This is a genomic window from Paenibacillus sp. SAF-068, assembly GCF_051967555.1.
Taxonomy (GTDB): domain Bacteria; phylum Bacillota; class Bacilli; order Paenibacillales; family Paenibacillaceae; genus Paenibacillus.
Window position 1 is genome coordinate 200,708 of the sequence record NZ_JBQCJX010000004.1, and the last position, 57,671, is coordinate 258,378.

The window sequence follows — 57,671 nt, forward strand, 5'->3', positions numbered from 1 at the left end:
AGGCCTTATTCTTATGGGAATGGTTCCCGTTTTTGCTTCATTGGTCATTGCCGTGTTCTCCGCAGTGCTCCAAAGATTGTTACAGGAAGCGATTGATATTAAATCAGAAAATGACCTAGTGGTCTGAGGTGAATATATGGCCATTATAATCAATATTGATGTGATGTTGGCAAAGCGGAAAATGACAGTCACCGAGCTTGCAGAGAGAGTTGAGATCACGATCGCTAATATTTCCATATTAAAAACAGGAAAAGCGAAAGCGATCCGTTTATCCACTCTCGATGCCATCTGTAAAGCACTGGATTGTCAGCCTGGAGATATATTGGAATATAAGGCTGACGAGGGCGAAGAATTGAATGAGTATTCATGAAAAATGAGTGAAGAAGACTCTGCATGTTGTATGCAGAGTCTTCTTTTTGCGTCAGCATAATGAAGTAACTTGTGCCTATAACGAATGATTGTGCATCATTCGAAATTGCATGGGCGTTATGTTTTCCTGGGTTTTAAAACATCGGATAAAGTAGCTTGACTGTGAAAATCCCGTTTCCAGCGTAATTTGCTTAATGGAAAGGTTGGTTGTCGCGAGCAGCTGCTTCGCATGCAATAACCTGGACTCCATCAGGAATTCAGGGAAGGAGATGCCGAACGTTTGACTGAACTTGCGGCTAAAGTAGGTTGTACTGTATCCGGCTATCCCGGCAACATGTTCCAGAGTAATATGCTTGTTACTATGGGAACGAATATAATTCCCTGCCTCACGAATTCGCTCTGAATTGTGATTGAGCGAAACATTGATTCGACTCGCGGCGGATTGCAATCGGGTCAGGAGTTCGTATAGCGTTGCCGCCATGCTATGCTCGTCTTCCACTTGATAGCTTCTTCCCAGCTCCAGTAGTCTGTCCATCAGCGCAGTAACCACCGGGAAGTTGGAACATTGGAACAGCCAAGGCTCGTCCACTCCTTTTCCATTTAGCAGTTCTTCGAGACGAATGCCGTAGAAGTGAATCCAGCGAATACTCCAAGGGTCATCCGAATCTGAGTAATAGGTTTGTCTGAGACCGGGACCATAGAGGAATCCTTGTCCTTGCATTAACTCATATCGTGTGGTTCCAGTGTCCAGGAACCCTTTGCCGCTCAGTACAAGGTGCAAATTATAACATCGATCCAAGTTAATTTCAGTCGTGCCATATTCTCGGTGCACACGATGCTTCGGAAAGTCACTATACCCTCCAATAAAATCGGGAAAGCACACATGTCTGGGGAAAATCGGCTTGGGAAGAAAGATATGCTCTTTCATGTGCATCCTCCATTGAACGCAATATTTTTATGTAATGAACGGAAATGGATTCAACCAACCGTTATTTGAATCTTAGACAATGACAATATTTTATTATAAGTCGCATAATCTTGTCATTTATTATATGTGAAGGTTCCAATAGAATGGAGGCAATATGGCAGGTTAAGGGGGCAATTGAAGGTGGCAAAGTCTATACATATGGATGAATTGAAACTGGGGGTCTGTTATTACCCTGAGCATTGGTCGGAAGCGTTGTGGGAGGACGATTTCCGTAGGATGAAAGAGATGAATATTACGGTTATTCGCATGGCTGAATTCGCATGGGCCATTTTTGAACCGGAAGAAGACCAGTATGATTTTATTTTTTTCCAGAAGGCACTGGATCTGGCGCATCAATATGGTTTAAGTGTTATTTTGGGAACACCTACTGCAACGCCACCAGCGTGGTTAACATCTAAATATCCTGAAGTATTAAACGCAAATAAGGACGGGGTGTTGTATCAACACGGCATGCGACGCCATACCAACTACAGCAGCCCAATCTACAGAGAGCAATGTGAAAAAATCGTGAGTAATATGGTAATTGCCTATAAAGATCATCCGGCTCTCATCGGCTGGCAGATCGATAACGAATTCAATTGTCATATGGATGTGTTTTACGCTGAGGCAGATCATGTCGCTTTCCGTAAGTGGTTAAAAAATCGTTATGAGTCATTGGAGAATCTGAACCAGGCATGGGGAACCGTTTTCTGGAGTCAGACCTATACCGACTGGGAGCAAGTTCACCTTACCCGCAATATGGTCAGTCCATCGCCCAATCCTCACCTGGCATTGGATGAAAAGCGATTCATCTCAGCCAATACTATCTCATTTGCCAAGCTTCAGGTGGACATCATTCGGAAACTGGACCCGAAACATTGGATCACAACGAACGGTACGTTTGGACACCTGGATAATCATGAAATGACAGAGGAGCTGCTCGATTTCTTCTCCTATGATTCGTATCCGCAGTTTGCCACGATCTTCCCGGGGACAGACGACAATTCGTTACAGGACCGGGCCTGGAGCATGAAACTGTCCAATGTACGCAATATGTCACCGAACTTTTGCGTCATGGAACAGCAGTCTGGACCAGGAGGCTGGGTCGACAGTATAGGGATGGGTACGCCAAGACCGGGACAGATTCGGTTATGGTCGTATCAGTCTGTTCTTCACGGAACAGACCTGCTCGTCTATTTCCGCTGGCGAACGGCAACATTTGGCACCGAGATGTACTGGCATGGCATCAATGATTACCATAATCAACCCAATAGGAGGGTACGTGAGGTTACGCAAGTAGGGGAAGAGTTTGCCAAGATTGGGCGCGTTATTGCGGGCACTACCTATCAAGCCGACGTTGCGATCCTGCAGGATTACGATAACATCTGGGACGGAGAGTTGGATGAGTGGCACGGACCGCTTCATCAACAGAGCGTACGCTCCTGGTATAAGCAGCTGCAATATCGTCATATTCCGACGGATCTGGTTACAATGCAGTCAACGACAACACTGGAGGATTTATCTGAATATAAGGTAATCATCGATGCTCACCCGGCCATCATGACAGATGAGACAGCAGAACTTCTGCAAGCCTATGTCCGTCAAGGGGGCACCCTGTTTTTTGGTGCGCGCACCGCTTATAAGGACCTCAAGGGACATTGTTATATGAGACCATTCCCAGGGGCTGTTGCGGAGTTGTGTGGTATAACCGTAGAGGACTTCACCTTAATCAAAGGTACCGTTCCCGCAGCCACGTTGCAATGGAGTGGAGCGAGTAAGCGCCTTGAGGAGGGAACGTCAACGGCCGGATTTAACGAAGTTCTTCATGTGGAGTATCCTGACGTGCAGGTCGTAGCTGAGTATACATCCGAATACTATGCAGGTAGTCCTGCATTGACCAAACGTGAGGTGGGACAGGGGCAGGTATGGTATTATGGTGCGGCTTATAATGAACCGGTCGTAGATGCTCTTCTTGATGAAATCGGGTTAGTCTCGCCTGTGGTTGACTTGGTAGAGGTGCCGTCCGAAGTGGAGCTTGGGATCCGTTCTGATATGGATAACGCTTATGTATTTTTACTCAACTACTCGGACCGCGAAGCGGCCATCCAGCTTAAAAAGGAAGCAAGAGAGTTGTTATCGGGTACAACACTTCAGGGTGAGATCAACATACCTGCGTATGGTGTATTCATCTTTGAAATTGATCGCAATGAGCAGCCTATCCTTCCATCTGAAGAGTAATCATATATAGAAAGAACCCAAAAACGCCTTGCAGCCATTGCAAGGCGTTTGGTGTATGCATCATGTGTGCCATACACTTGGCATGGATGGACATGAGGGCTGTACATCGTAAGACTAAGCTTCGTACAAAATTTCGCCTGTTCGGGACACATCATATCCCTCGAATGATTGCAGTTCCTGTCTGAACTCAGGCGATTGGAGAATTCGCAGTACCGATTCGGTCCAGGCTTCATTCCCTTGTTTCCTCAGCATGACCAGATCATAGCGTTCCTGAACGAGCGGGATAAAATCAACCTGGCCCACAAGTCGTGCAGCTTTTTCAATGCCAACTCCGACATCCGCTTCACCTGAACTGACTTTGGCAGCCACGCCCATGTGACTTGTTTCTTCGGCTTCATATCCGATTAGATTTGCGGCAGGGATTCCATGTAGCCGAAGCTGCTCATCCAGCAATACTCGTGCGCCAGAACCTTTCTCCCGGTTAGCCAGACGTAATTCAGGCTTGCTCAGATCGGTCCAATTCTGCAAATGAAGCGGGTTGCCACGCTGTACATACAGACCAGCAGGACGTAGCAGCAGGTTCACCACAACATAAGACCGTCCCGTCAGGATTTTGCGAATATACGGCAGATTATACTCACCCGTATCTCCGTCGAGCAGATGGGTGCTGACCAGATCGGATTCACCGCGATACATCGAGATAAGCCCGTCCAGACTACCCATGAACGAGCGGAGCGGGCGAATGTCCCGGGTTTGTTTTTCCATATGGCGCATGAGGATATCCAGACTGACATCCTGACCTGTGATGACCAGATGCCGTGGTGCAGCCGTCATGGTATAGGTGGAACTCGCTGGAGGAATCGCATGCGCGGACCCGGCGGGGTTGGCTGACAATAAGGGAGTTCCCTGAGAATCACCATGACCAGGCTGACTGCCTGATGCCGAGGTTTGATCCGAAGTCGAGATACGTTGACCTGAAGATTGAAGTTGCTTGGAGCGACGTTTATATGCCTCCAGATCTGTTGCATCAATCCGCATTTGTTTACCCACGCGGTATGCGACGAGGTCTCCCTTCTTGATCAGATCATAGACCGTCAGTTTCGATATTTTGAGCAGCTTGGATATTTCTTCGGTTGTGTAGGATTGCTCCTCCGTCATAAGTGAAGATCCTCCTTCAAAGGTAGAGAGCAGCTATGGTTTGATTACATCAGAGTAATATCATGTTATTGATGTTATTGATGTTATTGATGTGAAAAGATCATTCATCGTAATGGAATGTTTCTTGTACTATACCATTAATTGAGGGATGGCATAAACCTGAGAACACGGAAGAAACGCTTAGAACAGGTAACAAAAATCAAATGTGATTGAAATCACCTTCCTATTTTTTTGGTCTTGTGTATAATTAGATATAATTAATTATAACTAGTTATATCTAGATATAACGTTGGGGGAGAACTGAATGAGAAAGAGAATCGGATATGTATTGGGAAGCATGTCTCTGGGGCTGGCTCTTGTACTGGCTGGTTGTGGCGCAAGTACGGGCACTACGGATACGTCCACGGGTGCAGAGCAAACGACATCAACGCTAGCGGCATCAGGTGAGAGTTCATCAGCAGGCAATAGTGATCCTCAGGAAACGGTAGATCTGACGATCTCTGCGGCTGCAAGTCTTACGGATGCCATGAAAGAGATAGAAACGAAGTTTGAAACAGCGAATCCGTATATAGAACTTAATTTTAACTTTGGCGCATCAGGTGCTTTGCAACAGCAAATTGAACAAGGTGCACCAGCTGATATCTTTGTATCGGCGGCAACGAAAAATATGAATGCGCTGGTGGATGAGAACCTGATCGCCTCGGGCGACCAAAAGAATTTGCTACAGAATTCACTGGTGGCAATTGTGCCAGCAGATGGGCCCAATACCGTAACCGGCGAAGCGGATCTCACCAGCGATTCCATCAAGACGGTAGCGATCGGCATTCCGGAAAGTGTGCCTGCGGGAACCTATGCCAAGGAAGCTTTGACGAATGCCAAGCTGTGGGATCAACTGGAGAGCAAACTTGTGCAAGGGAAAGATGTTAGACAGGTTCTCCAATATGTAGAGACAGGAAATGCAGATGCAGGATTTGTATATAAAACGGATGCTCTTACTTCAGATCAGGTGAAGATTGCGTTTGAGGTGGACAAGAAGAGCTACACACCCGCCAATTATTCGATAGGCATCATTGAAGGAACGAAACACCGTACAGAGGCCGAACAATTCTATGTGTATTTGCAAACCCCTGAAGTACTGGATATCTTTGCGAAATACGGCTTCACTATTCCGGAATGAATGTGAACACCATAGACTGGTCCGTATTCTGGTCACCGGTGCGCCTGTCGCTTCAGGTTGCGTTGTTATCCAGCGTGGTGGCCACTGTGCTGGGAATCGCGATAGCCTGGAAGATGTCACGTACTTCATTTCGGGGAAAGACGCTGCTGGAAACGGCATTTATGCTGCCGCTAGTACTGCCTCCGACGGTGGTTGGATTTTTGTTGCTTGTCATACTGGGACGTAAAAGTCTGTTTGGACAATGGATTGAGGCCATATTCTCCGCACCGGTTATTTTCACCTGGTGGGCTGCGGTGATTGCTGCGGTGGTGGTTGCTTTTCCACTCGTGTATCAGACCATGAAATCAGGATTCGGCGGTGTGGATCGGGATCTGGAAGATGCGGGACGTTCGATTGGGGCGAATGAATGGCAGGTCTTTCGTTACATTTCCTTGCCGCTCGCGGGTAGAGCCTTGATGACCGCCTTCATCCTGGGCTTTGCCCGGGCACTTGGGGAATTCGGAGCCACCTTGATGATTGCAGGCAATATTCCGGGCAAAACGCAAACGGTACCCACGGCAATCTATGTCGCTGTGGATTCAGGCAATCAGACCATGGCCTGGGCATGGACGGTATCCATTATCATCATCTCGTTTATCATGTTATTGATGACCAGACAGCAACGCGATGGCAAGAACGAATGAGATATTAATGTATCCACATATATCAAGACGTAAAACCCGTATTAAGGGAAAAACTCCTTCCTTAATGCGGGTTTTTATTACCAATTTCATATGCACCAATATCAAATGTTAAGCGAATTGGCCCTAATGGAAATGTAAAGCTGTTTTAACATAAAAAAATAAAAAAAATACCCAAATTTAATCATTCAGTACTCGCTTTCAGTGGGCTTGTTCCTGTAAGATAGAAGTAATTGATTCCAGCCAAGTACTGAAATAAGGAGAGACGACGATGAACACTAAACCTGATTGCGGCGTTTCGTTGCAAATCGATGACTATCTGGATCTTTTGCATTTTGCCATCCAAATTCAAGATCAGGAATGGCAGCAATCCTTAATCCAACAACTCAAAATATTTCAGACGGCAACGGAGCAGCAGCGCACACCTGAAGAGGAATTATGGACACGCTTTGATTATATTAACAGCAAATTAACAGGTCTGTGCCATCAGATTCATGCCGCTCATTCCATGGATGAACGCAAGAAATTTGAGGAACGGATCGGTCTCTTGCAATTACAGCGAGTGGAAGTTGCACGTAAAATTAAATGGGCAAGTCGCAGATAGATGAGAGAAAGCAGAGCACGATGTAGTGTAACGCCAAAAGGATATAATCGAACGGGATTCATACATGAAGAAGCCATCCGCCAATGGATATTGGGGATGGCTTTTTCGTGTACTATAGAGAAGTCCTATAACCATATCAGGATGTCCTATTAGTTAAGTTATTGCTCAAAGATGACTTGTAATGATATTCTTTGTTCAACCTAATTCCGACTATACAAGTAAGAATGGTTTGTTAATGAGAAGAGGAATGGGAGTACACATCATATTTGCTGTGATAACAGCCTGTGGAGGAGATTGGGAATGGTTAAAAAACGGGGGATTCAAAAATTCCGGACAGCACTGCTGTTTATTACAATGTTGGCGGTTCTGGCTGGATGCAGCACAGGTAATGCAAGCAATGAGTCAGAATCTGCTTCAGCAGCAGGCGATACAAAAGTGAAAAAAATCATTGTAGGAACAGGTACACAGTTCCCGAATGTCTGCTTCATTGATGAGAATGGCAAGTTAACAGGTTATGATGTGGAATTGATTCGGGAGATCGACAAACGTTTACCCGAATATGAATTCGAATTCAGCACCATGGATTTCAAAAACCTGCTGCTGAGTCTGGAAACGAAAAAAATTGACTTGATCGCTCACCAGATGGAAGTGAATGAAGAGAGACAGGCCAAGTTCCTGTTTAATGATGAAGCCTATAATATTTTTCCAAATAAAATTGTCGTAAGTCAGAAAAATGAGGAAGTAAAATCGATTGAGGACCTGAAGGGTAAAAAACTGATTGTCGGCGCTACGAGTAATGCGGCTGTACTTGCTGAGAAATGGAATGCAGCGAACGGCAACGGGATTGATATCGTTTATTCCGGAGCAGGTGAGGATACCATTACCCAGATCAAAACAGGACGGGTGGATGCCACCATCAGCACTCAGTTTGCCATTGATTATCAGAATAAAGCAGTGGATGCCCAGTTGAAAACGGTGGGAGATGCCCTCTCCAACTCCAAAGTGTACTTCATTCTGAACAAAGATGAGCAGGAGCTCAAAACCAAAGTGGACGAAGCGCTCAAATCGATCAAAGAAGATGGGACATTAGGCAAATTGAGCACAGAGTGGCTTGGGGCTGACTATACGGTTGAAGAGTAGTCTGAGAAAGGTGTGCAGCGGTAATGGGAAAATCATTTGATCTGTCATTGGTTCTGGATTTCATCCCGGAACTGCTACGATATTTGCATATAACACTGATTGTACTGGGTGGCTCCATCGTGCTCGGACTGGTGGGCGGCGTGCTTCTGGCCGTTCCCCGGCTGTATCGGATTCCAGTACTAAGCCAGTTGGCCACCCTGTACGTCTCATTCATGCGGGGCACACCGATCCTGATCAAATTGTTCCTGGTGTATTACGGACTTCCCGAGTTACTCAAGCCGATTGGCATCGACCTGTCGAGAACCGACCCGTTGTTATTTGTCATTGTGACCTATGCGCTTAGTGACGCGGCATCCTTTGCCGAGATCTTTCGCGGAGCGGTGCGCAGTGTGGATAAAGGTCAGACGGAAGCAGCCTATGCTGCGGGGATGACGACATTCCAGTCTTTTCGGCGGATTGTCGTTCCGCAGGCACTGATTGTTGCTTTTCCGAACATGGCCAATACGTTAATCGGTTCATTAAAGGATACATCTCTGGCCTTCTCCATCGGTGTAATGGATATGGTGGGCAGAGGGCAGACGCTAATCTCCGCCACGTCCCACGCACTTGAGGTATATATCAGTCTGTCCGTGGTCTATTATGTCATTGTCATTGTACTTGAAAAAGGATTTGCCGTTGCAGAACGCAGACTCCAGCGTCATGAACGCAAGAGAGTTGTACACAAACCGGCAATTCGAACCAAACGCCTGAAACGAATAGCGGGGTGAGCATATGTCGATTGATCTCCAGTTTATCTATACCTCTTTTTTTCAAATTCTGAAGGCATTGCCACTGACACTCGTCATTACGATTGTTCCGTTGATTGCAGGCTTCGGAATCGGTCTGGCCACGGCTCTGATTCGTATTTATCGTGTACGATGGATTCATCGCATTGCTGACTTCTACGTTTCATTCCTGCGTGGAACACCGATGCTGATGCATCTATTCCTCATCTATTACGGGATTCCGATGATCATCGACAAGCTGGCGGAACGTTACGGCTGGGCTTTCCAATCCTCGTCGATCCCGATTCTCGTATTTGTACTGATTGCCTTCTCGCTCACTGCGGGTGCCTATATGTCCGAGATTATCCGTTCAGGCATTCTTGCCGTGGATATCGGCCAGATGGAAGCCGCTCACGCTGTGGGTATGAGCACATTCCAGGCTTTAAGGCGCATCATCATCCCTCAAGCGATCGGGGCGGTATTGCCTAATCTGTGCAGCATGTTTGTCGGATTCCTGCATGGATCAACCCTCGCGTTTACCGTGTCGCAGATGGACATTCTCGGTAAAGCGGATGTGGTGGCATCCGTCAGTCTGAAATTTCTGGAGGCCTTTATCGCTGCAGCGTTCATCTACTGGGGGCTGACCATCATTGCCGAGCGGATCACCGCCCTGCTTGAGCGTCGGGTTGCCGTGTACAGTAAAGGAGGTGTGTCATGATTACACTAACGAACATACACAAAACATTTGGCAAGCAGGAAGTATTGAAAGGGATTGATCTGACCGTCGAGCAGGGTGATGTCGTTGCGATCCTTGGACCGAGTGGATCAGGTAAAACAACGCTGCTGCGCTGCATCAATTTTCTGGAACGTGCCGATGAAGGCGAGGTTCAGATTAGTGGATTGACCGTGGATTGCAAGCATGCGCGCAAACATGACATTGTGCAATTGAGGCGGAAAACGGCGATGGTCTTCCAGCATTATAATCTGTTCAAACATAAGACTGTGCTGGATAACGTCACGGAAGGTTTAATTATTGCCCAGAAAATGTCCAAAGCCGATGCCCGCACTCGCGCCTTGCGTGTGCTTGAACAAGTCGGACTGTCTGCCAAAATCAATGAGTATCCGAGTATGTTGTCCGGTGGACAACAGCAACGGGTGGGGATCGCCAGAGCACTGGCACTGAATCCCGAAGTGATTTTGTTTGATGAACCGACCTCGGCACTGGACCCCGAGCTTGTGGGTGAGGTGTTGTCTGTCATCCGTTCCATTGCTCAGGAGGGGATTACCATGATTGTTGTCACCCATGAAATGGGGTTTGCCCGTGAGGTGGCCAATCGGGTTGTTTTCATGGATGGAGGTTCCGTAGTAGAGGAAGGAACGCCTGATGAGGTATTTGTGCGTCCAAAGCAGGAACGTACTCGGCAATTCCTCAGTCGATATTCTTCCGACTGGAGTTATGTCATCTAACGATATAGGCGCAAGCTGTAGTAACTGACGATCCCGGCCCGGCATATGCTGTAACAGGCAAATGCTGATAGGCCGGGTTTTTCTATGGGTGAAGCAGGCCGTGACGGTAAGGAGGAGGACCATGCAGAGCAAAATCGATGAAATCATTACACATATTGCACACTCTCACCAGCAGATCGCACGTGTGCTGGATGCCAAACGCCAAGTCGCTGTGCGCATGTCTGAAATCATCAATCATTTGCCAGATATCGAACCGGAGTTGGATGGCGTTGACGGTCTGCTGGATAGCTCTGGGCAAATCAACAAAAGCATTATCTCTTACTTGGGAGGCCTTGCAGATCTGGAAGAGGCCGTAGCCGAAACGCTGACCCAAGTCATGCGGGAGATCGCGGTTCAAGAGGAAGAATAAGCCCGGAAGGCGGGTGAAGGAACATGAGTAGAGAACAGAGCCTCATTCTGATGCTGGACGCAGCAGCCAAGATGCAGTGGAATATTGCCCTGATCCTGGAGGCAAAAGCGATTGAGGCCGAGAAGGTACGGAACTGGACGCTGAATCATTTGAATGGGGATACCTTTCTGACGCATGGCGATCAGGTAGGCGAGCCACTTAAAATGCATGATCAGCTGGTGGAATTGCTGGAAGGTTTAACCCGGATGGAGACGGGACTGTGCAACAATCTCAAAGCGGTGATGGTACAGAACGACAGCGAAGATGGCGGCGGGTTGGACGGTGGCATGTTTGGCGGCATGGATCTGGGAGACATGGGAAAATGAGTCTGATGCGGCGTGAGCAGGAAGCTAAACTGGCCCTCATTGAATCCATTGCACACAGTCAGCAGGCGTTGGCACGCATTCTGGACAGTGTAGCCAGTGTAACTGCTCATTCGGAAGTATCCGCCCGCAGTCTGGCTGAGAACATTCGTCTGCTGAGTCGCTATCAGGAAGAGATGTCTCGTATGGTAACGGGAATCAGGCTGGCCCGAATCCAGCATGGGGAGCCTGGATTGCCGTGGCTCAAAGACCCCGGGTGTGCAATTCGTATCGTTCGGGACATACAGGAGGAATGATGACATGTTAAAGAAGAAGAAAATACGACTGAGAACCAAAAGAGCTTTGGTAACTCGTGGAGCCCGATTGCGTAAAATTCGCAAACTGCGTGCGCTCAGAGCCAAACGTGTGCTTCACAAACGCCCACTTAAAGGACGCAGTGCGTGGCTCAAAAAAAAGAAACGGACGGTACGGCGGCACCGGAGTCCGAAGCCCGTACAACCAATCGTCCCGGCTACCCCTACCGATCCGAACCCGGACGGTGCGTACAGCCAGGGATACAACGAGGCATACAACGAGGGATTCAACGCGGGTTTCGCCAAGGGATTCGAGGACGGACATCAGCTGGCGTACAAAGCACAGTAACCGAATAGACGCTATTATTCCTGCATGGAATGATATCTGTATAGCAGTTAGCCCGGGGGGACAGATCCCTCCGGGCTATTTGCATCGCCGAAAAGCGGACATGCCCGTGCAGGCGGATGTGGAGGGCAAGCGCCAATTTTGCGCCTTGCAGGACACCCGTCCATGATGCATCTGACCCCGAGGCATATCCTTTAGAGGGAAGACCAATCTCGGGGAGAGTCTGGAAGTGAATCTCCTGAAGGAAGACAGGGTGAAGAATGTGGCAAAACGAAGACACCGTCCGCTAACTGAAGCGGAGACAGCTTACCGCGGCGGATATGCAGAAGGCCGCAGATTTGGCGGCTGTCAAGCCATGATGGAGCGGGTGCAGATGTATGAACCGACCCTGCGGGACATGAAGGTTCTGTATATTCCGCAAGGTTTCGATGCCATCGATGAAGGTGTAACCCTGGCCCTGCAGCAGTCTGTACGTGAATGCGTTGTTGGATCGCCAGCAGCGATGTTGCAGGAAGCCAGTCAGCATCGACCCGATGTTGTGCTCGTCATGAATGGTCTGCATGTATTTCCCCCAGATCATCTGGAGCAGGTGAAGGGCATACGTGCACTCGGTATTCGAACAGTTGTGTGGTTTGTGGATGATCCGTATTTCACCGAAGATACAGTGTCCCTGTCTCAACACTATGATGTCGTGTTCACGCATGAAGAGGCTGCTGTACCTTTCTATCAAGGTCATGGAGCTAGCCGGGTGATCTATATGCCACTCGCGGTGAATCCGGGAATGTTTCAGCCGCGTCGTGCGGCACCGCAGCATCAGTACGACATTTGTTTTATCGGTACAGGGTTCTGGAACCGGATTGCCTTGTTTGATGAGCTGGCCCCTTTTCTCGCGGACAAAAAAGTATTCATCGCGGGTAGCCAGTGGAACCGGCTGGCACGCTTTGATGTACTAGGCCGTTTCATCCACGAAGGATGGATTGCTCCCGGAGAGACAGTCGATTATTACAATGGCGCCAAGATTGTCATTAACATTCACCGAACTTGTGAGAACGGGGAAGACAATCGCAACACCCATCATCTTCAAGGTCACTCCATTAATCCACGCACGTATGAGATTAGCGCTTGCGGCACAATGCAGATTACGGACGCACGTGCAGATTTGCCCCGTTATTATAAGCCGGGATATGACATCGAGACGTTCACCAATGCAGCAGAACTTCAACGCAAGATCGACTATTATCTGAAGCATGAAGAAGAACGACAGGCGATGGCATGGAGGGGACTTCTCACCACGATGAACCAGCACACATTCACTCGCCGCATCGGTCAGTTGCTGGAACATCTGTAATCCCCATCTGAAGTACAGCACCAACGAGTATCCTATCCCAAAAAATAAAGGAGTGGCGGTATGTCTCTCAAACACCGTAAAACCAAAAAGGTTCATGCACCTGTACTGAGCCTGGCTGATCAAGCGCGCAAAAATGGGCAACATGCCGGATATGACGCAGGTAAGGAAGAAGGATATCTGCGCGGTCGCGCCAACTATATTGTGAATTGTGCACAGGAACCGTTGCCCTTCCGGCAAATTCACGTGTTGTATGTATCTTCGGGTAAAGGCTTCCCTTACTCTCCGTTGGATGAGGCCATCATGGCCACGTTACAGGGAATGGTCGCTCAGGTAACCCTCACTGATCCGCGCCAACCGGTTTCTGAAATTGCATTGCAGACGCGTCCTGATCTGGTGCTTGTGTTGGATGGCATGGATATTCCCATCGAGCATATCGATGCGATTCGCCAAGCCGGCATTCAGACGGCGATCTGGTTGACCGATGATCCGTACTATACAGACATGACACTTGATATCGTAAAACATTATGACCATGTCTTCACGTTGGAACTGAACTGTATTGATCTATATCGACAAATCGGCTGCACGTCGGTTCACTACCTCCCTTTTGCCGCATTCACCAATCATTATTTTCCGATTACAACACCTTCCACGTTAAAACGGGATGTCAGCTTTATCGGCTCGGCTTACTGGAACCGGGTATACTTCTTCAATCCGATCATGCCTCAGTTGATGTCACACAATACGGTATTTAACGGAATCTGGTGGGATCGTCTGCCTGAATATACTGCCTACGGTGAGAAGATTGAACTCGGCCGCTGGATGAGTCCTCAGGAGACCAATGATGTGTACAATGGCACCAAAATTGTCATTAACCTGCATCGATCCCACGAAGATGATTCCGTCAATAATAATCACCTCAAAATTCCGCCAGCTTCACCGAACCCGAGAACGTTTGAAATTGCCGCGTCCACGACGCTGCAGTTGACCGACGCACGGGATGATATTGCGCGTTTCTACAAACCGGGTGTGGAGATTGAGACCTATTCCTCGCCGCAGGAGTTACTCGACAAGGTGGAATATTATCTTACTCATGAGAAGGAACGCCGTGAGATTGCCCTTCGTGGACTCGAACGTACCCTGAAAGACCACACGTACGGCAAAAGAATTAATGAAATGTTAACCATCATATTTCCTTAATCCTGGCCGGGAGGAGGTGTGCACAGTACCCTGTATCGGACATCCGTATACAGGGTCCGTGCGGCCATGGCAACGAAACCAAAGATGATGTTATTTTCACATGTATGCAATACTCGCAGCATTACAGGTGCAGAGAAGCTGCTGCTTCATTTTATGAGAGAGATCGGTACGATCTTTGAATGTGTGCTCGTTGTTCCCCAGGAGGGAAAGCTTGCGGGGCTTGCCCGAAGATTCGGCATTCAGGTCAAAATATGCACTCTGCCGATGCTTCACGGTGTGTACACACCTTACTTGGGTATTGCAAATGATGCGGAGCAACTTCGCCATACACCAGCCTATCAGGAAGTGATCTCCCTCATCCGGGAGACTGCTCCCGATCTGATTCTAACCAACACCTGTGTCAATGTGATGCCGGCTGTAGCGGCAAAGTCTCTTCAGATTCCGGTCATCTGGAAGATTACCGAGATCATTCATACGAATGAACATACATCCGAGGCGATCCAGATGATTGGACGTTACGCCGATTGGATTATTGGGATATCCGAAACAGCAGTGGCCCCATTCCATGAAGCTGGCATGGGTCACAAATTGACGATTATTTCTCCTACCTGGGAACCCGGGCTACCCGCACCGGACCGCTGGGTTCAGCTGCGCGAACGCAAGCGCAAGGAACTCGGTTTCAAATCATCGCAGACCTGTATCGGTTATATTTCTTCATTTATATATGAAGCCAAAGGATTGAAACCTTTTGTGGATATGGCCTTGAGGATCTGTGAAACGAATTCGCGCTGTCGCTTCTGGATCATCGGGGCACCATCGGATAAAAAGTATTACGACGAGTGTGTATCACGGGTGAGAAAATCCGGGTATTCACGCCGATTTACCTTCACTACGTTCGAAGAGAACGTATCTCTGGCGTATACCGCCATGGATATCGTGGTCATCCCAAGCATGGTCAAAGAAGGATTCGGCATGACCGCACTGGAGGGTCTGTATTTTGCCAAACCCGTCATCGCTTTCGCTCAGGGTGGACTGAAGGAATTAATGGAGTCCGTAGGCAGTGGTGCATTTCTGGCCCCACCGGGCGATAGTGAAGGGCTTGTCACCTTGGCGACAACCTTGTTGAATGATTCAGAGCTGGCTTCGAATACGGGATGGCGCAATCGGACAGAAGCGGAAAAGCTCTACGGGCTTGAAACCTACCGCACGAAACTGCATACGATGGTGACACAGTGGTTATTGCGTTTTCCCGGATGGTTTGCTTATATCCAACCTCCGAATGGACCTGTGTATACCCATGGGGAGGGAGGACTACGCACTGTACTGGTTCTGGAACCGGCTACGGTTCGGGCACTGTTATTCCCGCTGACTGTCATACAGGCGTTGCCACAATCCACATTACCTCCAATCGCATTGGGTCACGATGCTCCTGTTGCTTCAGCTACTGGCCCAACGGCAAAGTTGATTCAACAGAGAGGCAAAACGCGAAAACGTCGTCGCAAGCCACTTGCATCTCATTCTCGCCGAGACCTTACGAGGCTGAAACGTACTTCTGGAACTGGCAGACGTAAGGGGAGACACCGTACAACGAAGGGACCGCGTCCGCATATGGGGAAATCGGCTAGCCGCAGACGCAAATCTGCCAAGGCGGGACGTAGCCGGGCAGGGCGCAAAGGTTCCAATACAAGATGAAGGCAGGGATTACGATGAAGATCATGACGGTGCTGGGTACGAGACCTGAGATCATTCGGCTCAGCCTGATCATTTCCAAGCTGGACCAGTACGCGTCCAAACATATTCTGGTACACACGGGACAGAACTTCACGGAAAGTCTCAGTGGTCTCTTTTTCAAGGAAATGGGCCTGCGCGCACCGGATTACGTTCTTCAGGATGAAGCGGCCTCTCTGGGACGACAGCTGTCCTCGATGTTTACGCAGATGGAAGATCTGATATTGCAGGAGAAGCCCGATAAATTGCTGCTGCTTGGTGATACCAATAGTGCATTATGTGCAATATTGGCTGAGCGCATGGGTGTTCCTGTTATTCATATGGAAGCAGGCAATCGTTGCTTCGACCTGGATGTGCCTGAGGAGAAGAATCGCAAGGTTATTGATGCCATCTCCACCGTCAACATGCCTTACACGGAACAGAGCAAGAAACATTTGGTCAGCGAAGGTGTACCAAGCAGGCGCATCGTGCTCACGGGCAATCCCATCTATGAAGTAATGCAGCACTATGACGCACAGGTAAGTTCGAGCAAAATACTCAAAAAGCTCAAGTTGAAGTCCGGGCAGTACTTTTTGGTTACTGCTCACCGAGCCGAGAATGTGGATCATGCTCCTCATTTGCTGGAGATTATGAAAGGGTTGAATCAAGTCGCAGAAGAACACGGGTTGCGTGTGATCTGCAGCATTCATCCGCGTACGGCGATTCGGATTGCGGAGCATCTGCAACTGGAGATGAATCCGTTGGTAGAGTTTCACGAGCCGTTTGGATTCTTTGACTTTGTGATGCTCGAACGTCATGCACGCTGTGCGCTCACGGACAGTGGTACTGTGCAGGAGGAGTGTTGCATTATGGGCGTGCCAACCGTAACGATGCGTCGGACTACCGAGCGGCCCGAAACAGTGGATTGCGGCAGCAATGTGGTCTCCGGTCTGGATGCCGCGCGCATCGCTGATTGCGTGAAAGTCATGACAACGATGTCTGCCGATTGGGATTGCCCGCAAGGTTACAAAGCAACAGATGTATCCAGTAAAGTGGTTAAATTTCTGCTTGGAGGGAAAATGCATGTTTGAAAATAAGCGTATACTCGTGACTGGTGGTACGGGATCATGGGGTTATGAACTTGTGGCTCAACTGCTGCCCCAGCAGCCCAAAGAAATTATTGTATATTCCCGGAACGAGTCCAGCCAAGTGGCCATGAGTCGTGAATTTGAAGACCCGCGTCTTCATTTCCGGATTGGAGATATTCGTGACAAGGATGCGTTGACGGCGGCTTGCCAGCATGTGGACTATGTATTTCATCTGGCAGCGCTCAAGCATGTTCCGGTGTGTGAAGACCAGCCTTACGAAGCGCTCAAAACCAATGTGATTGGTACACAGAACGTGATTGAGGCTGCGATTGAGAACAAGGTGGAAAAAGTAATCTATATCTCGACTGACAAGGCTGCCAATCCGTCCAACTTCTACGGCATGACCAAAGCGATCGGCGAGAAATTAATTGTATATGCCAACTTGTTGCACAGTGACACGAAGTTTGTTACGGTACGGGGCGGTAATGTCCTGGGAACGAACGGCAGTGTGGTTCATCTGTTCAAGAATCAGATCCGCCAGAAAGGGCAGGTCTCCATCACGGATATGAGTATGACCCGGTTCTTCCTCACACTGAAGGATGCAATTACCCTGCTGTTCAAAGCTTCGGTGGAAAGTGTGGGCGGAGAGATCTTTGTCATGACGATGCCAACCTGCAAAATCGTTGATCTTGCGGAAGTGCTGATTGAGGATTCCGGCGTGGAGAATGTGGCGATTGTGGAACGGGGCATTCGTCCAGGTGAGAAAATCCATGAAATTTTGATGAGTGAATTCGAGAGCATGACCACCGTTGTCTACGATGAGCAGTACCTGGTTATTCTTCCTACCCTGGGTATACCGGGTCTGCGTGAACATTATACCAATTGTCCCCCAGTCTCCTTTAACAGTTTCAGTTCTGAACACCAGCTCATGACCAAAGAGGAGATTCGTGAAATTCTGAAGCGCGGAGGATTCTTGTCATGAAACTGCTGATACTTGGTGGAAACGGAATGGCCGGCCATATTCTGGTCGACTATTTCCGCCGTCAAGGTGTGCACAGCGTCTTCTACACATCTCGGGATGTCACGGACCCGAATGGTCTGCTCCTGGATGTGAACGACAGCTTCATGGTTGATCGACTGGTAGAAGCGGTGCACCCGGATGTCATTATTAATGCTGTGGGTGTGTTGAACAGCTTCGCAGATGAGGACAAAATCACCGCATACCATATTAATGGTTTCCTGCCGCATCGTCTGCGGCGGGTTGCGGATGAGATTGGTGCACGTCTGATTCATATCAGCACAGATTGTGTGTTCAGCGGGGACCGGGGAGCATACCGGGAAGATGATGTTACGGATGGAACGTCTGCTTACGCCATCACCAAAGCGCTTGGGGAAGTGCAGGATGAAGGCCATCTGACGATCCGTACGTCCATCATTGGACCTGAGATTCGGAAAGGCGGCATTGGTTTGATGCAATGGTTTATGTCCAGTTCAGGGGAAGTCGGCGGGTATACCCGCGTATTCTGGAATGGTGTAACCACGCTTGAGCTGGCCAAATGGGTCGACCATTACCTGACTTCTTCCGTTAGTGGTCTTATCCACCTGGCTCATCCGGCGCCTGTCAGCAAGCATGACCTGCTTGTGTTGTTCAAGCAGACCTGGGATAAGCAGGATGTGACGATTGTGCGTGATGACAGTGTAGTGCAGGACCGGACACTGGTGTCCACTCGCGAGGATGTGAAGACAGACCTGCCGGATTATTCTACAATGCTGAAGGAGCTGGCATTATGGATGGAGCAGAGCTGACAGGCAAGAAAGTGCTGATTACAGGCGCCTCCGGTTTTACCGGGCGACATGCCGTATCTTATTTTCAAGAAGTTGGTGCAGGGGTTGCAGCAGTCGTCCGCAGACCGGATGTGCATTCGTTTGGTAAAGATACGGAGGTCCATGTCTGTGATCTGAACGATAAACAGCAAGTACGTCATCTGATCGGCGAGGTGCAGCCCGACTATGTGCTGCACCTCGCTGGCAAAAATTCAGTGCCTGATTCATGGGCTGATCCGCTACTGGTCCTGGAGACCAATGTAATGGCCGTGCTGTATTTACTGGATGCGCTTCGCAGTTGCCCGGCAGCACGAACCGTTATTGTAGGATCGAGATTAAAATATACGCCAGAACCTGGCCGGATTCCCCAGCCTCCGCATCCATACAGCCTCAGCAAAGCGCTGGAAGAGATGGTGTCCTTGTCGTGGATGTCACTCTTCGGACAACAGATCATGCTGGCAGAGCCGGGAAATCTGATTGGTGCAGGTCCTTCCACAGGCATCTGTTCACTGCTTGCGCGCCATGTTGTTGCCTGTGAGCAGGGTGGCAAAACCGAGGCTTTCCGTCTGTCTGGACGGGACAATACCCGTGACTTTCTCGATGTGCGGGATGCGGTCAGAGCGTATGCGACCCTTCTGGTACAGGGGGCCAGTGGTACGGTATACCCGGTGGTGTCTGGTGTCGAGCGCAGTCTCGGTGAGATTGCAGATCTGTTGCTGTCCATGACAGAAGCGGAAATCCCTGTTCGCTGGGATGGAGCATCTTCTGGTCCGGACGGTTCGGGAAAACAGGAGGAATTATCACTTCTGCGCAAGCTTGGCTGGCAGCCGATGATTCCAATAGCCACATCGCTTCAAGATATCTTAAGTGATGTTCGTGCCCAGCAAGGGAGGACGACAAGTTGAATCCGAGAGTGTCCATTGTCATTCCATTCTATAACTGCCCGTATGTGCCTCAAGCGATTCAGAGTGCCCTGAACCAGACGTATCCTGATGTGGAGATCATTGTTGTGAATGACGGTTCCATCCGTCATGCCGAGTTGCTTCAACCCTATCTTCCTTACATTAATGTACTTGGCAAAAGCAATGGCGGAACGGCTTCGGCACTTAATCACGGCATCCGTCATGCCTCTGGTGATTATGTAGCCTGGCTCAGTTCGGATGATTTTCTGTACCCGGATAAAATTCGTTATCAGCTTGAGTTTATGCAGCGTGAGAATGTACTCGTCTCGTACACGAATTTTCACTATATCAACGAGCATTCTGCTGTTACCCAAATGCATGGTGGACCTGAACCGATGTCGGATCTGGACTTACTGCGACGGTTTGTTAACGGCAATCCGGTCAATGGCTGCACAGTCATGATTCGCAAGGATCTCTTTAGCGGAGTGGGGCTGTTCGATGAGCTACTGCCTTACACGCACGATTTGGATCTCTGGCTGCGTATTCTTCTGAACGGTCATCGTTTTCCATACCTGAATGAACCACTTACTGCGTATCGTTGGCATGGGGGCATGGGTTCACTTCGTCATGCGGATGTGATCGGCAGAGAGGCATCCATGGTATGGTCCAGATATCGCGAACCGTTGTTGCAGCGAATCGCAGCGCTTGGCGGGTAGCGTAGGGAGGGCGGTTATGAAGGTCACCAGGTGGCTGATTAACGCCCTCTTTGCGCAGCATTTTACCTAAGGCAGTAAGAGGAGGGGGAGGGCCGAATGGAGCCGAAAGTATCGATCGTCATTCCTTTTTATAATTGTGCGTATATCGAGCAGGCGGTTCACAGCGCCATTCACCAGACGTATCCGCATATTGAAGTGATCGTGGTGGATGATGGGTCAACCGAGCACGTGGAGCGGCTGGAGCCATTCATGGAGAATATCCGTTATATTCGCAAAGAAAACGGCGGAACCGCGACAGCATTAAATGAGGGCATCAAGCATGCGACGGGGGATTACTTTGTCTGGCTTAGTTCAGATGATGTGATGCTGCTGGATCGGGTGGAGAAGCAACTGAAGTTTATGCGAGAGGTTAAGGCTTCATTCTGTCATGGTGCCTACCATTATGTGAATGAGAAAAGTGAATGGTTGGATACGGTGCAGCCGGAAGTCGGCAGTCGTCTGGAGATGTTGCAGGTACTGCTTGAAGGTTGTCCGATCAACGGCTGTACGGTCATGTTAGAGATGGATGCATTTGAGCGGTTTGGCTTGTTCGATACCGATTTTCGCTACACCCATGACTATGAGATGTGGATGAGACTGTTTCCGATGTATGAGCTGTTCTATTACAATGAACCTCTGATGTGCTACCGATTGCATGAGTCGATGGGAACCAAACGGCATTTCAAGGCACTGGTTGCCGAGATGGAAAAAGTTCAGGAGAAGCATAGACCTATTTTACTCAATTTGCTTCAGGTTGGCGGTTATTGGAAATAGATGGATTTGACTGATGATGGCTGAATGGAATTGGTGTTAAAAGGATAGAAGAGCACCCTTATCAAGCATGTTTAATGTGCTAGAAGTGGGGGAGCTCTTTTTTTGTTCCATGGACGATCCTTGGACAGGTAGGTAGGAGGGTTGCCGAAGTCTCTGTATAATGAAATGAGCGCTAACGAATGTGCAACGTCTTATTAGGGAATTACCATGAAAAACAAATCCTAACGAATCTCAGTCACGTTATTCCTTTGCAGAATGGCTCTTGAAGCTGGAATTCGACCATGATGGATGAAATAACGTCTCTGTGATTCGTTACAAGAAAAAACTGTGCAAAAGGAACCACTAGCGTGTTCTGGGTTCGTTAGAGTACAACACAATAAAATCAAATAAGGGGTGTCCTCTGTCATTCATATGACAAATGGGACACCCCTTGATTAGTATTCCGGCATGTTATACCTAGAAGGCATATCATTGGACAATTCAATCTTTTGAATTCATGATCGCCATCGATGCCGGATCGGGAAATACATAGCTTTTGGGCAGCTTCTTCATCAATTCATTCATTACTGCGTAATCCACGTCGATGTGAGGTGTGGAGACAGGCGTCGAGAACCAGCGATTGTATAGATCACTCGGTACAAGTAACGTCATATCGGTTGTCCTCCTCTGTATATGGCTTCTTGGTAGACTTGAAATGTACGAAATCCCATCACTTCCAGTGAACGGTGTTGTTCAGCCCAGGCTTTTGCCGCAGCTCCCACTGTTCTCCGGGTAACATCATCCTCCAATAGTGCATCGAGTAGTTCGCGAAGCGAGTCGACATCCTGCGGAGGAACAACCCAACCTGTACGTCCAGGTTCGACCATCTCAGGCATGCCGGCTGTACCACTGACGATAACAGGTACACCCGCCAATTGTGCTTCGGTAACGGAGAAAGGCTGGGTGTCCTGCAGGCTGGGCTGGACATAGATGTCTGCATGGCGCAGGAAGGAAGGAATATTGTCCAGCTTGCCCCAGAACACAACATCGGCTCCAATGCCAGCACTCATAGTCTGTGCGCGCAATTCATCGAGCAGATTACCTTCTCCAGCGATCCAGCATACCCAGTCGGAACGTTTACTTTTCAGACTGGCCAGTGCCTTGATTAACACATGAATGCCCTTGATGTATTCAAGCCTTCCAGTAAAAGCAATGACTTTCTTACCCGCAGGTGGTCGCTGGCGGAACTTCACAGCTGCTGAGGCACGGTAGGTTGGCAGATCTACAGCATAGGGGATCTGTCTGAACTTTGATTCAGGAACTGCAAGTTCTGTAAGCGTACTCTTGATCCAGTGGCTTGACACCAGAATGAGCTCCGATTGTGCTGCACTTCGCTCCTCCAATGAGAGAAAATAACGCCCACGCTTGGATTGCAGATATGAAGGGAGAGTAAGCTGCGGGTTGGAATTTTGAGCATCGTAAAAGGCTTCGCGTGCAAGAGCGCCATGATAGCTTGTTACGAGGGGAACATGACGGTTCAAGATGCGCTTTATCGCTACGGCGGCTACCGGATCTTGCGCATGAATAACGTCATAGTGGTTCACTCCCAGATAAGCGGCGCCCATCTCGAAGGCATATCTATTCAGTTCATAATAAGCGAGAAGAGGATCGGCGGTGAATTGTGGCAGATCGGTCGGATTGAGTTTGGCTTGCAGCATGGGCCACACCGTATCCTTGGAGAAAGCGCGGTTCAGATTACGAACATATACTTCGTTCTTGGCACCATTGGTGCCCATGATATCAACCTCAACACCAAGTTCGATCAGCCTGTCGGCAAGTTGTTTAACATAGGTCCATATGCCACCCATATGTGTAAGCTCCCAATACGTAACGAGCAGAACTCTCATAGCTACCTCCTTGTCACGGCCTGCACCGACCGAGCTTCTATGCTTTTATTCTATGAAAAAAGAGGACTGAAAGGTCGGGCATTTCCGTGCAATTGGTCGAAAATGGGTGAATGCAAATGGCAATGGACGAGAGGAAGCATATCCTATGTATAGAGAGGCTCATGGTGCCGAAGGAGGGATCTGTAATGGCGGCATATTTAATCCATATTCATGAAAATTTCTTGCAGACGTTTGTTCCCATCAAGTACATGGACGTGGAGCTGGCCTATGTGGGGGGCGAGGAAGGCACCGATGTTTTTGTTGGTGGAGCCGGTATGCACGGAGAATTGTACCGACATCTTGTTCATATAGGGTCCAATACGAGGGGAGCGGGCGGTAATCAGGTCATTCATAATCTGGACGTAACTTCCGAGCCTTATGAGCTGAGGATTATCAGCAACAGCTCTTTACCGAATCATCTGGTTATTCGATTGTATTGCAGGAGTATTCACGGTCAGACATTGGGCATACTGTCAGAATGTCAGATGATGAAACTTGCAGATTGATATGGAACTAATTGAATAGTCAAGGATCAACCATTGTGTGGAGCAGGGAAGTGCCTGTTCCATTTTTTTTGTGTGGCATCCATAGAGAAATGTATGAAAAAATAGCTTGACAGCAAAGGTATTTTCATTAAAATTAGATCAGTATTAAACGAAAGTTTAAAACGACGATTTAAAACGATAGTTTGAAATTGGTCGTCAATATAGGCTGAGTGAGACGCATGGATAACTCCGTGATCTCCTGCCGGAAAAGAGTGTGGAGAACGTGAAAGAACAAACAGCAGTACCCCAGGAGGCGGCAGAGTTTTCAATTAAAACGATCATACTGCCCCTTCTGGCTATTATCGTCGGGATGATTATGGTTATTCTGGACAGCACGGTTGTGAATGTAGCCATTCCGAATCTCGTTCAATATTTCGAGACGGATCTGAAGACCATCCAATGGACGGTTACGGGATACACCCTCGCTTTGTCTGCGGTGATTCCGCTGGCAGGCTGGTTAACGGACCGTTTCGGTGCCAAAAGAGTATTTCTGTTCACGATTGCCATGTTTACCTTGGGTTCTGTATTATGCTCGATCGCCCAATCACCTGAGCAATTAATCATTTACCGGGTCATTCAGGGCCTCGGGGGAGGCATGGTTGCTCCTATTGGAATGGCAATGGTCTTTCGTCTGGCTCCTCCTGAACGAAGAGGTTCGATCATGGGTATGCTCGGAATTCCGATGCTGCTTGCTCCTGCACTCGGCCCGGTATTGTCCGGTTGGTTTATTGAATCACTGAGCTGGCACTGGATCTTCCTGATTAACTTGCCTATTGGTATTGCAGCGTTCATTTTATGTATCAAATTTCTGCCTGATACAGATCGTGGACGCACGCCTGCACTGGATCTGCTGGGCATGATTCTGGCGCCGATTGCATTCTCAATGCTTGCTTATGGTGTGAGCGAGGGTGGAACGAGCTGGACATCTGCAACAACACTGACCGGTGTCATTGTGGGTGGTGTAGCGCTCATTTTGTTCATTATCGTGGAACTTCGTCATCAGAATCCATTGCTCGAACTCCGGGTATTCAAATCATCTGATTTCTCACGGGGCATTATTCTTGCATGGGTGTCACAAGTGGCGCTGTTCGGTGCGATGATTCTTATTCCGCTTTATTTGCAGCAGATCAAAGGATATACTGCATTGGAGACAGGATTGATTCTGCTTCCACAGGCTCTGGCCTCCGGAGTAGGTATGCCGCTCGGCGGCCGATTGTTTGATAAAATCGGTGCGAGACCTCTGGCTTTCGTGGGTCTGGGCATTATCTCGGGAGCGTTGTTTATTCTGTCCTCCATCACGGCAGAGACAGGTCTTGGACTGATCATCACGGCTCTGATGATGATGGGTCTGGGTATGGGCTTGTCCATGATGCCACTCAATACGCATGTATTGAATGCTGCACCACGTAAGCTGGTTGGACGGGTTACACCGCTTACGGCTGCTGCCCAACAAGTGGTCGTGTCCTTTGCAGTTGCAGGGCTTACCGGTTTCCTTACGTCAAGAATTGCAGACAATACAGCGAGTACGGATCCGACGGCTATAGTGCAAGGTCTGGTGGGGGGCTTCAATGATACGTTCTTCCTGGCCGCTTGTATTGCATTGTTCGGATGTTTGCTCAGTCTGATCCTGCGCAAACCTAAACCGATGCCGGAAGAAGAACTTCAAAATGGCGACAAGCCTGATCCCGCAATGATGATGGGACACTAAGAATTTATACAACAAACCATATTAAGGCAGTTCAGAGAATGTTGCTGAACTGCCTTTTTGTTATGCTCAATGAAAGATTCGCAGTGCGGTCATCATTTCACGGAAGGAATGGGCATATCGATCGGGTGAGAAAGACAAGCTCATGTGCTGTCTGCCCTGAATGCGGATATATTCCCGCAGTTTCTTGTTCGTCATGAGGTCCCTTGCTTCGGCTACAGCCGCTTTTACATCTCCAATTGGATAAAACTTTCCGGTCTGATTATGTGTGATAAAGGAGCGCACACCATCCGAATCCGTACTGAGCACCGGACAGCCACAGCTAATGGCTTCAGCGACGGCGTAGCCGAATCCTTCCAGCAGGGAAGTGGATAACATGATTCCCCCTGAAGCGGCAACCATAGAATAGTATGCAGGCATCTGAGAATGAGGAACATTGATGAAGATGCCAATTCGATCCTCAAGCCCGTATTCTGCCAGCATGTGCCGGAACATGACTTCATCTTCTGGATTAGCCAAAGATGGATCGTGGAATAACCATAGTCTCGCTTTTGGATTTTTTTTGATGATTTCACTCGATATGATTAAATATTCCCGCCAGTTTTTGTTATGTTCAAGTCGTCCTACCCAGGCCAGCACCGGATAGGGGGGCGTATCCACCAACATCGGTGCGAAGGTGTCCGTATCAAGCATATTGGGAATGACGAACCGATGAAGCCAAGGACAGATATGGATGAACATATCCAGCAGGTGGTCTGTAGGAGGTATAACGGCAGCATCGCAATGGGCTTGAAGGTAAGGCACACCCATCTGTATCGTTTCCAGAGCCTGATCTCGTGTTCCGAGTCCCTGCGCTTCATAAATGATTCTACCCGTATAACCAAGCGCTCTTAAGCGGCCGGGCATAGCGATGTCTGAAGTGGCGATAATCGCATCATAATGATGAGTATGAATCAAATGATGGATATCCTCGTCACTGGATGCGGTGAAAATGGGTGTATCACTGTTGTTCTGCAAACCTGAGCCTGTGTTGAGATACAATAGGTGCGCTTCAATGCCATGACGCTTCAGAACAGCGGTGCGCAGTCGATTTAACGTATCCACGCCACCGCTCGGAATATAAAACGTGAATAATACTTTCACACGATTCACCCTCTGACTTTTGGTCAGGAGCACATTCTCCTGTACTCTATGTTACGTTGGCTTTAAGTTCAGGGTGTGGGTGTTAACCAGATTGTTCACATTTTGGACAAAATTTTTTAAGCTATCTTTTAAGTGACATTAAGCTGAGGTTAGGATAGCTCACGTATTATACAAGGAACTTCCCGTGTACATCATTTATTACATAAGTTCAACGTAACATTTACACGATAACGGAGAGGGCAGAAATAACTTGAAGAAGCGAAGCGTTCGCCTGAAAGCTTTCTGAAAAGAAAGCTACATCGGAAGCATACGCTATCCCGGGATTTTTCCTTCTGAATGAAGGAATCAAAAAAATCTGGGGATAACAGTGATCGGAAGGTTATTCTGTCATCGGAGTGCAAGTGTAATATTTTCAGTTGAATTTATATAACGAACGATGGTGCACGGGTATTTTAACGGGAAAGGATGAATGATGTGCTCGAAGTGAAACAGGTCAGCAAAGTTTACGAAGGGCAACGCGGCGTACATCAACTGGATTTCACCATGGAACGTGGTGAGATTGTCGGGTTTCTCGGGCCAAATGGTGCCGGGAAAACAACAACGATGCGTATGATTACGGGCTATGTGCATCCAACCGCGGGTTCCATTATGGTCGATGGTGCATCGGTGCATGAGCAGGGTCAGCGCGTTCGTTCCAAGATTGGGTATCTCCCTGAAACTCCGCCACTGTATCCCGATATGACGGTGCAGTCCTATCTTAAATTTGTAGCCAATTTGCGGGATGTTCCGGCACGTGAGGTTAAGCTGCGGGTCAGTGAGATGGTGACCAGACTGGGGCTTAAGGGGCGCGAAAGGCAAATGGTACGTGGGTTATCCAAAGGATACAAGCAGCGTCTCGGACTGGCAGGAGCCATTATTCACAAGCCGGATCTGCTGGTCCTGGATGAGCCAACATCGGGCCTGGATCCCAACCAGATTATCGAGATCAGAGATCTGATTCGTGAACTGGGGGAGAACCATACGGTACTGCTCAGTACGCATATTTTGCCTGAAGTGAGCGCGCTCTGTAATCGAATGTTGATTATTAATCAGGGACAGCTCGTACTGGATGGTTCACCTCAGCATTTCGGATCAGCAATGGGGGATCAGTTCAAGGTGTCGATTGAAGTGAAGGCCACTGCGGAACAATTACATAATGTGCTGACACCGTGGGAGAAGGTGCGGAGTGAAGTCATTCAAGCGTCGGATGCAAATACCACCAAAGATACTTCTCTTACTTCAGATTCATCGAACACGGTCAAAATGCTTCTTACTGGAGAAAACTCGGAAGATTTCCGGGAGGAGCTGTTCTACCTTCTGTCTGGAGCAGGACTACCGATCCTGGAAATGAAGAAGGAGAATCTCAGTCTGGAGCAGATTTTCCTGAAGCTGACCACCACCGAGACAACAGTCACAGATACGAATTCGGCAGATGTGGATAAGGCTGCTGGGGCAGCAATGGATCAGGAAGTTACGTTGGACAACGAATCGTCGAGTATATCGGGAACATCACCGAGTACAACAACGAGTACAACAACGAGTACAACAACGAGTACATCAACGGATGCTTCGTCCCATTCCGGCAAAGGGGATGACTCCAAATGAGACGAATGATGGCAATATGTAACAAAGAGCTGCAAGCTTACTTTCTGTCTCCGACGTCTTATTTTGCTTTTGCCGTATATGTTCTGATGACCAGTCTGCTATTCTACTCCAGTTTCGTATATTACCAGCCGAGTATAGTCGATTATCGTCTCGTACTGGGGGATACGTTATCCATGCTGCTGTTTGTCGTGCCTTTATTAACGATGCGGCTGGTTGCAGAGGAATTCAGACAGGGCACGGATGAATTGTTGCTGACTTCTCCCGCACGCGTAACCGAAATTATTTTTGGCAAATATCTTGCTTCTCTGGCCATTCTTGTCGTACTCATCCTGTGCAGTCTGGTGTATCCGTTCATCATGTCGTTCTATGGAACATTGGATATGACCACGGTATTGATGTCTGCGCTGGGTTTATTGTTCCTGGGCGGAAGCATGATGGCGATTGGACTATTCGCTTCCACGTTATCGCAACATCAGATGGTGTCTGCGGTGGCGGGTTTTATTATTTTGCTCGTTTTGTGGATGCTTGATTCATTCGCAGGCAATACAGGATCTGCTTTACAGCAGTGGCTGGACCCGTTTGCACTGACTAACCGGTTTGACAGCTTCATGAAAGGCGTGCTTAGTGGACCGGATATATTGTACTATGTCACACTTTCAGGTGTTTTTCTGCTGTTAAGCATTCAAATTGTCGAACGGAAGCGGTGGAGGTGAGAAGATGAAAAAATGGTTAAGTCATACCAACAGTACCGTGCTGTCTGTAGCGGTGATTGGCATCTTTATTTTGCTGACACTATTCCTGAATTCACTTGGCGGCTTCCAGCTCGATCTGACCTCGAACAAACAATACACGTTGTCTGACCAGTCCCTTACTGCGATCAAAGACGTGAAGGATGACGTCAACATTCTGGTGTTAACCGTTGAAAATGCCAACAACACCGTGCTGAATCGTGAGGTTACGGATATGGTGGAGGAATACACGAAACGTAACAGCAAGCTGAAACTAAAACAATATAATCTGACGCAGGAACCAGCACTTGCATCCAAATACGGTATAACTGGCAGCTCCATTGTGCTGGAGCAGGGAGATCAGCACAAAGTGATTGATATCGCCAGTTTGTTCACTGCGACAGGTGACGGAAGTGACGGATCATATCAATTCACAGGTGAGGAAAAGCTAACACAGGCGCTCATGAATATGTCATCCACCGAGATGCATAAAATGGTCTTTTTGACCGGACATGAAGAGTTGAGTCTCGATCAGATGACTACATTGCAATCCTCTTTGGAACAAAATAATGTGCAGACGGAACCGTTGCAGTTAAACCAGGCCGGAAAGGTTCCGGAGGATGCAGATGTGCTTGCCATTATAGGTCCACAACGTGATCTCAGTGATGTAGAAATGAAAGCCATTCGCACCTATTTGAGCAATGGGGGCAAGCTGTTATTATCCCTCGGATTCGTAGAAGATATGAAATCCAGTTGGAAAAACATCGATGCCCTCATGGCAGACTATGGTGTCGTTGATGAGCATGCGGTCATGGTGGATAATCAGCAAGCCAGTACGATGGGGCCACTATGGGTGGTGCCGGAGTATGGTACACATGCAATTACGGACAAACTTGCTGCAAGCCAATTGTATCCGATGTTGTCGTTGTCGATTGCATTGACCAGCAAAGAACAGGATAAATATACCGTTTCCCCATTAATTCATTCTTCGAATGACAGTTACGGAGAGACGAATATCGGCGGGTTATTGCAAAATGAAACAACCAATGATGCCGAAGAGGACATTCAGGGTCCAGTGGAACTGGGTTATGCAGCCGATACGACGGATGGCAAACCGAAGGCGGTTATTCTGGGCTCGTCCATTTTCATGCAGGATTCGGATATTGCGAATGGCGGAAACAGGGACTTTATTTTGAATACGGTGAATTATTTGAGTGAGAAAGAAAATGGATTGACGATTCGCCCACGGGTACAAGCAGGCTATGAGATGGCATACCTGAACGGCGAACAGGCCAGAACGATTTTCTTCGTGGCTATTGTAGCGTTCCCGCTCATCTTTGTGATCATCGGTGTACTCTTATGGTGGAGGCGCAGACGGGTATGAGAAAATGGTTCCCAACGATTCTGGTGGTCATCGTTCTAATTGTGGGCTGGGTATATGCGGCCAATCAAAATTATTTTCGGGAAGAAGAAGCCGTGCAAGCCAAGTTGCTCGGTATTCAAACCGGGGATATTCAATCCATTACAATACATGACTCGACGGTGGAGACATCCGGTGCAGCAGCATCTTCGACCCTGACGCTGGAAAATGGCGTATGGCAGATGGTTGAGCCGAAAGCCTATCCCCTGAACGGTTACAGTGTTAGCAGTTGGCTGGATGCTCTGAGTGGTGCGAATCAGGAACTGGTGGTGGAAGAAACACCGGCGGATCTGGATAAGTACGGATTGGGAACAGATGCTGCACGCATGGATATCAAACTCAAAGACAATCGGGAGATCAAACTGGCGATTGGTGGCCAGCTTCCAGCAGATGATGCACGGTATGTGCGTGTTGATTCGGGCCCCGTAGTTGCCGTACAGACAGAGGCGATTACCAGCATAGCCTTGTCTCGTCGTGATTTGTTGGACACAACACCGTTCAACATGGATGAGACGAATGTGGGGTCACTGGAGTGGGAAGGTGGAGCCGCTACCTGGATGTTAACATCGACATCGGAGAACAGTGCTGCAGAGCAGGCCTGGACACTGAATGGTAAAACGATTGAAGCCACAGACGCCGTATCTCTTATCGGCAAAATCAAAAATCTGTCGACAGCAGATGACGTGCGCAAAGCGTCCGAGCTGAAAGGTGCTGTTCCACGATTCACCTTGTCTGTTGAACAGACGGTAAATGGACAACAAGTTCGAGATGTGTATCGGGGGCTTACGGTGCCATCCGAACCGGATCAGATTTGGGTCATTACGCCGGATGGTCAATGGGCATATGCCATGGATGCGACAAGTCTAACGGAAGCCGAGAAATTCCCGGATACAATTAAAGCTTCAACTACTTCTTCAGAAGAGTCATCAAGTTCTGCAAATGACAACACGACTTCCCCATCAACAGACGGGAAATGAGCGGGGCGGAATATAAGTGATATTATTGTGTTGAGATGCGAGTATTATTTCGAGCAGTGCTGCGAACGCAGCACTGTTTTTTTTATTTTATATAGCGAAGAAACACCTGAATCTACAGGGAAAGGTACCATATCCTTTCAGCATATCGGTCCGTACAGAAGCGCATCCTATCTTTGTGACCAAAACCAACATACATTGGAGGATGAGTACATGCCAGCAGTCAAAAAGGCAACCGCTATTACGTTATCATTATCTACTGCACTCTTTGTAATGGCCGGATTGACAGGATGTGGCACGAATCGGGATACCAACAATCTGCATACACAAAGTGTTCGTCAGCAAGCGAGCGGCATTAACCGTTATGGTGTGGAAACGAACGGCATGGATGGCATCCGTGCGAAAAGTTATCGCATGCATAATGTCACTGACCTGAAATCCAGTGAGGAGCTGGCCAAACGCATCACGGAGATGAAGGAAGTTAAATCCGCCCGTGTCATGTTAACGGATCGTAATGCATATGTCGCGGTTCGTTTGGCAGATGGTCATGCAGGCAAATTGGATAGCAAGTCCAATGGTCGTACAAGCATGCTGGATGGAACGATGCGTAATCATGCCAGTGATACCATGCGTGGGGGTAACATGAATCACGATATGGGTGGCATGCGTGTGAATGGCGGTACGGGCACGATGTCTCCGTACAGCACCAGTGGAATCGCACCAGGGCTGAACACAAATTCAGCAACGGATCGCAGCCATATGGGTAATGATCGTGGCATTTATGGCACGATGGGCACAGGCGCGGTTGGCATGATGCGTGGACTGACGAACAGCGGAAAAGCACGCGGGACGGACGATGGGCATTACGGCATGAAGAGTGAAGGACAGCGTGTAGATAGCACGGATGATAACACATCAGCTGAGATTAAAGGGAAGATCTCAGCCAAGATCAAGCAATTTGCACCGAACATCGAGAATGTATATGTATCAGCCAATCCGGAATTTGTGGAACATGTGGAGAACTATGCCACAGATATTCGTAACGGTAAGCCGGTCAGCGGCATGATCGATACGTTCCAATCCATGGTGGAGCGCATTTTCCCAACGAACGGAACAGATACCAATCACCGTGATGGCATCCTTGACGATGGCCTGATGAACCGTAATCACAACGGTGGGGTCATGAACCGAATGAATCGGTAGTTCATAAGACAGTTGAACAAGTGTGCCTTTGCGCAGATGGTAACATCCGCTGCAGGGGCATGTTTGTTTTACGAAATCATTAATACATATACAACTGCAGCTGTTCTCTTTGGACAATGAATCATATAATTACTGCCCATTTTTCTTATAAAACTGAACCAACGCCCTTGACTTGACATAAGATGAGTTGACTGTATCCCCTTAACCTTGTTACACCAACACAACCCGAGCAAGGAGGGGTGAACATTGAAGGGTATCGATCATAAAAGCAAATTTTTGTTGACCCACCGTGAACGCGAAGTATTCGAATTACTGGTTCAAGACAAAACAACGCGTGACATCGCAGGGCAGTTATTCATCAGCGAGAAAACGGTGCGTAACCATATTTCGAATGTGATGCAGAAACTCAATGTTAAGGGTCGTTCGCAGGCAGTTGTCGAGCTGATTAAGCTTGGAGAACTGAAGATTTAGTTGCGGATTACAGTTAGGATTAAGTAGCAGCATGAAAGCCTTTCTCTATTCTTTGTGATGAAGAATGGGGCAAGGCTTTTTTGCTGCTGATCTACAGTTAAATAATATCAGATCATTCGTTGTTACGGCATTGAAGTCGCCCAATCATTTTGTAAAAACATAAGCTATGTAATGACCACCATCCGAAAGGTTATCATTACATAGCTTATGTTAAAAATTGAACATTCATTAATTCAAAGTCCACTCTGCAAGAAGCTCTCATCATAAAATCAATGCCAATAATTCCGTCAAAGCCGTAAGGCTCCTGAATTGAACCAAGTTGAATTGGAAAATCAGTCAAAGCAATGTGCTCAATATGAAAATTGGGAATGTACTGTTCATAGCAAATTTCGCTCGTTCCACCTACCCCATACATTCTCTTAGCTCGTCCATTAATAAAATCAAGCTGTATACCTACTGCAGCTAATGCTTCGGTATCAAATACCGTTGCTGCACAGCCAGTATCAAATAAAATATTATGCAAAATGATAGATTGTTTATTATGTCTTATGGTCAAGGATACGATAGGTAAGCCTTGCTGTAGTTGTAGTTTCATGTTCGTTGCCGCACTCCTGAGAAAAATTCCTCTACTACCTCAACATCGTTTCTGCTCGTATGAAATACGTATAACTCGCGTGTCGGATGGAGCTTGTGCAGTTTTTTATAACCGCTCCAGGCTTCTTGAGGATTATCATAGTTTTGAATAACAGCGATATCCTCTAGTTGACGTACATGGTTGCTGGAGCTTGCCTTGATTGCTTCCACAAGTACAAAACGATCAGGGTGTAATTCAGTAATCTCTTCCCATTTCATCGGCATCACCTCGCTTGGATAGTCGTATTTTTATTATAGCATAGTTGTTTAAGGATATAGGAAGTAAGCGCGTTAAATGTAATTATGTGGTACCTTATAGTTATTGAGAGATTATATAGTACCAACTAATTAAATCTAAATCTGCATTAGTTGCATTAAAAATGAAAGGGCGAGCTGAATGGACCGTTTCTTAAATGAATTCGAAGAACAATTTCGAGCGGGGTTTCTACCCGATCTGGAACAAACGCTGGCTAAGGTGCAGCATGAAAAAGTATATGCTTGTGCATTTGGAACGGACAGTGATTGGGTTACCCTGTTTATGGCGGTAAATACGGAAGAATCCCTGGCGAGACATATTTCCAATATGAAGAAGCAAGGACTGTGTGATAGTGAGGAGGACGAGATCTATTACAGATGGGGCTGTTCCGAATATCAATATGGCGAGGATTCGCACTTTAACCACATCAGCCGATTGTTGTATGCAACAGAAGAGGTCCAGGAGTATAGGGATGAGATCATTCGAATCATCGCCAAAGTTGTGAATGAGACAACAGATGACGTTTTTGCCCGGTATGGACAATGCAAAGCAGATATTACGTTTTTCGTTTCCCTCACAGATGACGATCTGGCGGAGGAGATTGAGAATCAATCGGTTCATCAAATGACTGTTCCCAGCTTAGCCAGCGAGTTCTTAACACGATACGATGGCATGAATTAGACCGAGTTGACTTGAGTTGAATGGGAACTGGAATCAAAATAAATTGAATCGTTGTATTTTGAGAGTCTTTCCTCTTCTTTATCCAAAGAAGGGAAGAGGCTTTTTTTATTTTAGCGTGAAAAATAAATAACCTAATTCATATCACTTTATCACTTGTTGATTCCCCTGCATTTGAAGGAACGTCCTCCATCTTCTTTTCGAAAATGGCTGATAAAAGAGCTGCTCCAGTTCCTCGAACTGTGCTTCATTCAGATGAAGATAAAGTGCTCTTTTCGCTATTTTGGCGGCAGGCTGGGAAGAAGATTTCCGCCCTCCGGCTTTGCGTTTGATCGGAATATGAAATTGAAGCAGATTTTCGAGCTGATTCCAGCCTTCCCAACTGAGCCTACCTCCGCGTTTCCAGTCGATGGCATAGAGGGCATAGTAGGCATGTGCTTCTGTTTGTTTGGCAGCAATAATCCAGATGGAAGAGATGAACTTATCCCGTTGTCTTCGATTCATTGAATGGCTCCTCCTTTGAACGCGATCATATCTCGATTCTCAATATAAGGGATACCCACTATGTGTATCAAGCAGGTGAGTGTCTAAACACGTTCAGCATGAATGCGAAAGTCATGTGAAATTCCTCTTGATTTGCAGGATCGTCTTCATTAGAATGAAGTTATAAAAATGATTTTCTTAATTTATTAAAAATATATAAAAATAATTTTCATATAAGTGAGGTCCTTATGGCAGCCATATTACGTGCGTTGCAGCAAGAACTGAATAATCTTCCGTCTCAGGAACGCCGTATTGCGGAAGTCATTATGCAATCTCCATCGGATATTCCCGGCTGGACGATTAGTCATCTGGCAGAGCAGAGTGGCACCAGTGCGGCGACGGTGACCCGCTTTTGCAAGTCGTTTCATTTCAAAGGTTTTCCCGATTTCAAAATGAAGCTCGCCGCAGAATTGTCCCACGCGTCAGAGGAAACGGCGTATCAGGATATTGTTGCGGGCAACCCGCTCTCCAAAATTGTCGAAGCTATCGAAGCCAACCACCTCGCGTCTATTGCAGATACGACCCGTTTGCTGGATTTGGGCAGATTGGAGCATGCCGTGCAATTATTGTGCCAGGCTCGCCGCATTGATCTGTACGGTGTGGCTACCTCGTCGATTGTTACACAGGATTTCTATCAGAAATTGGTGCGGATTGGCAAGAGTTGTACTGCTTTCTCCGACTCCCACATGCAGATTACATCCGCATCTTCGCTCGCTGAGGGAGATGTGGCGATGGCCGTATCCTATTCAGGCGAAACACCCGAAACCATTGATGCCTTGCATTGTGCCAAACAGGCCGGAGCTTCTACAATTTCACTGACTTCCTATGGCAGTAACGCACTCGCAACGGTATCCGATATCCCGCTGTTCACTTCTTCTTTGGAAGAGGGCATGAGGCGCGGAGATATGGCTTCACGTATTGCCCTGCTGCATGTGGTCGATATTTTGTTCACAGGTATGGTAAGTGCCGACTTCGACCGTTTTATCCCGAGATTGGAACAATCCTATCACAACGTGCAGTCCTATCGCGTACAACACAACGGAGGTGCTTAACCAGATGAATATACGTATTTTTGAAAATGAAGAAGATTTGAATGCCACGGGAGCAGGAGTCATCGCCAGTTTATTGCAGACCAAACCACGTGCAGTCCTCGGACTTGCAACGGGAAGTTCGCCTGTAGGCATATATAAACAGCTTATTGCGTTGTATCAAAAGGGATTGGTCAGTTTCTCGCAGGCTTCTTCATTCAATCTGGATGAGTATGTAGGGCTTCCAACAGAGCATCGCGAAAGTTACCGCAGTTTCATGAACGAACAATTATTCCATCATATTGATATGGATCTTGCTAGAACGCATGTACCTGATGGTCAGGCTGCCGATCTGGAACAGGAATGTAAATCCTATGAACAGCGGCTGGATGATCGTGGACCCGTGGATCTTCAACTGCTGGGTATTGGGCATAATGGTCATATTGGCTTCAATGAACCGGGAACTGAATTAACTGGACGCACACATGTTGTAGACCTGAAAGAAGAGACGCGAAAGGCAAACGCACGTTTCTTCGATAGTCTCGATGAGGTTCCGGCTCAGGCGATTACGATGGGTGTCGGTACCATTTTGAAAGCCAAACAGATTCTGCTCATTGCCCGAGGCGAGGAAAAAGCCGAGATTATTCGCGAGGCGTTTATGGGTCCAATCACAACGGCCTGTCCTGCATCGCTGTTGCAATGTCATCCGAATGTAGTGGTATTGCTGGACCGTGCGGCAGGGAGGCTGGTGAGATGAGCGGAGCGAATAACCGTGAACCTGGGAGTCAGCGTGATGAACATATTTCTCTTCTTCAAGGCAGGTTGCTCCTAGCAGATGAGATTTTGGAAGACGGTGTATTAGCCTGGAGGGATGAAAAAATCCTTTATGCTGGGGTACCGGAAGGTCTGCCTGAACAGATTTCGAGAGAGGCAGTGTCCATGCCTGTACCGGAATGCGGCCTTATTGTGCCTGGGTTCATTGATATCCATGTGCATGGTGGGAACGGAGAAGACTTTATGGACGCAAGCCCGGAGGTGCTGGACAAGATCACTTCTTTTCATAGTACGCAGGGAACAACAGCGATGCTTGCAACTTCCATGACCGCTCCAAAAGAGCGTCTGGACAGCGTACTTGCTGAAGTGGCCCGCTACCGTTCAGGCGAAATGCCATATGCACAGCTTGAGGGTGTGCACCTGGAAGGACCCTTTTTCAGTCCGAAATGGCCTGGTGCGCAAAATCCGGAACATATCATGCTGCCTGATGTTTCCTGGCTTGAAGCATGGGAGAAGCAGTATCCCGGCCTAATCCGTCAGGTTACGTTAGCACCGGAACGTGAAGGCGCACTTGAAGTGATCTCATGGCTGCGTGAACAGCGGATTACAGCGGCACTCGGCCACACCGATGCGACCTATGAAGAGGTGGAGCGGGCAGTGGAAGCAGGACTGCATCATGCGGTACATACGTTCAATGCCATGACACCGTTGCATCATCGGCAACCTGGAGCTGCCGGAGCTGTGTTAAGTGATCCACGCATCAGTGCCGAGGTGATTGCCGATGGTATTCACGTACACCCTGCGGCGATCTCGATCCTCGCTCAGCTGAAGCAACAGGATGATCAACTCGTGCTAATCACAGATGCCATGTCTGCTGCTGGATTAGATGACGGCGAATACAAGATCGGCGACCTGCCCGTCATCGTGAAGCATGGCGAAGCCAGACTGAAGGACGGCGGCGCACTGGCGGGAAGTACACTGACGATGATTCGCGGTTTCCGTTACCTGGTGCAGGAAGTGGGCTTGAGTCTGAACGCTGCATCACGCGCAGCGAGTCTGACCCCCGCACGCCTGCTGGGCATTGATCACCGGACAGGTTCCCTGGCTCAAGGAAAGCAGGCAGATATCGTTTTGCTGAATGCGGAGTTAAATATTGAAGGTGTATGGGTGAAGGGCAGACGGATTAGTGAATAAGTTGTAGGGTGGAAATGTTTGCGGAGAGGCAACACCTTGCACAATATGTTAAAATAGATCTCAAAAAGACGGGATCTGCGGATCACGCATAACGGAGGCGTGAAACATGGAACGTAACGCTATGCTCGAAAATGATCCGTTCATCACAGTGTTGGCGGAGAAGTTGCACATACACGGATATTATGCATTTTATGGCGAGCATTACAATGAGACCGATATGGAGCTGTACCGCAGGCATCTGTTTACATCATTCAGCAACATCGTATGGGTAGAGCTGGATGCACGCAAAAAGTATATGATTGTCGATCATCGTGGACGCAACACGGTTATGAAACTGATTGAAGGTATGATGAACACACGCAGAACACTGCGGGCGAATCAGGCCATGGCGGGGACTGATACTTCTGGAGTCCAGCAGGAAATCGCACACTTATCCAAGCTTGTGCACATGCTGAAATTCACGACTTTCCGCACATAAATGGAATGAGGGGAGTAGAATCTGGAGGATGTCCCGAAAGTGGGTTACACCTTCTAGTTATAGGGGCTAATAAACGTACATTGAAACGAAATAGATCTAGATCGCCAATTACAAAAGGGGTGTACCGTCATGAAGTTGGACGGCACACCCCTTTTGTATACTTTTATACCTACCTACTACCCTACATTTGTAAAGTAGGCTCAATCCTAAAATCAGTCTGCGACAAGCTGCAAGGTAGTGAAGGGGACGAAATCTATTCAAATAAAAACGATGACTGTAGGCCACCGTTTTTGTAATATCTACCTGCCCCTCTATGAAGTTGAGTAAATAATTTACACGTTAACGGAGTGGGGAGAAAAAAGCTGAAGAAGCGGAGCGTTCGCCTTTATCACCCGAATTTCTCCCTTTAGAAAATGAAATCAAAGAAATCGGGGGATAACAGCGATCGGAAGCTTATTCTCCCCGCGTAGTGACCTCCGTGTAAGAGTGTTTACAAACTTTTCAAAAACTGAACAATCGTCAACAACCCTTTATCAAAATTCTCCAGGTTGAAATGCTCGTTCGGAGCATGCAGATTCTCATCCGGCAAACCGAAGCCCATCATGACAGCAGGAATTTCGAGTACACGTGAGAGCTTCTCAACAATCGGAATGGAGCCGCCATCTTTGGTAAAGAGGGCACGAACGCCATACACATGCTCATACGCATCTGCCGCTTTTTGCAGAATGGGATTGGAAGGATCGGTGTTGAACGCAAAAGCTTTCTCGATCTGTTTCACATGCAGCGTTGCACCCGGTTGAACATGAGCGCGCAGATGTGCTTCGATACGATCCAGTACATGTTGTGGATCTTGATCAGCCACGAGGCGGCAGGTGATTTTGGCATGAGCTTCCTTCGGAATAACCGTTTTGCTGCCTTCGCCCTGGAAACCGCCCCATACGCCGTTCAGTTCCAATGTTGGACGAGCGCCAACACGTTCCACGAACGAGTAACCTTCTTCGCCGTACAATTGCTCCAGCCCGAGGTCTTGACGAAGCTGTTCTTCATTGAAGCCCTGTTTCACAAATTCTTCTCTCATCTCAGGAGACAGTGGCAGTACGCCGTCGTAGAAACCATCTACACTCACGCGGCCTTGCTCATCATGCAACGAAGCGAGCAAGGATACGAGTGCGTGCAGTGCGTTGGGTACACCGCCACCAAATGAACCGGAGTGCAAGTCGGTATTGGCTGTGTTCAGATCCACGTGAAGGGAGCATAGGCCGCGCAGGCCAGTGGAGATCGCCGGTTTACCTTTTTCAAGCAAGGACGTATCCGAGATCAGTACCATGTCTGCACGCAGCTTGTCCGTATTGTCATTCAGATAGATGGGCAGGTTCGGGCTGGAGATTTCCTCTTCGCCTTCAATGCAGAACTTGACGTTAACCGGCAGTTCTTTGTTCTCGGCGAGAATCGCTTCTACTGCCTTGATATGTAGGAAGATCTGTCCTTTGTCATCCGTCGCACCACGGGCATACAGCTTGCCATCACGAACGGTGGGTTCGAAAGGTGGCGTGTCCCACAGGTTAAGGGGGTCTACAGGTTGTACATCATAGTGTCCATAGATCAGAGCCGTCGGTTTGCCGGGGGCATGCAGGTGATCTGCATAGACAATCGGATGTCCAGCTGTTTGAATGACCTCTACGTTTTCCATACCTGCACGTGTGAGCGCATCTGCTGCCCATTGTGCTGCACGATTAATATCCTCTTTATGCTCTGAAATGGCAGAGATACTTGGAATGGACAACCATTCATTCAGTTCTGCCAGGTGTTTTTCTCTATTTTGTTCGAAATAAGTCTGTTCTTTCATTAAAAAGGCCTCCTTCATGTTTGCTATATCTCATTGTAATCCATTTTGTCATGTTAATAAAACATTGGTTAAAAAATAGATCCGTTTCAGATCGTTTCATTCACCGTAAGATTGTGCGTATAATACAAGAAAAGGATTTCATCCATATATTCTCAGGGGAGTTGAAGAAGTTTCCATGACAGTCAGACCCGATGCAAGCAGGCAGGTGAGCAGCGATGGAACCGACTAGGAGCGATCGAATATTTGGCAGATTCAAGCGGTTATCCGATTTGAAGGCAGGAAGGCATAAAGGACGATTTTATCGAAACAGCCTGATGCTTATTTTGCTCATTGCCAGCATTCCCGGACTAATCACAGGTATCGTCATGTATCAACAGGTTGTTGGCCGGATGGAAACCGAGTTCAATCAGATGCATCAGAACCAGATCGAGAACCGGGCACGCAATGTGGATGACCAGCTGGCTTATCTGGAGATGAACTTATCCCATTGGGCTTTTGAACCGAGGTTTGGCAATGCACTGCGAACGCTGGATTTTGTGTATTATTTTAATGAAACGCAGGAGATTGTGACTACCTTATACGTATTACAAGGTTCTCATCCGCTGATCAAGTCAGCACAGCTGTATTTGCAGGAACCGAAGCCAATCTTGTTTAATCGGGATTATACCGAATTGAACGATGAAGCCAAAGTACAAGCATATGATCGATACCTTTCCATGGGGAACCACGTGTACTGGACAGACTGGGTTTCCAGCATCAACAGAGATACCGAACCTTCGACCAACGATAGTCCACTGCATACGGATGCAGGCAATGCACTTGTTCTAGTACATAAGATACCGGGAGAGAGCATGAATCCGTTTGGTGCACTGATCATCACGCTGGATAACGAGAAAGTCGCCAGTTTATTGAAAACGCTTACTCCTTATGACGAAGGTTTGACGTTCCTCATGGATCAGGAAGGAAACACTCTGGTTACCGGGAATCCGGGAACGGCGGGAGAGACTTCTGCTTTTGAGCAGCAGCTAAAAGAAGAAGTAGCCCTGAATGCGGGCAGCCGCTCATTCCTGTTCCGATATGAGGATCAGACCTATTCTGTCTCATACGGTTCATTGAGTCGGATCGATTCAGACTGGACTTACGTCTCCGCAGCACCTTTGACCTCTGTCACTTCGCCAGTCAAGCTGGTATCCAAAATCATCGTTATTGCGAGTGCAGGCAGTCTCATCCTGGGATTGTTGTTATCCTGGTTTGCTTCCCGCCGCATCTATTCGCCTGTAGCACGGATGCTGCACCTGCTTACGCCTGGCAGAAACGAAACAACACCAATGGATGCCAAGCTGGACGAGTTTGAGCTGCTGGAGCAACAGTGGAACGAACTGACCTCCCGGAGTGTCACGGCACATCGCCAATTGCAGGAGCAGCTGCCCCATCTGCGCGACAGCTTTGTCTTACAACTTGTACAGGGGCATCTATATGCCTATAACGAGCAGGATCTGCAGCAACGGATGCGTAATCTTGGCTTTGAAGTGGAGGGCCAGCAGTTTTTGCTGGTGCAGATGTATTTTACGGGATATGAGCAGCTGCAAGGCAGATTCGGAAGCCAGGACACGGGACTGATTACTTTTGCCGCAGTGAATATCACGCAGGAAGTAGCCAAAAATTATTTTGGGCAGATCAGTGTTATGAATTTCCACGACTTGTCTTCCGCCATGCTTGTGATCGCTCCCCAGAACGAACCTGTGAAGTCACAAGCGCTATTATGGGGACAGGAACTGGTGGAGGTCATTGGACGAACGCTCAAAATGAAGGTGACCTTGATGGTCAGTCGCCCGGCGGCTTCAATACAAGAACTGCCTGGACGATTCGTTGAGATGGAACAGGCTGTGGCTTATCGCAGTGTGGACGAAGGAAGTCAGATTCTCGATCTGGAGGATGAGGAGTGTTTCCGCAGAAACGAAGCAGCTTCCTATCCGCTTGGGCTGGAACGCGAGTTGCTGCAGGCGATCAGGCTGGGCAAGCAGGACGAAGCTGAACGTGTGCTGGAACAATTCATGAGTGAGATTACGAGGACAGGTAGTACCGAATTTCAGGTGCAGCAGATGATGCTGCAATTACTCGGCAGTATTCAGCACATGATGTTGCAAACGGGGGTCACACCTTATAAGCTGTTTGGTGGTTGCAACATGTATGAACGCTTATCAGGTATTCGTGAACCTGTACAGATGAGACAGTGGATGATGAATGAGGTATTCATACCTTATATACAAGAGGTTGAGGTACGATCCCAGGAACCGCTGAAACTGGTGGTGGAACGAACGATGTTGTACATCGATACACATTACCGCAGCGACATTTCGCTGGAAAACTGTGCTGACGCGGAGCAGATGACACCCTATGCACTGAGCAAGGCATTCAAACAGGTATCGGGCATCAATTTTATTGACTATCTGACACGTGTGAGAATGGAGGCGGCGAAGGAATTGTTACGGGAGACAACGATGAAAATCAATGATGTTGCAGCGGCTGTGGGATATCAGCATAGTTATTTTAATCGGATTTTCAAGAAACAGGAGAGAGTTACCCCGAGTCAGTATCGCGATCAATGGTTTGGACAATAACCGTTTATATCTTTGTCATTTCAGACCGGCATTCAGCTTTAGTGGATGTCGTTTTTTTTCTTTTTTTTACCGTGATACAAAGAAGGATAAACTCGCAAAAATGTGCAATTCTACCTGCTACGTTATGTTCAGTTTCTTGTGAAAATGGCGTTATAGCGGGCTTTCCAGCGAGTGCACTGGAGGTGTGCAAAAAATGAGGGTTGCCGGAAACGAAGCGGCTGTATAGTCTGAGTATCAGGTTAATTGATAACGCTTACATTTTTTTAGGGAAGGGGAGTCATGATGAACGGGAAGACGGACTGGAACAGTAACGCCACTGCAACTGCTCAAGCGGATATGGCCACAAGGCCCATGAGACGAGAGTCTAACTGGAAAAGGCAGATCAAACGAAACAAATGGTTATATGTGCTTGTGCTTCCCGGCTTTTTGTACTTTGTCATCTTTAAATACTTGCCCATGTGGGGGATCATCATTGCCTTTCAGGACTACCAGCCTTTTCTGGGCATCCGCGAGAGTAGTTGGGTGGGGCTAGAGAACTTTACGAACTTCTTCTCTAACCCGGACTTCTTCCGACTATTACGTAATACGCTGGTCCTTGCCCTGTATGATCTGATCTTCTTTTTCCCGGCACCGATCATTATCGCCTTGTTATTAAATGAAATTCGGGTCGCTTTCTTCAAAAGAACGATTCAAACGCTGGTCTATGTCCCCCATTTTGTATCCATGGTGATTATCGCCAGTATCACGTACGTGTTCCTGACCCCGCAAGGCGGGGTGTTATACGACCTGATCGCCTGGATTACTGGCAAGCCTATTGATGTACTCTCCAGTCCGGGTTCGTTCCGTCCGCTCATTATTGTGCAGATGATGTGGAAGGAGATGGGATGGGGCACGATCATTTTCTTGGCAGCCCTCGCAGGTGTCGATACGGAACAATATGAAGCCTCCATTGTGGACGGCGCCGGACGATTAAGGCGGATGTGGCATATCACGCTTCCCGCGATTCGTACGACCATAGTCATTTTGCTTATTCTCAGACTGGGGAACTTCCTCGATACCGGATTTGAGCAGATCTATCTGATGACCAACTCCCTCAACCGGGATGTAGCGGACGTATTTGATACGTATGTGTACACGGTAGGGATTACGCAAGGTGCATTCAGTTACAGTACTGCTGTTGGACTATTCAAGTCTGTGGTGGGGATTATCCTGGTGCTTGGCAGTAATAAACTTGCGAAAAAATTCGGCCATCCCGGAATTTATTAAGGAGGAGCGCCCATGAACAGCCGTCTATACAACAGCCCTGCCGGCAAGGTATTTGATATCTTTAATTACGTCATGCTGGGGATTCTGGGCATATTAACCGTCCTTCCGTTCCTGTATATTATAGGGAATTCTTTCGCAACGGAAGCCGAGATTACCGAACGCAGTTTTTTCCTCATCCCGAAGGTATTTTCGTTCAGCGCATATGAATATATTTTCTCCTCGTCCACGATCTTTCGCAGCATTGGCGTTTCGATCTTCATCACAGTGGCAGGTACCCTGGTGAATCTGTTCTTCACCCTGACGATGGCCTATCCCCTATCCAGAAGTGACTTCTGGGGTCGCAACGTCATGATGAACATGGTGATCTTCTCAATGTTATTCGGTGGTGGCATGATCCCAACCTATCTTGTCATTCGTGGACTGGGACTGCTTGATTCCTACTGGGCCCTTATGCTTCCTGGCGCGATCAGCGCTTTTAACTTAATTGTTGTCAAAAACTTTTTTCAGCAAATGCCGCCCGGGCTGGAGGAAGCTGCCCGCATCGACGGCTGTTCGGATCTCGGGGTGCTGTGGCGAATCGTTCTGCCTTTATCGAAGCCGGTCATTGCCACGTTTGCCTTGTTCTACGCCGTAGGCCATTGGAACAACTTTTTCTCGGCACTTCTCTATATTTCCGACAGTGACAAATGGCCACTGCAAGTCATGCTGCGACAGATTGTGTTGCTCTCGCAAGCCAGTGTCGGAGATATGGCGAACATGGACCCCAATTTTGTACAGCCACCAGAGCAGTCGATCAAAATGGCGGTGATCGTTGTAGGTACCATTCCGATTTTGCTGGTGTATCCGTTTTTGCAGAAGCATTTTGCCAAAGGTGTCATGTTAGGTTCAATCAAAGGCTAAAGCCAAGGGGGAGAACGTATGGGACAAAAAACGGGATTCAAAAAAGGGGCACTGCTACTCTCTGCGTCACTGGTACTTAGTACAATTCTGGGCGCATGCTCCACGGACAAAGCAGATTCAGGAACCGCTGCGGGTGGCACCGATCAGCTCACGATTATGCTGCCGAACTTTGAAGCGGAGAATCCGCCGGACAACAGCCCTGTGATTCAGAAGCTGGAGGAATTGACCAAGGTTGATGTTAATCTACAATGGGTGCCGAGCAGTTCCTATGAGGACAAATTTAATATCACACTGGCTTCGGGTAAACTTCCGCAAATTATGGTCGTATTGGGGAAATCCCCAAGCTTTATCAATGCAGCCCGGACAGGGGCATTCTGGGAATTGGGTCCTTATCTGAAGGACTATCCGAACCTGAGCCAGATGAATGAAATCATCACCAATAATGCCTCTATCGATGGCAAAACGTATGGGATATATCGGGCTCGCCCACTGGGACGTAATGGGGTGACTATCCGTAAGGACTGGCTGGAGAATCTGGGGCTGGAAGAGCCGAAGACGATTGATGAATTTTACAATGTATTGAAAGCATTCACGAAGGATGACCCGGACGGTAACGGCAAGGATGATACGTACGGTCTGGTAGCCAGCAAATTCACGGGCCCATGGGATAACATGCAGGTGTGGTTCGGTGCCCCCAACAAATGGGGAGATGATGGCAGCGGGGGGCTAATCCCTGCGCATGAGACACCGGAATACATGGAAGCACTGAAATTTTTCCGCCAGATCTACAGCGAGGGTCTGGTGAACAAGGATTTTGCCGTGATGGATGCAACGAAATTGCCTGATCCATTTGTGAACGGGCAAGCGGGTGTCATGGTGGATGTAGCAGATAATGCGCAGCGTATGGATCAGAAGATACTGGATAAAGATCCGAATGCCACAGGACGTGTGGATGTGCTGCAAGCCATGGAAGGTCCAAAGGGGCTGCGTGATATGCCAACGTCCGGATATTCCGGAATGATTGCCATCTCCAAAGGCAGTGTCAAAACGGAAGAGGAACTGAAGAAGGTACTGAGTTTCCTGGATCAACTCAATGAACCAGAATTGCAGGCGCTGCTTGGGAACGGGCTGGAAGGCAAGCAGTATGAGAAAAAAGAAAACTATATCATCCCTTCCACTGACAAGCTTGCCCTCCGCGATCTGCAGGGCTTGAATCAGATATTGATGTTTGTGCCGGAGGACAAAACACTTCGCGTGCAACAGACACCTGTCCGTGAAAAGGTTGCACAGGTGCAGAAAGCCAATGAAGAGATTGTCATCGCCAATCCTGGCGAACCGCTGATCTCGGATGTTTACGCTCAGAAAGGACCGCAGCTGGACAATATCATTAACGATGCGCGGATCAAATATATCGTAGGTCAGATTGATGAGAAAGGATTCGAAGATGCTGTGGCCCTGTGGAAGAACAACGGCGGAGATGATTATGTGAAAGAAGTCAATGAACTGTACGCTGCACTGAAGTAGTCTTATAAGCAAAAGCCCGGCAGCCGTGCTTTCAGGGTAACGGGGACAGCCGGGCTTTTTTTATCGCTGTAATGGCTTGATCCGTGAACAAAAAATTCATCCAACTTTCTGGAAATTATGACTTCCTGAATATGGTTTTTGATGTATAATCAAAGCGAAACAAACCTATTTGAACTTAAATGAACGTTATTGGTAAATCTGGATACCGCACAATCTTGAACATGCAGGGAGGAAGGCAACATGTGGAACGGGGATGCTTTTGATAATCCCGAGGCGCAGTACAGGATCCATCCCTTTTGGTTCTGGAACGGGGATATGCAAGATGAGCAGGTTAAGCGGCAGGTGGCTGAGATGGCCACGCAAGGTGTAGGCGGATTCTTTATCTGTCCACGTCAAGGACTGCAAATTCCCTATCTCTCCGAAGCGTGGTTTGATAAGGTGCGGATTGCAGTGGAAGCGGCGGCCGCTCACGGCATGCAGGTATGGTTATATGACGAGTATCCTTATCCGAGTGGAATGGCTGGCGGGGAAGTGACTCTTGATTTTCCTGAAGCCAAGCAGCGTCAGCTCGTGCATCATCAGATGGTGGTTCAGGGCGAAGAAGCTGTGGATCTGGAGTTGCCATGGGGACGAGTCTTGGTTGCCAAGGCGATTCCCAAGGATGCACAGGGCAAACGGTTGTGGCATGAATCCATTGATTTGCGCAGCAAAATCGGCAATATCCAGACCGATCAGGTCTATCAGGAGACCGGACTCACATCGTATAACCGCAAGCGGTTCTTCACCTACCAAACAGCGTTCCGCTTGTTGTGGGATGTTCCCCCGGGTGATTGGGAGTTGATTATATTTCAGGAGAAAGAAATCGATGATTTCAAATATTACGGCAACTTCGTCGATCCTTGCCATAAGGAAGCGATGAGCCGATTTATTGAACTGACACATGAGCGTTATAAGTCAGCGGTTGGAGATCAATTTGAAAGCGTAATCAAAGGTATGTTCTCGGATGAAATTGCACCGCTGGGTCGTATCCCCTGGTCACCACAGCTTCCCCGTTATTTTAGCGAGCGTTGTGGTTATAGTCTGATCGATTCGCTACCGGCTTTGCTATATGGCGATGTTCCGAACGCGCATCGGATTCGGTATGACTACTACCAGTCGCTGCACCTGCTCCTCCGGGAGTCCTATCACAAACAGGTGCATGACTGGTGTGAGGAAGCAGGAATCCAGTATGCGGCTGAAGTGCCTGGCGTACGGATGACCACCCAGTTGTACAGCCACATGCCAGGTGGTGATTCGGCACATGAGAAAATCGGAAGATCCTTATCGTGGATTCTGGAACGTTACGGACAAAAGATGCGTGACAATCCCAAGATGGTCAGTTCGCTTGCCAGACAACTGGGCCGAAGTCGCAATCTGATTGAATGTTTTCACAGTGTAGGCTGGTCCATGACGCTACAGGATGCGAAGTGGATGATTGATCGCATGGCCGCTATGGGCACCAATTTCTATAACTTTCATGCCTTTTTCTATACGATCGGTGGGCTTGCGAAGCATGATGCACCGCCATCTCAATTTTTGCAGAATCCCTATTGGAAGCATTTTCGGCAGTTGGGGGATTATACCGGACGTTTGAGCTATCTCATGAGCACCGGAGCAGCAGATATTCGTATTGCCGTCCTTGACCCAACGACGACATTCTGGAGTCTGATGGGTAATCCGCTGCATGGATTTGAGTATAGCGGCGAAGACGAAGCAGAACGGGTGCAACTGAATCGTCTAACGAAGGACTGGATGAGGATCACGACACATCTGCTTGAAAACAGACGTGACTATGATCACCTTGATCCCGAATTGTTGGCTGAAGCTGACTTAACGGATGGCATCATTCAGATCGGCGTTGCCCGTTATGACGTACTGATTCTGCCACCGATGCTGAATCTGGAGGCCGCGGCCTGGGAACAGGTGAAGCGATTCGTTCATCAGGGAGGAACCGTCATTTCTGTTGGGATGCCTCCACATATTGCGATTCAGCCGGGAAGTCCGGAGGGAGATGAAGCTACCCAGTTCTTTGGTGCGGGCGAGCAGCCGCAAGAGGTGTACTGGGGCCGTGGAGGGGACACGGGTCACGATAACCGTGAAACCATGTGGCATCAAGGTGAGGGGAATGCTTATTTTCTACCCGCAGGAACGGGGCAGGGAGATGACTTTTCGCTGGAGCTGATCTCTCTCCTGCTCGATCAGGTGTTGCCCGAACCCATCTGCTGGATTATGGAGGAGGAGAGCGCCTCCCTGTTGATGCACACCCGTCAATTGTCGGCTGGAGAGCACATGGTTTTTTTGACCAATCAGGAGGGTCAGGACCTGAAGGGACAGTTGAAGCTGGTCGCCAGACAGCTGTGGGATGGAACGGAGCTGACAGAGGCTGCTTGTCTGGTGGCAGAACGACTTGATCTGGAGACAGGACAGCTTCAGACATTACCGTTTACGAGCAGTGGCGGGGAATGTTGTATTTCACTTACGCTGGCGCCTTATGAAGCACATGCTGTTCGTCTTACTTTACAACCTGCGAAGGAAGAGGCATTAACAACGAAGGTGGATGTAACAGACAAAACGGGTTCGGCGTTCGTAAGGGTTGTATCGGCAGGAGCTAATCAGGCCCGTAAGATCATGGTCCCTTCGGAAGGGCCATGGCGACTGGAAACGGTGCAGCCTAACATTTTGCGAATGGGACAATTCCATCTTCAGGCTTCCAATACTAATGGTGTGATTCTGGAAAGCCAGCATGTAGCTGTAAAACCGTTTATTGATCAGGCGGCAGAATTATCGAAGCAGCAGCATCTGCCAGTCCAGTTTAATCAGGTATTTGGCACACCCAAAAAGGCATCCGTTGCTTACCCGATCGAGTGCCGTTATACGACCACATTTGAGCTGAGAACGGCATTGTCTGCATGCCTTTTATTCATGGACAGAGCGGCGATCTCGGGCACTTGGTCGATGGAGATTAATGGGCATCTGCTTGAAAAGGAACAATTCGATCCAATTGAAATAACCGACCACAATAATATCGCTTGTGATATTACAGAGCTGCTGCACAGCGGTCTTAACGAAATGACAGTGATTGTGCAGGTAACGAAAGATGAGGATGGCCTCGTGGATCCCCTGTATCTACAGGGAAGATTCGGCGTGGAGTTCCATCATGAAGGCATGGCTTCGCTTGTACGGGAGTCGGACACGGCCCTTCGTATCGGACCTGAACCGCAGCCGCTGTATCCCTATTTTGCCGGGGAAATGAGTTATAAACGCACGTTCTGGCTGGATGAGCCAGGGGAAGATGTTGCCTCATTTGAACTGGAATTCAGCGATTGGCGGGTGCAGGATGTAACGGAAGTGCGGGTGAACGGACAAAGTCTGGGTGTACGTTGCTGGTCTCCGTATCGCTGGAAGGGAGATACCTCATGGTTGCGTCCAGGGGCGAACGACATTGAGGTGAGGATTACCAACACGTTGATTGGTCTGCTGGAAGGTACCTATTTTGATTCAGAATATCATCGATTACAGGATGCAGGTCAGGTATCTGCGGAAGAATTCAGATGAAGGAGTGAACGTATGAGTACAACCCAATCAGAACAACAAAGACTGGACCCGGTTTGGGTCGCAGATCAGGGGGACGGAACCTACCGTAATCCGATTCTGCATGCGGATTACTCGGACCCGGATGTGATTCGTGTAGGAGATGATTTCTATATGACGGCTTCGAGTTTCTCCCACACCCCGGGGCTGCCGATTTTACACTCGAAGGACCTGGTGAACTGGAAGCTTGTCCGCTATGCCATTGAACGGCTGGATCTGCCAGGATACGATGTGCCTCTTCATGGCAAGGGCGTATGGGCACCCAGCATTCGGTATCACGACGGAAAGTACTGGATCTTCTTCAGTACGCCGGATGAGGGCATCTTTATGACCACGGCGGATCACCCTGAAGGCGAGTGGTCTCCGCTGCATCGGGTTCATGAAGTGAAGGGCTGGATTGATCCTTGTCCTTTGTGGGATGAGGATGGGCAAGCCTATCTGGTACATGCTTTTGCCCATAGTCGCAGTGGAATAAAGAGCAAAATTCAGGTGTGCCGGATGACTGCGGATGGAAGTAAGCTTCTGGACGAAGGTACGATCGTCTTTGATGGGACCGAACATCATCCGACCATTGAAGGGCCTAAGTTCTATAAGCGCGAGGGGTATTATTATATCTTTGCTCCCGCTGGAGGAGTTAAGCCGGGCTGGCAGACTGTTTTGCGTTCCAAACAGGTATTTGGGCCCTATGAGGATCGAATTGTTATGCATCAGGGAGCTTCCTCGGTCAATGGTCCCCACCAGGGAGGATACGTGGAGCTGGAATCCGGGCAGTCCTGGTTTATTCATTTTCAGGATCGGGATGCCTATGGGCGCATAGTTCATCTTCAGCCAATGACTTGGACGGAAGACGGCTGGCCTATTATTGGAATAGACCGTGAAGGTAATGGAACGGGTGAACCTGTGGATGTGCACGTCAAACCGGATGTAGGAGCAGCTCATCCTATTAATGTACCTGATGTATCCGATGATTTTCAGGCTAAGCTGGGCCTGCAATGGCAGTGGCAGGCAAACTCCCGCCCCGAGTGGGCCGATGCAGGTACGGAAAGAGGACTGGTATTACCTGCACATCCATACCCGGAGGGAATTCAGTCCTTGTTCGGTGTACCTCACCTTCTCTTGCAGAAGCTGCCTGCATCTGAATTTGAAGCGACGACCAAGCTCACGTTCCTGCCTGGACAGGAAGGAGATCAGTCAGGTCTCATCATGTTCGGAGATTCGTATGCAAGCCTGTGTCTGTTACGGACAGAAGACGGAACCATTCGGTTATCCTTGATTCGCGGAGCCAAACGTGCAGATAGCCATCTGCAAGCAGATGAATGGGAGGAAACGGGGCTGGACTGGGAGGGCCAGGGTTCGCAGGTCAAAGGCTGGACCGTTCATCTTCGGCTCACCCTGATAGAACCTGCCTTGTGCCAGTTCAGTTGGAGTGAGGATGGAGCGGAGTTTCAGCCGATCGGTACACCATTTAACGCCACAACAGCCCTCTGGGTTGGTGCGAAGATGGGCATCTTTGCTGTAAACACGCGGTTCGCGAATCGTGGAGGTCAGAGTGTTTTTCGTTATTTTAACGTGAAGGAAATTCGGGATTAGGGAGCAAAAGAAGCAGCAGGAGGAGGAGCAAAATGGGACATCGTATTCAGTTTGACCGCTATCCAGGTGGTGTGATGAAAGCGTTAACGCTCAGTTATGACGATGGAGTGGTGCATGATCGCAGACTGGTGGAGATTTGTAATCGGTATGGTCTACGGGGAACCTTTAATCTGAACTCCGGTACCTTAGGTAATCCAGGCCGCATTGAGGCTGGGGAAGTCGCTGAACTTTATACGGGGCATGAAGTAGCCGTTCACACCGTTACTCACCCTACACTACCTTATGTTCCGAATGAACTATTGACCGAAGAGATTATGGAGGATAGAAAAGCATTGGAGCAACTTGTCGGTTATCCGGTACGAGGCATGGCTTATCCCAACGGAGGGTATGACCGTGCGTTAAGTACAAAGCTGGAGTGGCTTGGCATTGATTATGCCCGTACCGTTGAATCACATGGCAGATACACGTTGCCAGACCGTCCACTTGAGTGGCATCCGACCTGTCATCATAATCATGATCTGGCGGTACATGCCGAACGTTTTATCCAACATTCCAAAACAGGTACGCCACTATTACTCTACGTCTGGGGTCACAGTTACGAGTTCAATGACAACGACAATTGGGAGATCATCGAACAGTTTGGTCAGCAGATTGGCGGCAGGAAGGACATCTGGTATGCCACGAACATTGAAGTAATTGCCTATTGGAAAGCGGTGCAACGACTGGAGTGTTCGGCAGATCGATCCATCATCCATAATCCGTCTGCCATCCCGGTTTGGTTCACGGCAGATCAGCAGGTTGTTGAAGTGCAGGGCGGGGAGACATTGCGGCTAAGCGAACGAATCAAGGTATAAGGAAGGGAGCTGACGATCATTCGTTATTTTCATGAGAACGAGGCGATTGCAGGCAAGGTGTACGATTCAATTCCGGATATATTGACTACGGTGGCTCAGCGTTATATTGGTGATCATCCGAAACATTCCTTTTTGCTTCGAGCCTATCATCAGGGTGGTTTTCGCAGGCTTGGCGATTATCGCTACGACCTGAATCTGAATGAGAAATGCGCAGACGCGCGTGTAGGGCAGTACGTGTATCTATGGGGCAAGTTATGGAGCGAGCAGAATACAACGTTAAATACGGGCCTGAACTGTTATAGTCCGGTGACGATCTATGTGAACGGCGAAGAGGTATTCAAGTCTGAGTTGTTGCAGGAGTTATTTCCCGAGCGAAGAACCCAGATCCCGATTTCCGTTAACTATGGCTGGAATGATGTGTTGCTGTGTTTTGTCAAAACAGAAGTAGGATTCGGCGGTATTTACGGAACAGCCTCGTTCAAAAATTTCCCGCTGCACTTCCTCACTCCTGGGGCAGATCGTCAAGGACAGGAGGGCTGGTTATATTCGGAACCCGTCGATGAACCTGTATTCTCTCTTCCTCGTGACGGCATGACGGAAGAAGAAACGGGCCTTTCCTGGAATCCACGAAGGGGCTGGACAGATGAGGAGCAGAGCAGGGGGTCTTTTGCCCGCATCTTTGGTACAGAAAAGCCCGCTGTTGCCTACGCATGGTCCAGATTGGATGTAACTTTGCCAGGAACATTACCAGTTATTTTAAAAGGCCGTCATGATGGAGCTTTGACCCTGTATGTGGATGGCACAGAAATGTATTCTGCTGGACATAGTGCCAGCTTCCACATCGAACTCCCACGCCGCTACGGTTCCTCGGATTTGGTCGCAAAAGGTGAAAATCAGGCAGTCGGCGGTTCATGGGGATTCACGTTGGAAGATGCCGAGCGTTCGGGTTCCACAGGCTGGAGACTGAAGCCGCCTCATCCGGTTGCGGGATGCTCTGACCCCTGGCTGTATACAGGTGTGTTTGTTCCTGGCGCTGAGCCACCCCGCACCGATATCGTGCGAACAGATACCGTATTTGATGATGGCGCACAAGGTGTGTATTGGCGGGTAGATCTGCCCGACACCCATGTTCGTCCCTATCTGGAGAACACACATTACGGAAAGTGGAATTATCCGCTTGGTGTTACCCTGCTTGGACTGCTACAGACTGGACAGGAATTGGGACGGGATGATTACATTCAGTACGTGCGGCAACATATTGAACTGAGCACTTCATTTGACCGTTATGGTCTGTGGGACCGTGAAGCATACGGTGCGGCAGGGATTAATAATCAACTGTCTGCCATCGACAGTCTGGATGATTGCGGTTCGTTTGGGTCCACGCTGCTTGCTGCGATGGAGTTCGGCGATATTCGTGGTGGAAGAGATACCGCGGATCGGATTGCGGGTTACATTACGGATGAGCAGGAACGTCTGGAGGATGGGGCCTTTTACCGGGTTCGCGGCAGTGGGGAGATGCGTCAGGAGACGATGTGGTGTGATGACTTATATATGAGTACACCATTTCTGATGCGTTATGGTCAATTGACAGGTGATGGGGCGTATTGGGATGATGCAATCAACCAGTTCCTGATGTTCCGTAAATACCTCTATCTTCCCGAACAACAGATCATGTCCCATGTGTATGATTTTGTGCGTGGTAAGGCAACAGGCATTCCATGGGGACGCGGGAACGGCTGGGTGCTCTTTTCATTAACCGAACTGTTAACGATCTTGCCACTTGATCATGTGAAACGGCCGGAACTATTACAATTCTATCGTGATTTAAGTCAAGGTTATCTGGCGCTGCAAGGGGAAAATGGACTTTGGCATCAGGTGCTGAACCGCCCGGATTCGTATGAAGAAACCTCCTGTACATCCATGTTTATCTACGCTTATGCCCGTGGTATTCGGGAAGGGTGGCTGGAACGTCCAGAGCCTTATCTGGAGGCGGTACGCAAAGGATGGGAAGGCATGACGCGTTTGTCGATTGATTATAAAGGCAATATATACGGGGTATGCCGGGGTTCCGGATACTCGTTTACCTCCTTGTATTATCGCGATGATCTGGGTTGGAATCTGAATGATACCCATGGGATCGGTATTGTGCTTTTGGCAGGTATTGAAGCACATAAGATGAATCAGCAGCTACATGAGGCGTCTATCTGAAACTCAATCATCCATTGCTTTGACTCTAGTTGACTAAACGATTTCTTATATGTTTACCTAGTAAAAAGGCTATAGAGAGTGGGAAAGGAAAGTTATGATTCCATTAGTGTATGATCAGATTAACCATTGGGGAAGAGACGACGAATTTTTCCTTGCATTGCTAAAGAAATTAAAAGTAGAGTCTATAGCTGACTTAGGCTGCGGAACAGGAAGATGGACTACTCACCTCGTTCAGTACGGCTATAAAATTACAGCTATTGATCCCCATGAAGAAGCAATTGAAGTGGCGAGAATGAAAGATAATTCAGGCAACGTGAATTGGATTGTAGGAGATAGCTCAAATTTACAAACCAATACTTATGATGCGGTCATTATGACTGCCAATGTTGCACAGGTATTTCTTACAGATGATAGTTGGCAGAAAGTAATTTCAGACGTATTCCAATCCCTGAAAGTTGGCGGTCACTTTATATTTGATGTTAGAAACCCATTGGTAAAAGTGTGGGAAGAGTGGGAGAAGGACAGGACTCCTGACTTAGCGAAAGATATGCGAAGTGGAGACCCTCTTGAAATCCATACAGAATATGAAGGGTTTGAGGGAGAAGTTTATACTTTTTATGAAACTGTGAAAAATACTAAAACAGACGAAGTACTGGTTCATGAAAAAATGCAGCTCAGATTTCGAAATCAAGAGGAATTGCATGAGTCGCTGAAACAAACAGGTTTTTCAATCATTGAAACATATGGTGATTGGGAATTTAAACAAGCAAATTCTAAAAATCGATCCTTTGTTTTCGATTGTGTAAAAGAGAGTCATTAATTTAAATGAAGTCCATCGTAATAGTGGCTATGGATAACGAACTGAAAGAAGCGGCAATGCCCTCGGGCTTGCCGCTTTTAGCTGATTATAATTTCAAATGGCATGATAGCAATACCATACACTTACCTTCACCAAACTATATGGATAATTCCGTCGTAAACCCGGATCAAAATAACTCCAGCTGCTCCGGTCCTTCTTCCTCCTCCGGTTCAGTACGGTCAGGAAAAGGCTTCACCGGCAGATCCAGCAGATCCATCATCATCTGGGCATTCGCCGCCGCATCGCCACCGGAGTTGTTGTTAAAAATAACATAGACGTCCTTGCTCTGCTCCTGCAATTGCTCCAGATATCCTTTCCACTCCAACAGCTCTTCCTTGTTGTAACGGTACAGATAACGGGTCTCGCGCCAATTGGGCGCACCGTTCTGATGCCAGCCGGACACATTGCGCCCGTGCATGCGAACCAGTGTCATGTCCGAATCGGTGGCCTGGGGCACGATGGGAATGGACCCTAAACCCGCCTGAGGCTCGTCACATACGCTGTGAATCCAGCCTTGCTCCTTCATGAACGAAAGTGTTCGCTCACGCATGTCATCTTCATACCAACTGCGATGCCGGAATTCCAGGGCGCATGGAATTCCCTCCATGCGAAGTTTTACTTCACGAAGCTCTTTCACATTGTCCTTATTACATTCGAACCAGGGCGGATACTGAAACAAGGCTGCCTGCATCTTGCCGGCTTCAATGACGGGTTCCAGTGATTCCCGAAAAGCTTTATACATCTCCGACGTGCTGGTGAAGTAGGGTTTGCCTCGCAGATGTCCGGTCATTCCCTGATAGGCTTTGATGATAAAAGCAAAGGATTCGGGCGTCTCAGCAGCCCATCGAGCCATGCGATCCCGCGGCTGTACGGCGTAGAAGGAACTATCCACCTCCACGGTGGAGAAGTATTGACCGTATAGACTGAGCTTGTCTTTGGCTTTGGTACGGTTCGGATAGAGATCTTCCTGATCCCCCCATCCGGTAAGTCCGATGTGAATCATAAGAACACCTCCTGTTGCTTATAATTAACCGATTCGCAGGGGTATGCGCATGATTAACATTATATCGTGTACATTTTGGCTCTTCAATGTAGGCAATGTACCGGGATTTTTTTGAGTTTGCAGAATAAAGACGTTACAATACATTAAAGCTAGGGGAAATGACCAGGCCTGCACAAAGCGCACTACAGATAGAGGGCCGATGACCATGTGGAGGGCGAGATTGAATGACGGAATGGTACGAAAAGAGTTTTGGAGAAGATTATCTTCTCGTATACAAGCACCGGGATGTGCAAGGTGCCTATCAGGAAGTACATAAAATGATCAATTGGTTGAAGCTTGAGCCTAATGCTGAAGTATTGGATCTATGCTGCGGTATGGGACGACATTCCTTGGCACTTGCTGATGCAGGATTGCGAGTGACGGGAGTTGATCTGTCCGATGTGCTTTTACGTGAAG

At 48.3% G+C, this 57,671-nt stretch carries 56 protein-coding genes (2 of these 56 running past the window's edge); 46 read left to right on the plus strand and 10 right to left on the minus strand.

Going from position 1 to position 57,671, the window contains the following annotated elements; translation table 11 throughout:
* Both ACTHPG_RS22125 and ACTHPG_RS22130 read left to right on the plus strand, forming a co-directional pair.
* A protein-coding gene (locus ACTHPG_RS22125) for a DUF2975 domain-containing protein (protein WP_440391550.1) crosses the window boundary here: on the plus strand, positions 1-127 show its end. The gene continues 350 nt to the left of window position 1, outside the view; the window shows 127 of its 477 coding nt (coding positions 351-477); its start codon lies off the left edge, out of view; the stop codon is at positions 125-127.
* Between the two features lie 9 nt (positions 128-136).
* A complete protein-coding gene (locus tag ACTHPG_RS22130; protein WP_440391551.1) occupies positions 137-370 on the plus strand; it encodes a helix-turn-helix domain-containing protein in 234 nt (77 codons plus the stop codon).
* A gap of 75 nt (positions 371-445) precedes the next feature.
* Here the strand turns inward: ACTHPG_RS22130 and ACTHPG_RS22135 are convergent, their stop codons facing one another.
* On the minus strand, positions 446-1,297 hold the full coding sequence (locus ACTHPG_RS22135; protein ID WP_440391552.1) for an AraC family transcriptional regulator: 852 nt from the start codon (positions 1,295-1,297) through the stop codon (positions 446-448).
* Between the two features lie 180 nt (positions 1,298-1,477).
* Between ACTHPG_RS22135 and ACTHPG_RS22140 the strand changes: the two genes are divergently transcribed.
* Positions 1,478-3,574 carry a beta-galactosidase gene (locus ACTHPG_RS22140; RefSeq protein WP_440391553.1) on the plus strand — a complete coding sequence of 699 codons (2,097 nt, stop codon included), beginning with the start codon at positions 1,478-1,480 and terminating at the stop codon, positions 3,572-3,574.
* A 114-nt stretch (positions 3,575-3,688) separates the two neighbouring features.
* Here the strand turns inward: ACTHPG_RS22140 and ACTHPG_RS22145 are convergent, their stop codons facing one another.
* The gene (locus ACTHPG_RS22145) at positions 3,689-4,732 is read right to left on the minus strand and encodes a substrate-binding domain-containing protein (protein ID WP_440391554.1); all 1,044 of its coding nucleotides are present in this window, start codon (positions 4,730-4,732) and stop codon (positions 3,689-3,691) included.
* Positions 4,733-5,036: 304 nt separating this feature from the next.
* Here ACTHPG_RS22145 and modA point away from each other — a divergent pair, with 304 nt between their 5' ends.
* The 20 genes from modA (at position 5,037) to ACTHPG_RS22245 (ending at position 21,572) form a co-directional block, all read left to right on the plus strand.
* On the plus strand, positions 5,037-5,909 hold the full coding sequence (gene modA, locus ACTHPG_RS22150) for a molybdate ABC transporter substrate-binding protein (RefSeq protein WP_440391555.1): 873 nt from the start codon (positions 5,037-5,039) through the stop codon (positions 5,907-5,909).
* Entirely contained in the window at positions 5,906-6,592 is a 687-nt protein-coding gene (gene modB, locus ACTHPG_RS22155; RefSeq protein ID WP_440391556.1) for a molybdate ABC transporter permease subunit, read from the plus strand. Before modA ends, modB begins: the two co-directional genes overlap by 4 nt.
* Positions 6,593-6,860: 268 nt before the next feature.
* Positions 6,861-7,193: a hypothetical protein gene (locus tag ACTHPG_RS22160; protein ID WP_440391557.1), complete on the plus strand. Its 333-nt coding sequence runs from the start codon at positions 6,861-6,863 to the stop codon at positions 7,191-7,193.
* A gap of 300 nt (positions 7,194-7,493) precedes the next feature.
* Positions 7,494-8,333: a transporter substrate-binding domain-containing protein gene (locus tag ACTHPG_RS22165; RefSeq protein WP_440391558.1), complete on the plus strand. Its 840-nt coding sequence runs from the start codon at positions 7,494-7,496 to the stop codon at positions 8,331-8,333.
* A 23-nt stretch (positions 8,334-8,356) separates the two neighbouring features.
* The gene (locus ACTHPG_RS22170) at positions 8,357-9,100 is read left to right on the plus strand and encodes an amino acid ABC transporter permease (protein WP_440391559.1); all 744 of its coding nucleotides are present in this window, start codon (positions 8,357-8,359) and stop codon (positions 9,098-9,100) included.
* A 4-nt stretch (positions 9,101-9,104) separates the two neighbouring features.
* On the plus strand, positions 9,105-9,815 hold the full coding sequence (locus tag ACTHPG_RS22175; protein ID WP_036673453.1) for an amino acid ABC transporter permease: 711 nt from the start codon (positions 9,105-9,107) through the stop codon (positions 9,813-9,815).
* Positions 9,812-10,564: an amino acid ABC transporter ATP-binding protein gene (locus tag ACTHPG_RS22180; protein ID WP_440391560.1), complete on the plus strand. Its 753-nt coding sequence runs from the start codon at positions 9,812-9,814 to the stop codon at positions 10,562-10,564. Before ACTHPG_RS22175 ends, ACTHPG_RS22180 begins: the two co-directional genes overlap by 4 nt.
* Before the next feature lie 121 nt (positions 10,565-10,685).
* On the plus strand, positions 10,686-10,973 hold the full coding sequence (locus ACTHPG_RS22185) for a hypothetical protein (protein WP_017692509.1): 288 nt from the start codon (positions 10,686-10,688) through the stop codon (positions 10,971-10,973).
* Positions 10,974-10,996: 23 nt separating this feature from the next.
* Positions 10,997-11,338 (plus strand): restriction endonuclease subunit S, encoded by a 342-nt coding sequence (locus ACTHPG_RS22190; protein ID WP_433746713.1) that lies wholly within the window; start codon positions 10,997-10,999, stop codon positions 11,336-11,338.
* A complete protein-coding gene (locus ACTHPG_RS22195) occupies positions 11,335-11,631 on the plus strand; it encodes a hypothetical protein (RefSeq protein WP_421894415.1) in 297 nt (98 codons plus the stop codon). The genes ACTHPG_RS22190 and ACTHPG_RS22195 overlap by 4 nt, the downstream gene beginning before the upstream one ends.
* 4 nt (positions 11,632-11,635) lie before the next feature.
* Complete coding sequence (locus ACTHPG_RS22200) at positions 11,636-11,977, plus strand: hypothetical protein (protein ID WP_253440495.1); 342 nt, start codon at positions 11,636-11,638, stop codon at positions 11,975-11,977.
* Positions 11,978-12,227: 250 nt separating this feature from the next.
* Complete coding sequence (locus ACTHPG_RS22205; RefSeq protein WP_440391654.1) at positions 12,228-13,322, plus strand: CgeB family protein; 1,095 nt, start codon at positions 12,228-12,230, stop codon at positions 13,320-13,322.
* A 60-nt stretch (positions 13,323-13,382) separates the two neighbouring features.
* Positions 13,383-14,522, plus strand: coding sequence for a CgeB family protein (locus ACTHPG_RS22210; protein ID WP_440391561.1), 1,140 nt, complete (start codon positions 13,383-13,385; stop codon positions 14,520-14,522).
* Positions 14,523-14,588: 66 nt separating this feature from the next.
* Positions 14,589-16,214: a glycosyltransferase family 4 protein gene (locus ACTHPG_RS22215; RefSeq protein ID WP_440391562.1), complete on the plus strand. Its 1,626-nt coding sequence runs from the start codon at positions 14,589-14,591 to the stop codon at positions 16,212-16,214.
* Between the two features lie 14 nt (positions 16,215-16,228).
* Entirely contained in the window at positions 16,229-17,320 is a 1,092-nt protein-coding gene (wecB, locus tag ACTHPG_RS22220; protein ID WP_433746696.1) for a non-hydrolyzing UDP-N-acetylglucosamine 2-epimerase, read from the plus strand.
* Positions 17,313-18,299 carry a polysaccharide biosynthesis protein gene (locus ACTHPG_RS22225; RefSeq protein WP_427440065.1) on the plus strand — a complete coding sequence of 329 codons (987 nt, stop codon included), beginning with the start codon at positions 17,313-17,315 and terminating at the stop codon, positions 18,297-18,299. Before wecB ends, ACTHPG_RS22225 begins: the two co-directional genes overlap by 8 nt.
* Entirely contained in the window at positions 18,296-19,123 is an 828-nt protein-coding gene (locus ACTHPG_RS22230; protein ID WP_440391563.1) for a dTDP-4-dehydrorhamnose reductase family protein, read from the plus strand. Before ACTHPG_RS22225 ends, ACTHPG_RS22230 begins: the two co-directional genes overlap by 4 nt.
* The gene (locus ACTHPG_RS22235; protein ID WP_440391564.1) at positions 19,105-20,046 is read left to right on the plus strand and encodes an NAD-dependent epimerase/dehydratase family protein; all 942 of its coding nucleotides are present in this window, start codon (positions 19,105-19,107) and stop codon (positions 20,044-20,046) included. Before ACTHPG_RS22230 ends, ACTHPG_RS22235 begins: the two co-directional genes overlap by 19 nt.
* Positions 20,043-20,759: a glycosyltransferase gene (locus tag ACTHPG_RS22240; RefSeq protein WP_440391565.1), complete on the plus strand. Its 717-nt coding sequence runs from the start codon at positions 20,043-20,045 to the stop codon at positions 20,757-20,759. The genes ACTHPG_RS22235 and ACTHPG_RS22240 overlap by 4 nt, the downstream gene beginning before the upstream one ends.
* A 96-nt stretch (positions 20,760-20,855) precedes the next feature.
* A complete protein-coding gene (locus tag ACTHPG_RS22245; protein ID WP_440391566.1) occupies positions 20,856-21,572 on the plus strand; it encodes a glycosyltransferase in 717 nt (238 codons plus the stop codon).
* Between the two features lie 480 nt (positions 21,573-22,052).
* On the opposite strand, the gene ACTHPG_RS22250 is transcribed toward ACTHPG_RS22245, so the two are convergent.
* Entirely contained in the window at positions 22,053-22,223 is a 171-nt protein-coding gene (locus ACTHPG_RS22250; protein WP_440391567.1) for a hypothetical protein, read from the minus strand.
* Positions 22,220-23,458, minus strand: coding sequence for a glycosyltransferase family 4 protein (locus tag ACTHPG_RS22255; RefSeq protein WP_440391568.1), 1,239 nt, complete (start codon positions 23,456-23,458; stop codon positions 22,220-22,222). The genes ACTHPG_RS22250 and ACTHPG_RS22255 overlap by 4 nt, the downstream gene beginning before the upstream one ends.
* A gap of 185 nt (positions 23,459-23,643) precedes the next feature.
* Between ACTHPG_RS22255 and ACTHPG_RS22260 the strand changes: the two genes are divergently transcribed.
* Entirely contained in the window at positions 23,644-24,003 is a 360-nt protein-coding gene (locus ACTHPG_RS22260) for a hypothetical protein (protein WP_440391569.1), read from the plus strand.
* A gap of 262 nt (positions 24,004-24,265) precedes the next feature.
* The gene (locus ACTHPG_RS22265) at positions 24,266-25,750 is read left to right on the plus strand and encodes a DHA2 family efflux MFS transporter permease subunit (protein WP_440391570.1); all 1,485 of its coding nucleotides are present in this window, start codon (positions 24,266-24,268) and stop codon (positions 25,748-25,750) included.
* A gap of 66 nt (positions 25,751-25,816) precedes the next feature.
* Here the strand turns inward: ACTHPG_RS22265 and ACTHPG_RS22270 are convergent, their stop codons facing one another.
* Positions 25,817-26,890, minus strand: coding sequence for a glycosyltransferase family 4 protein (locus tag ACTHPG_RS22270; RefSeq protein WP_440391571.1), 1,074 nt, complete (start codon positions 26,888-26,890; stop codon positions 25,817-25,819).
* Between the two features lie 474 nt (positions 26,891-27,364).
* Here ACTHPG_RS22270 and ACTHPG_RS22275 point away from each other — a divergent pair, with 474 nt between their 5' ends.
* The 6 genes from ACTHPG_RS22275 to ACTHPG_RS22300 all read left to right on the plus strand — a co-directional run bounded on the left by ACTHPG_RS22275 (position 27,365) and on the right by ACTHPG_RS22300 (position 33,330).
* On the plus strand, positions 27,365-28,534 hold the full coding sequence (locus ACTHPG_RS22275; protein WP_440391572.1) for an ABC transporter ATP-binding protein: 1,170 nt from the start codon (positions 27,365-27,367) through the stop codon (positions 28,532-28,534).
* Positions 28,531-29,247: an ABC transporter permease subunit gene (locus ACTHPG_RS22280; protein WP_440391573.1), complete on the plus strand. Its 717-nt coding sequence runs from the start codon at positions 28,531-28,533 to the stop codon at positions 29,245-29,247. Before ACTHPG_RS22275 ends, ACTHPG_RS22280 begins: the two co-directional genes overlap by 4 nt.
* 4 nt (positions 29,248-29,251) lie before the next feature.
* Complete coding sequence (locus ACTHPG_RS22285; RefSeq protein WP_440391574.1) at positions 29,252-30,646, plus strand: GldG family protein; 1,395 nt, start codon at positions 29,252-29,254, stop codon at positions 30,644-30,646.
* Complete coding sequence (locus ACTHPG_RS22290; protein WP_440391575.1) at positions 30,643-31,659, plus strand: DUF4340 domain-containing protein; 1,017 nt, start codon at positions 30,643-30,645, stop codon at positions 31,657-31,659. The genes ACTHPG_RS22285 and ACTHPG_RS22290 overlap by 4 nt, the downstream gene beginning before the upstream one ends.
* A gap of 210 nt (positions 31,660-31,869) precedes the next feature.
* A complete protein-coding gene (locus ACTHPG_RS22295) occupies positions 31,870-32,859 on the plus strand; it encodes a YhcN/YlaJ family sporulation lipoprotein (RefSeq protein ID WP_440391576.1) in 990 nt (329 codons plus the stop codon).
* 246 nt (positions 32,860-33,105) lie between these two features.
* The gene (locus ACTHPG_RS22300) at positions 33,106-33,330 is read left to right on the plus strand and encodes a helix-turn-helix domain-containing protein (RefSeq protein ID WP_017692532.1); all 225 of its coding nucleotides are present in this window, start codon (positions 33,106-33,108) and stop codon (positions 33,328-33,330) included.
* A gap of 205 nt (positions 33,331-33,535) precedes the next feature.
* On the opposite strand, the gene ACTHPG_RS22305 is transcribed toward ACTHPG_RS22300, so the two are convergent.
* Both ACTHPG_RS22305 and ACTHPG_RS22310 read right to left on the minus strand, forming a co-directional pair.
* On the minus strand, positions 33,536-33,925 hold the full coding sequence (locus ACTHPG_RS22305; protein ID WP_440391577.1) for a hypothetical protein: 390 nt from the start codon (positions 33,923-33,925) through the stop codon (positions 33,536-33,538).
* Positions 33,922-34,182 carry a hypothetical protein gene (locus ACTHPG_RS22310; RefSeq protein ID WP_440391578.1) on the minus strand — a complete coding sequence of 87 codons (261 nt, stop codon included), beginning with the start codon at positions 34,180-34,182 and terminating at the stop codon, positions 33,922-33,924. The genes ACTHPG_RS22305 and ACTHPG_RS22310 overlap by 4 nt, the downstream gene beginning before the upstream one ends.
* Positions 34,183-34,360: 178 nt before the next feature.
* On the opposite strand from ACTHPG_RS22310, the gene ACTHPG_RS22315 reads away from it, so the two are divergent.
* Positions 34,361-34,900, plus strand: coding sequence for a DUF4303 domain-containing protein (locus ACTHPG_RS22315; protein ID WP_440391579.1), 540 nt, complete (start codon positions 34,361-34,363; stop codon positions 34,898-34,900).
* Between the two features lie 141 nt (positions 34,901-35,041).
* Here the strand turns inward: ACTHPG_RS22315 and ACTHPG_RS22320 are convergent, their stop codons facing one another.
* Complete coding sequence (locus ACTHPG_RS22320; RefSeq protein WP_440391580.1) at positions 35,042-35,401, minus strand: hypothetical protein; 360 nt, start codon at positions 35,399-35,401, stop codon at positions 35,042-35,044.
* Between the two features lie 227 nt (positions 35,402-35,628).
* On the opposite strand from ACTHPG_RS22320, the gene ACTHPG_RS22325 reads away from it, so the two are divergent.
* The 4 genes from ACTHPG_RS22325 (at position 35,629) to ACTHPG_RS22340 (ending at position 38,914) form a co-directional block, all read left to right on the plus strand.
* Entirely contained in the window at positions 35,629-36,492 is an 864-nt protein-coding gene (locus ACTHPG_RS22325; protein ID WP_440391581.1) for a MurR/RpiR family transcriptional regulator, read from the plus strand.
* Positions 36,493-36,496: 4 nt separating this feature from the next.
* Positions 36,497-37,225: a glucosamine-6-phosphate deaminase gene (nagB, locus tag ACTHPG_RS22330; RefSeq protein WP_440391582.1), complete on the plus strand. Its 729-nt coding sequence runs from the start codon at positions 36,497-36,499 to the stop codon at positions 37,223-37,225.
* Positions 37,222-38,436, plus strand: a complete 1,215-nt coding sequence (nagA, locus tag ACTHPG_RS22335; protein ID WP_440391583.1) for an N-acetylglucosamine-6-phosphate deacetylase — start codon at positions 37,222-37,224, stop codon at positions 38,434-38,436. The genes nagB and nagA overlap by 4 nt, the downstream gene beginning before the upstream one ends.
* Positions 38,437-38,542: 106 nt before the next feature.
* Positions 38,543-38,914 carry a hypothetical protein gene (locus ACTHPG_RS22340; RefSeq protein ID WP_440391584.1) on the plus strand — a complete coding sequence of 124 codons (372 nt, stop codon included), beginning with the start codon at positions 38,543-38,545 and terminating at the stop codon, positions 38,912-38,914.
* A gap of 490 nt (positions 38,915-39,404) precedes the next feature.
* Here the strand turns inward: ACTHPG_RS22340 and ACTHPG_RS22345 are convergent, their stop codons facing one another.
* A complete protein-coding gene (locus ACTHPG_RS22345; RefSeq protein ID WP_440391585.1) occupies positions 39,405-40,760 on the minus strand; it encodes a dipeptidase in 1,356 nt (451 codons plus the stop codon).
* Between the two features lie 215 nt (positions 40,761-40,975).
* Here ACTHPG_RS22345 and ACTHPG_RS22350 point away from each other — a divergent pair, with 215 nt between their 5' ends.
* The 9 genes from ACTHPG_RS22350 (at position 40,976) to ACTHPG_RS22390 (ending at position 56,173) form a co-directional block, all read left to right on the plus strand.
* Positions 40,976-43,381 (plus strand): AraC family transcriptional regulator, encoded by a 2,406-nt coding sequence (locus ACTHPG_RS22350; RefSeq protein WP_440391586.1) that lies wholly within the window; start codon positions 40,976-40,978, stop codon positions 43,379-43,381.
* Between the two features lie 336 nt (positions 43,382-43,717).
* Complete coding sequence (locus ACTHPG_RS22355) at positions 43,718-44,647, plus strand: ABC transporter permease (protein WP_440391656.1); 930 nt, start codon at positions 43,718-43,720, stop codon at positions 44,645-44,647.
* 12 nt (positions 44,648-44,659) lie between these two features.
* Positions 44,660-45,547 (plus strand): carbohydrate ABC transporter permease, encoded by an 888-nt coding sequence (locus tag ACTHPG_RS22360; RefSeq protein WP_017692544.1) that lies wholly within the window; start codon positions 44,660-44,662, stop codon positions 45,545-45,547.
* Between the two features lie 18 nt (positions 45,548-45,565).
* Positions 45,566-47,071, plus strand: a complete 1,506-nt coding sequence (locus tag ACTHPG_RS22365; RefSeq protein WP_440391587.1) for an extracellular solute-binding protein — start codon at positions 45,566-45,568, stop codon at positions 47,069-47,071.
* A gap of 240 nt (positions 47,072-47,311) precedes the next feature.
* Positions 47,312-50,665 (plus strand): glycosyl hydrolase, encoded by a 3,354-nt coding sequence (locus ACTHPG_RS22370; RefSeq protein WP_440391588.1) that lies wholly within the window; start codon positions 47,312-47,314, stop codon positions 50,663-50,665.
* Positions 50,666-50,677: 12 nt separating this feature from the next.
* Positions 50,678-52,291, plus strand: coding sequence for a glycoside hydrolase family 43 protein (locus ACTHPG_RS22375; protein WP_440391589.1), 1,614 nt, complete (start codon positions 50,678-50,680; stop codon positions 52,289-52,291).
* Between the two features lie 32 nt (positions 52,292-52,323).
* The gene (locus tag ACTHPG_RS22380; protein ID WP_440391590.1) at positions 52,324-53,145 is read left to right on the plus strand and encodes a polysaccharide deacetylase family protein; all 822 of its coding nucleotides are present in this window, start codon (positions 52,324-52,326) and stop codon (positions 53,143-53,145) included.
* A 57-nt stretch (positions 53,146-53,202) separates the two neighbouring features.
* Complete coding sequence (locus tag ACTHPG_RS22385) at positions 53,203-55,353, plus strand: glycoside hydrolase family 88/105 protein (RefSeq protein WP_440391591.1); 2,151 nt, start codon at positions 53,203-53,205, stop codon at positions 55,351-55,353.
* Positions 55,354-55,447: 94 nt separating this feature from the next.
* A complete protein-coding gene (locus tag ACTHPG_RS22390) occupies positions 55,448-56,173 on the plus strand; it encodes a class I SAM-dependent methyltransferase (protein ID WP_440391592.1) in 726 nt (241 codons plus the stop codon).
* Between the two features lie 166 nt (positions 56,174-56,339).
* On the opposite strand, the gene ACTHPG_RS22395 is transcribed toward ACTHPG_RS22390, so the two are convergent.
* The gene (locus ACTHPG_RS22395) at positions 56,340-57,215 is read right to left on the minus strand and encodes a DUF72 domain-containing protein (RefSeq protein WP_440391593.1); all 876 of its coding nucleotides are present in this window, start codon (positions 57,213-57,215) and stop codon (positions 56,340-56,342) included.
* Between the two features lie 224 nt (positions 57,216-57,439).
* Between ACTHPG_RS22395 and ACTHPG_RS22400 the strand changes: the two genes are divergently transcribed.
* Positions 57,440-57,671: the beginning of a class I SAM-dependent methyltransferase gene (locus ACTHPG_RS22400; protein WP_440391594.1), read on the plus strand. 512 nt of this gene lie beyond the right edge of the window; the window shows 232 of its 744 coding nt (coding positions 1-232); its start codon is at positions 57,440-57,442; the stop codon falls past the right edge of the window.

Coding starts and splice junctions, on each gene's coding strand:
- ACTHPG_RS22170 (WP_440391559.1), top strand. CDS start 8,357: ATGGGAAAATCATTTGATCTGTCATTGGTTCTGGATTTCATCCCGGAA.
- ACTHPG_RS22350 (WP_440391586.1), top strand. CDS start 40,976: ATGGAACCGACTAGGAGCGATCGAATATTTGGCAGATTCAAGCGGTTA.
- ACTHPG_RS22195 (WP_421894415.1), top strand. CDS start 11,335: ATGAGTCTGATGCGGCGTGAGCAGGAAGCTAAACTGGCCCTCATTGAA.
- wecB (WP_433746696.1), top strand. CDS start 16,229: ATGAAGATCATGACGGTGCTGGGTACGAGACCTGAGATCATTCGGCTC.
- ACTHPG_RS22210 (WP_440391561.1), top strand. CDS start 13,383: ATGTCTCTCAAACACCGTAAAACCAAAAAGGTTCATGCACCTGTACTG.
- ACTHPG_RS22225 (WP_427440065.1), top strand. CDS start 17,313: ATGTTTGAAAATAAGCGTATACTCGTGACTGGTGGTACGGGATCATGG.
- ACTHPG_RS22380 (WP_440391590.1), top strand. CDS start 52,324: ATGGGACATCGTATTCAGTTTGACCGCTATCCAGGTGGTGTGATGAAA.
- modB (WP_440391556.1), top strand. CDS start 5,906: ATGAATGTGAACACCATAGACTGGTCCGTATTCTGGTCACCGGTGCGC.
- ACTHPG_RS22165 (WP_440391558.1), top strand. CDS start 7,494: ATGGTTAAAAAACGGGGGATTCAAAAATTCCGGACAGCACTGCTGTTT.
- ACTHPG_RS22260 (WP_440391569.1), top strand. CDS start 23,644: ATGGCGGCATATTTAATCCATATTCATGAAAATTTCTTGCAGACGTTT.
- ACTHPG_RS22145 (WP_440391554.1), bottom strand. CDS start 4,732: ATGACGGAGGAGCAATCCTACACAACCGAAGAAATATCCAAGCTGCTC.
- ACTHPG_RS22245 (WP_440391566.1), top strand. CDS start 20,856: ATGGAGCCGAAAGTATCGATCGTCATTCCTTTTTATAATTGTGCGTAT.
- ACTHPG_RS22355 (WP_440391656.1), top strand. CDS start 43,718: ATGGCCACAAGGCCCATGAGACGAGAGTCTAACTGGAAAAGGCAGATC.
- ACTHPG_RS22175 (WP_036673453.1), top strand. CDS start 9,105: ATGTCGATTGATCTCCAGTTTATCTATACCTCTTTTTTTCAAATTCTG.
- ACTHPG_RS22395 (WP_440391593.1), bottom strand. CDS start 57,215: ATGATTCACATCGGACTTACCGGATGGGGGGATCAGGAAGATCTCTAT.
- ACTHPG_RS22180 (WP_440391560.1), top strand. CDS start 9,812: ATGATTACACTAACGAACATACACAAAACATTTGGCAAGCAGGAAGTA.
- ACTHPG_RS22185 (WP_017692509.1), top strand. CDS start 10,686: ATGCAGAGCAAAATCGATGAAATCATTACACATATTGCACACTCTCAC.
- ACTHPG_RS22235 (WP_440391564.1), top strand. CDS start 19,105: ATGGATGGAGCAGAGCTGACAGGCAAGAAAGTGCTGATTACAGGCGCC.
- ACTHPG_RS22370 (WP_440391588.1), top strand. CDS start 47,312: ATGTGGAACGGGGATGCTTTTGATAATCCCGAGGCGCAGTACAGGATC.
- ACTHPG_RS22345 (WP_440391585.1), bottom strand. CDS start 40,760: ATGAAAGAACAGACTTATTTCGAACAAAATAGAGAAAAACACCTGGCA.
- ACTHPG_RS22295 (WP_440391576.1), top strand. CDS start 31,870: ATGCCAGCAGTCAAAAAGGCAACCGCTATTACGTTATCATTATCTACT.
- ACTHPG_RS22200 (WP_253440495.1), top strand. CDS start 11,636: ATGTTAAAGAAGAAGAAAATACGACTGAGAACCAAAAGAGCTTTGGTA.
- ACTHPG_RS22285 (WP_440391574.1), top strand. CDS start 29,252: ATGAAAAAATGGTTAAGTCATACCAACAGTACCGTGCTGTCTGTAGCG.
- nagA (WP_440391583.1), top strand. CDS start 37,222: ATGAGCGGAGCGAATAACCGTGAACCTGGGAGTCAGCGTGATGAACAT.
- ACTHPG_RS22315 (WP_440391579.1), top strand. CDS start 34,361: ATGGACCGTTTCTTAAATGAATTCGAAGAACAATTTCGAGCGGGGTTT.
- ACTHPG_RS22230 (WP_440391563.1), top strand. CDS start 18,296: ATGAAACTGCTGATACTTGGTGGAAACGGAATGGCCGGCCATATTCTG.
- modA (WP_440391555.1), top strand. CDS start 5,037: ATGAGAAAGAGAATCGGATATGTATTGGGAAGCATGTCTCTGGGGCTG.
- ACTHPG_RS22325 (WP_440391581.1), top strand. CDS start 35,629: ATGGCAGCCATATTACGTGCGTTGCAGCAAGAACTGAATAATCTTCCG.
- ACTHPG_RS22135 (WP_440391552.1), bottom strand. CDS start 1,297: ATGAAAGAGCATATCTTTCTTCCCAAGCCGATTTTCCCCAGACATGTG.
- ACTHPG_RS22375 (WP_440391589.1), top strand. CDS start 50,678: ATGAGTACAACCCAATCAGAACAACAAAGACTGGACCCGGTTTGGGTC.
- ACTHPG_RS22290 (WP_440391575.1), top strand. CDS start 30,643: ATGAGAAAATGGTTCCCAACGATTCTGGTGGTCATCGTTCTAATTGTG.
- ACTHPG_RS22305 (WP_440391577.1), bottom strand. CDS start 33,925: ATGAAACTACAACTACAGCAAGGCTTACCTATCGTATCCTTGACCATA.
- ACTHPG_RS22365 (WP_440391587.1), top strand. CDS start 45,566: ATGGGACAAAAAACGGGATTCAAAAAAGGGGCACTGCTACTCTCTGCG.
- ACTHPG_RS22130 (WP_440391551.1), top strand. CDS start 137: ATGGCCATTATAATCAATATTGATGTGATGTTGGCAAAGCGGAAAATG.
- ACTHPG_RS22160 (WP_440391557.1), top strand. CDS start 6,861: ATGAACACTAAACCTGATTGCGGCGTTTCGTTGCAAATCGATGACTAT.
- ACTHPG_RS22280 (WP_440391573.1), top strand. CDS start 28,531: ATGAGACGAATGATGGCAATATGTAACAAAGAGCTGCAAGCTTACTTT.
- ACTHPG_RS22340 (WP_440391584.1), top strand. CDS start 38,543: ATGGAACGTAACGCTATGCTCGAAAATGATCCGTTCATCACAGTGTTG.
- ACTHPG_RS22360 (WP_017692544.1), top strand. CDS start 44,660: ATGAACAGCCGTCTATACAACAGCCCTGCCGGCAAGGTATTTGATATC.
- ACTHPG_RS22250 (WP_440391567.1), bottom strand. CDS start 22,223: ATGACGTTACTTGTACCGAGTGATCTATACAATCGCTGGTTCTCGACG.
- ACTHPG_RS22390 (WP_440391592.1), top strand. CDS start 55,448: ATGATTCCATTAGTGTATGATCAGATTAACCATTGGGGAAGAGACGAC.
- ACTHPG_RS22320 (WP_440391580.1), bottom strand. CDS start 35,401: ATGAATCGAAGACAACGGGATAAGTTCATCTCTTCCATCTGGATTATT.
- nagB (WP_440391582.1), top strand. CDS start 36,497: ATGAATATACGTATTTTTGAAAATGAAGAAGATTTGAATGCCACGGGA.
- ACTHPG_RS22215 (WP_440391562.1), top strand. CDS start 14,589: ATGGCAACGAAACCAAAGATGATGTTATTTTCACATGTATGCAATACT.
- ACTHPG_RS22255 (WP_440391568.1), bottom strand. CDS start 23,458: ATGAGAGTTCTGCTCGTTACGTATTGGGAGCTTACACATATGGGTGGC.
- ACTHPG_RS22310 (WP_440391578.1), bottom strand. CDS start 34,182: ATGAAATGGGAAGAGATTACTGAATTACACCCTGATCGTTTTGTACTT.
- ACTHPG_RS22190 (WP_433746713.1), top strand. CDS start 10,997: ATGAGTAGAGAACAGAGCCTCATTCTGATGCTGGACGCAGCAGCCAAG.